54 protein-coding genes, 1 tRNA gene and 1 riboswitch (2 of these 56 running past the window's edge) are annotated in these 56,361 nt (G+C 63.2%); of the genes, 25 read left to right on the top strand and 30 right to left on the bottom strand.

The genetic code is table 11. The features are described from left to right. From GM676_RS10460 to GM676_RS10435, 6 genes are all read left to right on the top strand, one after another. On the top strand, positions 1-834 hold the 3' portion of the coding sequence (locus tag GM676_RS10460; protein WP_155463472.1) for an MBL fold metallo-hydrolase. 12 nt of this gene lie to the left of the window's left edge; 834 of the gene's 846 nt are visible here — the last part of the coding sequence; its start codon lies off the left edge, out of view; the stop codon is at positions 832-834. Positions 835-906: 72 nt separating this feature from the next. Further along, positions 907-2,193, top strand: coding sequence for a leucine-rich repeat-containing protein kinase family protein (locus tag GM676_RS10455; RefSeq protein ID WP_155463471.1), 1,287 nt, complete (start codon positions 907-909; stop codon positions 2,191-2,193). 18 nt (positions 2,194-2,211) lie between these two features. After that, entirely contained in the window at positions 2,212-2,586 is a 375-nt protein-coding gene (locus GM676_RS10450; RefSeq protein WP_155463470.1) for a BlaI/MecI/CopY family transcriptional regulator, read from the top strand. Between the two features lie 585 nt (positions 2,587-3,171). After that, positions 3,172-3,585 (top strand): hypothetical protein, encoded by a 414-nt coding sequence (locus tag GM676_RS10445; protein WP_155463469.1) that lies wholly within the window; start codon positions 3,172-3,174, stop codon positions 3,583-3,585. Positions 3,586-3,587: 2 nt separating this feature from the next. Further along, a complete protein-coding gene (locus tag GM676_RS10440) occupies positions 3,588-4,367 on the top strand; it encodes a hypothetical protein (RefSeq protein WP_155463468.1) in 780 nt (259 codons plus the stop codon). A gap of 67 nt (positions 4,368-4,434) precedes the next feature. Beyond that, positions 4,435-4,537, top strand: a riboswitch (SAM-I-IV-variant riboswitch). A 39-nt stretch (positions 4,538-4,576) separates the two neighbouring features. After that, positions 4,577-4,900, top strand: coding sequence for a hypothetical protein (locus tag GM676_RS10435; RefSeq protein WP_155463467.1), 324 nt, complete (start codon positions 4,577-4,579; stop codon positions 4,898-4,900). Here GM676_RS10435 and GM676_RS10430 read toward each other — a convergent pair. From GM676_RS10430 to GM676_RS10395, 8 genes are all read right to left on the bottom strand, one after another. Then, positions 4,897-5,673, bottom strand: a complete 777-nt coding sequence (locus GM676_RS10430; protein ID WP_155463466.1) for an alpha/beta fold hydrolase — start codon at positions 5,671-5,673, stop codon at positions 4,897-4,899. The genes GM676_RS10435 and GM676_RS10430 overlap by 4 nt on opposite strands. A gap of 72 nt (positions 5,674-5,745) precedes the next feature. Further along, positions 5,746-7,047: a citrate synthase gene (gene gltA / locus GM676_RS10425; RefSeq protein WP_155463465.1), complete on the bottom strand. Its 1,302-nt coding sequence runs from the start codon at positions 7,045-7,047 to the stop codon at positions 5,746-5,748. Between the two features lie 52 nt (positions 7,048-7,099). Beyond that, complete coding sequence (locus GM676_RS10420; RefSeq protein ID WP_155463464.1) at positions 7,100-7,381, bottom strand: FAD assembly factor SdhE; 282 nt, start codon at positions 7,379-7,381, stop codon at positions 7,100-7,102. Positions 7,382-7,437: 56 nt separating this feature from the next. Further along, positions 7,438-8,148, bottom strand: coding sequence for a succinate dehydrogenase iron-sulfur subunit (locus tag GM676_RS10415; protein WP_155463463.1), 711 nt, complete (start codon positions 8,146-8,148; stop codon positions 7,438-7,440). Positions 8,149-8,159: 11 nt separating this feature from the next. Beyond that, positions 8,160-9,938, bottom strand: coding sequence for a succinate dehydrogenase flavoprotein subunit (gene sdhA, locus GM676_RS10410; protein ID WP_371866186.1), 1,779 nt, complete (start codon positions 9,936-9,938; stop codon positions 8,160-8,162). 2 nt (positions 9,939-9,940) lie between these two features. Continuing rightward, the gene (gene sdhD, locus GM676_RS10405) at positions 9,941-10,312 is read right to left on the bottom strand and encodes a succinate dehydrogenase, hydrophobic membrane anchor protein (protein WP_155463462.1); all 372 of its coding nucleotides are present in this window, start codon (positions 10,310-10,312) and stop codon (positions 9,941-9,943) included. 2 nt (positions 10,313-10,314) lie between these two features. Next, the gene (gene sdhC, locus GM676_RS10400; RefSeq protein ID WP_155463461.1) at positions 10,315-10,737 is read right to left on the bottom strand and encodes a succinate dehydrogenase, cytochrome b556 subunit; all 423 of its coding nucleotides are present in this window, start codon (positions 10,735-10,737) and stop codon (positions 10,315-10,317) included. 208 nt (positions 10,738-10,945) lie between these two features. Continuing rightward, positions 10,946-11,731 carry a GntR family transcriptional regulator gene (locus GM676_RS10395; protein ID WP_155463460.1) on the bottom strand — a complete coding sequence of 262 codons (786 nt, stop codon included), beginning with the start codon at positions 11,729-11,731 and terminating at the stop codon, positions 10,946-10,948. Between the two features lie 237 nt (positions 11,732-11,968). Between GM676_RS10395 and GM676_RS10390 the strand changes: the two genes are divergently transcribed. The 6 genes from GM676_RS10390 to GM676_RS10365 all read left to right on the top strand — a co-directional run bounded on the left by GM676_RS10390 (position 11,969) and on the right by GM676_RS10365 (position 21,069). Next, on the top strand, positions 11,969-12,958 hold the full coding sequence (locus tag GM676_RS10390; protein ID WP_155463459.1) for a malate dehydrogenase: 990 nt from the start codon (positions 11,969-11,971) through the stop codon (positions 12,956-12,958). 101 nt (positions 12,959-13,059) lie between these two features. After that, on the top strand, positions 13,060-14,064 hold the full coding sequence (locus GM676_RS10385) for an HpcH/HpaI aldolase/citrate lyase family protein (RefSeq protein ID WP_155463458.1): 1,005 nt from the start codon (positions 13,060-13,062) through the stop codon (positions 14,062-14,064). Then, the gene (locus GM676_RS10380; protein WP_155463457.1) at positions 14,064-14,573 is read left to right on the top strand and encodes a hypothetical protein; all 510 of its coding nucleotides are present in this window, start codon (positions 14,064-14,066) and stop codon (positions 14,571-14,573) included. Before GM676_RS10385 ends, GM676_RS10380 begins: the two co-directional genes overlap by 1 nt. A gap of 59 nt (positions 14,574-14,632) precedes the next feature. Beyond that, a complete protein-coding gene (gene acnA, locus GM676_RS10375) occupies positions 14,633-17,341 on the top strand; it encodes an aconitate hydratase AcnA (protein WP_155463456.1) in 2,709 nt (902 codons plus the stop codon). A gap of 152 nt (positions 17,342-17,493) precedes the next feature. Then, positions 17,494-19,674 (top strand): LamG-like jellyroll fold domain-containing protein, encoded by a 2,181-nt coding sequence (locus tag GM676_RS10370; RefSeq protein WP_155463455.1) that lies wholly within the window; start codon positions 17,494-17,496, stop codon positions 19,672-19,674. A gap of 132 nt (positions 19,675-19,806) precedes the next feature. After that, a complete protein-coding gene (locus tag GM676_RS10365) occupies positions 19,807-21,069 on the top strand; it encodes a DUF2863 family protein (protein WP_155463454.1) in 1,263 nt (420 codons plus the stop codon). Positions 21,070-21,095: 26 nt separating this feature from the next. Here the strand turns inward: GM676_RS10365 and GM676_RS10360 are convergent, their stop codons facing one another. The 9 genes from GM676_RS10360 to GM676_RS10320 form a co-directional block, all read right to left on the bottom strand. Further along, complete coding sequence (locus GM676_RS10360) at positions 21,096-21,569, bottom strand: CYTH domain-containing protein (protein ID WP_155463453.1); 474 nt, start codon at positions 21,567-21,569, stop codon at positions 21,096-21,098. A gap of 2 nt (positions 21,570-21,571) precedes the next feature. Then, positions 21,572-22,699, bottom strand: coding sequence for a M14 family metallopeptidase (locus GM676_RS10355; protein WP_155463452.1), 1,128 nt, complete (start codon positions 22,697-22,699; stop codon positions 21,572-21,574). A 67-nt stretch (positions 22,700-22,766) separates the two neighbouring features. Next, positions 22,767-23,603 (bottom strand): hypothetical protein, encoded by an 837-nt coding sequence (locus tag GM676_RS10350; protein WP_155463451.1) that lies wholly within the window; start codon positions 23,601-23,603, stop codon positions 22,767-22,769. A gap of 20 nt (positions 23,604-23,623) precedes the next feature. After that, positions 23,624-23,986 (bottom strand): hypothetical protein, encoded by a 363-nt coding sequence (locus GM676_RS10345; RefSeq protein WP_229262621.1) that lies wholly within the window; start codon positions 23,984-23,986, stop codon positions 23,624-23,626. Beyond that, complete coding sequence (locus tag GM676_RS10340) at positions 23,986-24,399, bottom strand: RNA polymerase sigma factor (RefSeq protein WP_155463449.1); 414 nt, start codon at positions 24,397-24,399, stop codon at positions 23,986-23,988. Before GM676_RS10340 ends, GM676_RS10345 begins: the two co-directional genes overlap by 1 nt. Before the next feature lie 79 nt (positions 24,400-24,478). Then, a complete protein-coding gene (locus GM676_RS10335; protein WP_229262620.1) occupies positions 24,479-25,585 on the bottom strand; it encodes a patatin-like phospholipase family protein in 1,107 nt (368 codons plus the stop codon). A 67-nt stretch (positions 25,586-25,652) separates the two neighbouring features. Next, positions 25,653-27,107: a catalase gene (locus GM676_RS10330; RefSeq protein ID WP_155463448.1), complete on the bottom strand. Its 1,455-nt coding sequence runs from the start codon at positions 27,105-27,107 to the stop codon at positions 25,653-25,655. Positions 27,108-27,204: 97 nt separating this feature from the next. After that, entirely contained in the window at positions 27,205-29,775 is a 2,571-nt protein-coding gene (cphA, locus tag GM676_RS10325) for a cyanophycin synthetase (RefSeq protein ID WP_155463447.1), read from the bottom strand. Positions 29,776-29,806: 31 nt separating this feature from the next. Beyond that, complete coding sequence (locus GM676_RS10320; RefSeq protein ID WP_155463446.1) at positions 29,807-31,969, bottom strand: cyanophycin synthetase; 2,163 nt, start codon at positions 31,967-31,969, stop codon at positions 29,807-29,809. Positions 31,970-32,186: 217 nt separating this feature from the next. Between GM676_RS10320 and GM676_RS10315 the strand changes: the two genes are divergently transcribed. The 3 genes from GM676_RS10315 to GM676_RS10305 all read left to right on the top strand — a co-directional run bounded on the left by GM676_RS10315 (position 32,187) and on the right by GM676_RS10305 (position 35,598). After that, the gene (locus GM676_RS10315; protein ID WP_155463445.1) at positions 32,187-34,445 is read left to right on the top strand and encodes a cyanophycin metabolism-associated ABC transporter; all 2,259 of its coding nucleotides are present in this window, start codon (positions 32,187-32,189) and stop codon (positions 34,443-34,445) included. Position 34,446: 1 nt separating this feature from the next. Further along, on the top strand, positions 34,447-34,914 hold the full coding sequence (locus GM676_RS10310) for a cyanophycin metabolism-associated DUF1854 family protein (RefSeq protein WP_155463444.1): 468 nt from the start codon (positions 34,447-34,449) through the stop codon (positions 34,912-34,914). Positions 34,915-35,133: 219 nt separating this feature from the next. Further along, positions 35,134-35,598: a hypothetical protein gene (locus GM676_RS10305; RefSeq protein WP_155463443.1), complete on the top strand. Its 465-nt coding sequence runs from the start codon at positions 35,134-35,136 to the stop codon at positions 35,596-35,598. Here the strand turns inward: GM676_RS10305 and GM676_RS10300 are convergent. After that, positions 35,560-36,579, bottom strand: a complete 1,020-nt coding sequence (locus tag GM676_RS10300) for a hypothetical protein (RefSeq protein WP_155463442.1) — start codon at positions 36,577-36,579, stop codon at positions 35,560-35,562. The genes GM676_RS10305 and GM676_RS10300 overlap by 39 nt on opposite strands. A gap of 211 nt (positions 36,580-36,790) precedes the next feature. Between GM676_RS10300 and GM676_RS10295 the strand changes: the two genes are divergently transcribed. Then, positions 36,791-37,423, top strand: a complete 633-nt coding sequence (locus GM676_RS10295; protein WP_229262619.1) for a hypothetical protein — start codon at positions 36,791-36,793, stop codon at positions 37,421-37,423. A 44-nt stretch (positions 37,424-37,467) separates the two neighbouring features. Here the strand turns inward: GM676_RS10295 and fucP are convergent, their stop codons facing one another. The 7 genes from fucP to GM676_RS10260 form a co-directional block, all read right to left on the bottom strand. Further along, positions 37,468-38,754 carry an L-fucose:H+ symporter permease gene (gene fucP / locus GM676_RS10290; RefSeq protein WP_155463441.1) on the bottom strand — a complete coding sequence of 429 codons (1,287 nt, stop codon included), beginning with the start codon at positions 38,752-38,754 and terminating at the stop codon, positions 37,468-37,470. A gap of 21 nt (positions 38,755-38,775) precedes the next feature. After that, the gene (locus tag GM676_RS10285) at positions 38,776-41,298 is read right to left on the bottom strand and encodes a glycoside hydrolase family 3 protein (RefSeq protein WP_155463440.1); all 2,523 of its coding nucleotides are present in this window, start codon (positions 41,296-41,298) and stop codon (positions 38,776-38,778) included. A gap of 24 nt (positions 41,299-41,322) precedes the next feature. Beyond that, the gene (locus GM676_RS10280) at positions 41,323-42,690 is read right to left on the bottom strand and encodes a GH1 family beta-glucosidase (RefSeq protein WP_155463439.1); all 1,368 of its coding nucleotides are present in this window, start codon (positions 42,688-42,690) and stop codon (positions 41,323-41,325) included. Between the two features lie 4 nt (positions 42,691-42,694). Then, the gene (locus GM676_RS10275) at positions 42,695-43,960 is read right to left on the bottom strand and encodes a glycoside hydrolase family 5 protein (RefSeq protein WP_155463438.1); all 1,266 of its coding nucleotides are present in this window, start codon (positions 43,958-43,960) and stop codon (positions 42,695-42,697) included. 78 nt (positions 43,961-44,038) lie between these two features. Then, entirely contained in the window at positions 44,039-45,058 is a 1,020-nt protein-coding gene (locus GM676_RS10270) for a LacI family DNA-binding transcriptional regulator (RefSeq protein ID WP_371866185.1), read from the bottom strand. Between the two features lie 51 nt (positions 45,059-45,109). After that, the gene (locus GM676_RS10265; RefSeq protein ID WP_155463497.1) at positions 45,110-46,324 is read right to left on the bottom strand and encodes an ABC transporter substrate-binding protein; all 1,215 of its coding nucleotides are present in this window, start codon (positions 46,322-46,324) and stop codon (positions 45,110-45,112) included. 254 nt (positions 46,325-46,578) lie between these two features. Continuing rightward, entirely contained in the window at positions 46,579-46,944 is a 366-nt protein-coding gene (locus tag GM676_RS10260) for a VOC family protein (protein ID WP_155463437.1), read from the bottom strand. Between the two features lie 145 nt (positions 46,945-47,089). Between GM676_RS10260 and GM676_RS10255 the strand changes: the two genes are divergently transcribed. The 8 genes from GM676_RS10255 to GM676_RS10225 all read left to right on the top strand — a co-directional run bounded on the left by GM676_RS10255 (position 47,090) and on the right by GM676_RS10225 (position 51,778). Next, a complete protein-coding gene (locus GM676_RS10255; protein WP_155463436.1) occupies positions 47,090-48,556 on the top strand; it encodes a pilus assembly protein TadG-related protein in 1,467 nt (488 codons plus the stop codon). After that, positions 48,553-48,969, top strand: a complete 417-nt coding sequence (locus GM676_RS10250; protein WP_155463435.1) for a TadE/TadG family type IV pilus assembly protein — start codon at positions 48,553-48,555, stop codon at positions 48,967-48,969. The genes GM676_RS10255 and GM676_RS10250 overlap by 4 nt, the downstream gene beginning before the upstream one ends. Next, entirely contained in the window at positions 48,956-49,537 is a 582-nt protein-coding gene (locus tag GM676_RS10245; RefSeq protein WP_155463434.1) for a TadE/TadG family type IV pilus assembly protein, read from the top strand. Before GM676_RS10250 ends, GM676_RS10245 begins: the two co-directional genes overlap by 14 nt. Next, entirely contained in the window at positions 49,528-49,827 is a 300-nt protein-coding gene (locus GM676_RS10240) for a hypothetical protein (RefSeq protein ID WP_155463433.1), read from the top strand. The genes GM676_RS10245 and GM676_RS10240 overlap by 10 nt, the downstream gene beginning before the upstream one ends. 22 nt (positions 49,828-49,849) lie before the next feature. Next, complete coding sequence (locus GM676_RS10235) at positions 49,850-50,152, top strand: hypothetical protein (protein WP_155463432.1); 303 nt, start codon at positions 49,850-49,852, stop codon at positions 50,150-50,152. 222 nt (positions 50,153-50,374) lie between these two features. Next, positions 50,375-50,611, top strand: a complete 237-nt coding sequence (locus GM676_RS32140) for a hypothetical protein (protein WP_229262618.1) — start codon at positions 50,375-50,377, stop codon at positions 50,609-50,611. A 178-nt stretch (positions 50,612-50,789) separates the two neighbouring features. Next, positions 50,790-51,086: an amidohydrolase family protein gene (locus GM676_RS32135; RefSeq protein WP_229262617.1), complete on the top strand. Its 297-nt coding sequence runs from the start codon at positions 50,790-50,792 to the stop codon at positions 51,084-51,086. 71 nt (positions 51,087-51,157) lie between these two features. Further along, complete coding sequence (locus tag GM676_RS10225; RefSeq protein WP_155463431.1) at positions 51,158-51,778, top strand: hypothetical protein; 621 nt, start codon at positions 51,158-51,160, stop codon at positions 51,776-51,778. Between the two features lie 47 nt (positions 51,779-51,825). On the opposite strand, the gene GM676_RS10220 is transcribed toward GM676_RS10225, so the two are convergent. Next, a tRNA-Pro gene (locus GM676_RS10220) sits at positions 51,826-51,902 on the bottom strand. A gap of 70 nt (positions 51,903-51,972) precedes the next feature. Between GM676_RS10220 and GM676_RS10215 the strand changes: the two genes are divergently transcribed. Further along, the gene (locus GM676_RS10215) at positions 51,973-52,797 is read left to right on the top strand and encodes an SIR2 family NAD-dependent protein deacylase (protein WP_155463430.1); all 825 of its coding nucleotides are present in this window, start codon (positions 51,973-51,975) and stop codon (positions 52,795-52,797) included. A 5-nt stretch (positions 52,798-52,802) separates the two neighbouring features. Here GM676_RS10215 and GM676_RS10210 read toward each other — a convergent pair whose 3' ends face one another. The 4 genes from GM676_RS10210 to GM676_RS10195 form a co-directional block, all read right to left on the bottom strand. Next, complete coding sequence (locus GM676_RS10210) at positions 52,803-53,510, bottom strand: fumarylacetoacetate hydrolase family protein (RefSeq protein WP_155463429.1); 708 nt, start codon at positions 53,508-53,510, stop codon at positions 52,803-52,805. Between the two features lie 87 nt (positions 53,511-53,597). Then, entirely contained in the window at positions 53,598-54,197 is a 600-nt protein-coding gene (locus GM676_RS10205) for a TetR/AcrR family transcriptional regulator (RefSeq protein WP_371866184.1), read from the bottom strand. A gap of 85 nt (positions 54,198-54,282) precedes the next feature. Continuing rightward, positions 54,283-55,719, bottom strand: coding sequence for an AdeC/AdeK/OprM family multidrug efflux complex outer membrane factor (adeC, locus tag GM676_RS10200; protein WP_155463427.1), 1,437 nt, complete (start codon positions 55,717-55,719; stop codon positions 54,283-54,285). Between the two features lies 1 nt (position 55,720). Then, a protein-coding gene (locus tag GM676_RS10195; protein WP_155463426.1) for an efflux RND transporter permease subunit crosses the window boundary here: on the bottom strand, positions 55,721-56,361 show its end. The gene runs 2,491 nt beyond the window's last position; only the last 641 of its 3,132 coding nucleotides appear in the window; its start codon lies beyond the right edge, outside the window; the stop codon is at positions 55,721-55,723.

Here is a 56,361-nt window from a genome sequence, read left to right as displayed (position 1 = left end):
ACCCTGCTGTCCGCCGCCCTCGCCACCACCGTTGCCGCCCAGGCCGCGCCTTTGAAGCTGGATGTGTTCAATCCCGGCGAAGCCGCCATCTTCCCAGTGGCCTCGGTCATCGTCAGCGGCGACAAGGATGCGGTGCTGATCGACGCGCAATTCTCGCGCGGCGAAGCGCTCAAGCTGGTGGACAAGATCAAAGCCACCGGCAAGCACCTGACCACCATCTACATCAGCCATGACGACCCGGACTTTTATTTCGGCCTGGATGTGATCCACGCCGCCTTCCCGGACGCGAAAATCGTCGCCACCCCGGCCGTGATCGCCGGCATCGAGCGCAAGAAAGCCGCCAAGGTCGCCTACTGGGGCCCCATCCTGAAAGACAACGCGCCGCAGGAAGTGATCGTGCCGCAACCGCTGCAAGGCAATGCCATCACGCTGGAAGGCAAGAAGCTGGAGATCAAGGATGCGCCGCGCGGCTACGTGTGGATTCCTTCGATCAAGGCGGTGGTGGGCGGCGTGGTGCTGTTCAACGACCTGCACGTGTGGATGGCCGACACCCAGACGCCGGAATCGCGCCGCCAGTGGCTGGCCACGCTGGACGGCATCGCCGCCTTGAAGCCTGCCACCGTGGTGCCTGGCCACTTCAAGCCGGGCGCGGCGCTGACCACGGAGGCGATCAGCTACACCCGCAACTACGTGACCAGCTTTGAAAATGAAACCGCCAAGGCCGCCGATTCGGCCGCGCTGATCGCCCGCATGAAAGCGCTGTACCCGAGCGCCGGCCTGCCGGGCGCTCTGGACACCAGCGCCAAGGTCGCCAAGGGCGAAATGAAGTGGTAATGCGCTGAGCGGAGGCCTCGGCCGCGGCGGCGAAGTGATACACTGCGCCGTCGTTGTTTATCGCCTCTTCCCATGCACACCCTTGAGCAGTTGCGCAGCGGCGCACTGGCAGGCATCACGCGCCTGACCTTGCGCTGCGGCCTCACCGAATTCCCGCCCGAGATCTACACGCTGGCCGACAGCCTGGAAATCCTCGACCTGTCCGGCAATGCGCTCTCGACACTGCCGGACGACTTGCCCCGGCTGCACCAGCTGCGCATCATCTTTTGCTCGGATAACCAGTTTGCGGAATTGCCTTCGGTGCTGGGCCGGTGCCCGTCGCTGACCATGCTCGGCTTCAAGGCCAACCGCGTGCGCCACGTGCCCGCCGCCGCCCTGCCCGCCGGTCTGCGCTGGCTGGTGCTGACCGATAACGACCTCGAACAACTGCCTGCCGAACTGGGCGAGCGTCCGCAACTGCAAAAGCTGATGTTGGCCGGGAACCGCCTGCGCGAGTTGCCCGCCTCCATGTCGCAGCTGCACAAGCTTGAACTGCTGCGCATCGCCAGCAACCGGCTGACCGCGCTGCCGGACTGGCTGCTAGCGCTGCCGCGCCTGACGTGGCTGGCCTACGCCGGCAATCCGCTGTGCGATCAACTGGAAGACACGCTGGTCCACACGCCCTCCGCCGCCATCAGCTGGCCGACGCTGGCGCTGCGTGAAAAACTGGGCGAAGGCGCTTCCGGCATCATCTACCGCGCCGACTGGCCGCACGACGACACGGCCGAGCCGGTGGCCGTCAAATTGTTCCGCGCCGCCATGACCAGTGACGGTTCGCCGTTGAGCGAAATGGCGGCCTGCCTGGGCGCCGGCGCGCATCCCAACCTGATTCCCATCCTTGGCCACATTGAAGATCATCCGGAAAACGCCCACGGCCTGGTGATGGAACTGATCTCCCCGGACTTCCACAACCTCGCCGGCCCGCCCAGCCTGGACAGCTGCACCCGCGACATCTACGCCGAAGACAAGCGCTTCGACCTGTCGGCGGCGCTGGCGATCGCCCGGGGCATCGCCTCGGCGGCCGCGCAGTTGCACCGCCACGGCATCATGCATGGCGACCTGTACGGCCACAACGTCCTGCACGACGACCACGGCCACACCCTGCTGGGCGACTTTGGCGCCGCCTCGTTCTACGATCCGGCCGGGCCGCATGCATCGGCCCTGCAAACACTCGAAGTGCGCGCCTTCGGCAAGCTGCTGGAAGAACTGCTAGACCGCTGCGACAGCGCCCCGCCAAGCCTGCGCCAGTTGCAAGCCGCCTGCCAGCAAGGCGGGCCGCGCTTCAACGACATCAAAGAACAGCTAGACAATCCATTCTAGATAAATTATTCTACATCCATGAGCACCTTACCGAAACCGACCGCCGCCGAACTGGAGATGCTGCGCCTGCTGTACGCGCTCGGCCCCGCGACCGCGCGGCAAGTGCACGAGGCGGCACAGGAAACGCGTCCGGACACCAGCTACGCCAACGTGCTGCGGGTACTGCAAGTGATGCACACCAAAGGCCTGCTGAAACGCGACGAAAGCCAGCGCGCCCACATCTACGCGCCGGTGCAGGAGCAGGATTCGGTCCAAACCAGCCTGTTGAAAGACCTGATCCAGAAAGCCTTCGCCGGCTCCGGCAAAGCCCTGGTGCTGGCCGCCCTGCGCGGCGGCCACGTCAGCAAAAAAGAACGCGAAGAAATCCAGGCCCTGCTGGATCAGGAAAAGTAAGCGCAGCTTCGTCATTGCCGACGGTCTTCCCCACCTCGCTTTTCGCGCGCAAGCTCCTTCGCCTTGGCCGGAAAGACATTATCCGAAATTGGCTGCGCCTATCATTGAGACACTGCCCGAGGACACGCTCCACGCCTGTCGGCGTCAAGTCGCGCGCAGGCATCTCTTAGTATGATCGCAACCTGCGGGTTGCTAATCTTGGCCAATAACTCGTCGACACTCGGCATGCCCACCAACTCAGGCACATCGTGATCGTCTAACTTAGCCTCCAAACGTTCTGCCAGACGCTCCAGCATTCGTATTAACAGCAGCTCGCTCTCAGCTGCGTTGAGGCCCGCGATGACAGGCGTCGCCCCCCAACTGAGCAAGCCCCCCGCTGGAACATTTGCCGCAGCCTCTCGCAGTTTGGCAATAGAATCCTCCGAAACACCATACTGCCGCATAAGCGGTTCAGTGGCCCAAATATCCATGACGCCCTCCCTGCTTGAAAACAGAATACGAGTTCGACTCGCGACTCAACATTAAGTTCCGTGGGGCCGCCGCAATCCAAAGCTACAATAGTGCCCTTTCATCACGCGTTTCATAATGAACAACCACCTCTCGACTTGGCCGGAACAGCCTCATCCCGTTATTGCAGTCATGCTGGCGGTGGCGATTTGCGCTGTGCCGGTCGTGCTGCCTCACTTTGATCTGGCCAACCTGCCGGTCAATTTGTTTGCCTACGTTTTCTGCTGCGTGCTGGTGTATCCGTTCGCCTCACTGTTGCGCCGTCGCGTGACCAGCTTGCCCGCGATCTGGGGCGTGGCGGCGCTGTTCCTGCTGGCGGCCTGCTTTTATCACACCAACATCATCGCCGAAACCGCCAACAGCGCCTGGCCGCAGCGGCGCGACGCCACGCTCGATAAATTCCTGTACAACCTGCCGCAACTGACCATCGGCGTGCTGTGCTGGTGGCTGCTGGTGCTGCGGCCCGATCATCGCCACCAAGGATCAAAGTAGTCATGCCGAAAAAACTACTCTCGCTCGACGATCACATTCAGGATATTTCGACATCGCGCGACCGCAGCGGCGGCGGTCGATTCCAACTGGTGCCCGCCGGCACTGAACTGGTGGGTGAGGTTGTGCTCAACAGCTGCAGCGCAGTTGCTGCGGCTTTCACTGATCAGGGTTTTCGCTGGGCGAAAAGCGGACTGCGATTTTCACGCAAAGTCGGCCCCTTCACGCACATCGTGTCATTTCAATCCGACGGCGCCAACACGTCCGGACATCACATTGCCGTTGCCATGCACGCGCAGGTGAAGTCGGCAGCCCTTGAGAAATGGCGCCTGGCGAACAACGGCGTGACGGATGGCGCCAACCTCTGGATCACGCAGGTTGGCTACTTGAACCCCACGCACGAGTATCTGAAGTGGCAACTGGTTGACCCGCAAACCCGTGCCGACGAAATCCAAAGCATGATCGGCACCGTGCGAAATCATGTCCTGCCGGCATTTGACGCTTGTTCGTCCATGGAGAAGCTGAGTGCCCGTCTTCTTGAGCGCAACGAGATCGTCAGGTTCCCTGACTGGGCACTCGACATTGCGCTCTGGGCCGGCAACGAGCAGGCGGCGAAAAGCCTTGTCAGGATCTTCCTTGAATCCAAGCCGGACCTGGCCGGCTTCTTTTATCAAGAATATGAGCGACAGCGCCAGACCCCTGCCGTTGGCATACCGGCCAACCGCTACCAGGCATTTGTGCGCCTGTGCATAGACCACGAACTGCTGATACCCGGTATGGCATGAAGCCCGCCTGTTGCGCAGTCGGAGAAATTCCGCTATATTGAACACCGGTTCGCTATAGCGGATTTTATTCAAGCATCAAGAGTCGGTTATCCGACGCCAACCTGCCTCCCCGGGCAAGGTGGATGCCTTTACGGCGATGCGGCCTTTTCACGGCAACGAAGCGGGTGCAATGGTTTGCTCCGAATCGAGCCTAGCTTTCAGGAGAAACCATGAGCACGACCAACACTGCCCCCGTTCAAGACACCAGCGCCCTGGACCACGAGTTCCGCATGACGCACACCTTCCATCTGCAACTGGGCGCCAGCGAACCTGTGGCCAGCCAGCTGGAATCGACCCTGAAAAGCGCCAACGCGCGCGTCGACAAATGGCTGATTCTGCGCCGCGGTGGCTGTTATGAGCACAGCATCACGGTCGGCGGCATCGGCGAAGCCTCGGCCCGCACCTTGCGCAAGGCGCTGGCCAGCCTGAACAGCGGTATCAAGGTCCACGTCGAACACATGCTGCACTTCGACCGCGCCGCAGCACCTCGCTAAGCCCTGCCCAGAAACGCCAGCGCTGTCGAGGTGAACGGAACCGCAGTGTCATAAATCGGCACGTGATCGCCGCCGGGAATCATCCATAACTCGGCATCGGGGATAGCGCGCTGCATATTCTGCGGAATATTGGCCGGGAAAAAGTTGTCGCGATCACCGTGCACGATCAGCGTCCGCGCCGTGATGACGGCTAAATCCGACGCGGTAAAATTCACGTCGTCGTAGTTTTCACCCAGCGCATTGAATTGCGCTATCAGCTGACGCACCTGCTCATCGCCGCGCTTGGCGCATTCGCGGTACATTTCCTGCACGGGTTGCGGCATGGTGGCAAACGATGCCCTGCGCATGATGATCCTCGCCTGCTCGGGAAAATGCGTCGTGGCGCTGATCAGCACCATGGCGTCCAGACGCGCCGGTTGGCGCGTCGCCATATGCAGCAGCGTCATGCCGCCGGAGCTCATTCCCATGGCCGAGAATCGGTCTATGCCCAGCCGGTCCAGCAACAGCCGCACATCGCCGGCGGCCTCCCGATGGGTGAACGTGTTCGCCGGGTTGGTGGAGCGGCCATGCCCGCGCAGGTCAATCAGGATCAGGCGGTAGCGCTCCGCCAACGGATCGATAAACGGATACCAGTTCTGCACACAGCCGCCAAACCCGTGAAGCAACACCAGCGGCCGTCCGGCCCCGTACTCTTCGTAGTACATCTCAATGCCGTTGATCTCAACGACATGCCCGTCGGCCCCGGACTGGCTTGGCGCGTATTGGCCCGGCATGGATATCCCCTCTCAGCGACAGACGAAAAAACGGGCCGAAGCCCGTTTTTTTTTGCTGCGTAAAACCGTGGATTAACGCTTGTCCAGCGGCGGTACGTCGCGGGTGGTGGCGCCGATGAACAGCTGGCGCGGACGGCCGATTTTCTGTTCCGGGTCGGCGATCATTTCGTTCCACTGGGCGATCCAGCCGATGGTACGCGCCATCGCGAAGATACCGGTGAACAGCGACACTGGAATGCCCAGCGCCGATTGCACGATGCCCGAGTAGAAGTCGACGTTCGGGTACAGTTTGCGCGAGACGAAGTATTCGTCGTTCAGCGCGATCTTTTCCAGTTCCATCGCCAGCTTGAACAGCGGGTCGTCTTGCAGGCCCAGTTCGTTCAGCACTTCGTAGCAGGTTTCGCGCATCAGCTTGGCGCGCGGGTCGAAGTTCTTGTACACGCGGTGACCGAAGCCCATCAGCTTCACGCCGGAGTTCTTATCTTTCACCTGAGCGATGAAGGCAGGAATGTTCTCCACCGAGCCGATTTCCTTCAGCATGGTCAGTGCCGCTTCGTTGGCGCCGCCGTGGGCAGGGCCCCACAGGCAGGCGATGCCGGCAGCGATACAGGCGAACGGGTTGGCGCCCGACGAGCCGGCCAGGCGGACGGTCGAGGTCGACGCGTTCTGCTCGTGGTCGGCGTGCAGGATCAGGATGCGGTCCAGCGCGCGCACCAGCACGTCGTTGACCTTATACTCTTCGCATGGGTTGCCGAACATCATGCGCATGAAGTTGGCCGAGTACGACAGGTCGTTGCGCGGGTACATGAACGGCTGGCCGATCGAGTACTTGTAGGCCATGGCGACCAGGGTCGGCATCTTGGCGATCAGGCGGATGGCCGAGATTTCACGCTGCTTGGCGTCGTTGATGTCCAGCGAGTCGTGGTAGAACGAGGCCAGCGCGCCAACGGTACCGACCAGCACCGACATCGGGTGCGCGTCGCGGCGGAAGCCGCGGAAGAAGAATTGCATCTGCTCGTGCACCATGGTGTGCTTGGACACGGTCTCGACGAACTCTTTCTTCTGCGCCGCGTTCGGCAGTTCGCCGTTCAGCAGCAGGTAGCACGATTCCATGAAGTCGGCGTTCACGGCCAGCTGTTCGATCGGGTAGCCGCGGTATTGCAGCTCGCCCTTGTCGCCGTCGATGTAGGTGATCGACGAGTTGCACGACGCGGTCGACATGAAGCCTGGGTCGTAGGTGAATTTGCCGGTGCCGCCGTACAGCTTGCGGATGTCGATCACGTCGGGACCAACGGTGCCTTTGTAGATCGGGAACTCGACCGCCGGGCTGCCATCGGAGAACGAGAGAGTGGCTTTGTTATCAGAGATGTTCATGGACTCTTCCTTCTTGGAGAGATGATGCAAGTAAAAGAAACTGGGGGTGCTACTAGGCCAGGCGCAACCGCTGCAACAGTGCGTGCACATGCGGCAGGTCGATCTCGCCTTCCGGCTCTTTACGGGCCAGTACCAGATCCATCAGGGCATTGTCCGACAAGTCGAGGAGCCGCGTGAGCGCGTCCACTTCGTCGTCGGTCAATTCGGTTTCATGCGCATCCAGAAAACGGGTCAGGATGATGTCGTTTTCCAGCAGACCCCGGCGGGCGCGCCAGCGCAGGCGGGCGCGGTTGGCTGGGTCGGACTGATGCGCAGATTGGTTCGATTCAGTCATAGCAGTACTACTTTACACAAAAACGGGCGGCGCTGTAGCCGCCGCCCGTGGGCGCTTTAGATCGCGCGGCGCACCATCAGCTCTTTGATCTTGCCGATCGCCTTGTTCGGGTTCAGACCCTTGGGGCAGACGTCGACGCAGTTCATGATCGAGTGGCAGCGGAACAGGCGGTATGGATCTTCCAGGTTGTCCAGACGCTGGCCGGTGGCCTCGTCGCGCGAGTCGGCGATGAAGCGGTAGGCTTGCAGCAGGCCGGCCGGGCCGACGAACTTGTCCGGATTCCACCAGAACGACGGGCACGAGGTCGAGCAGCAGGCGCACAGGATGCACTCGTACAGGCCGTCCAGCTCTTCGCGCTGTTCCGGGGTTTGCAGGCGTTCTTTTTCAGGACGGATCGAATCGTTGATCAGGTAAGGCTTGATCGAATCGTACTGCTTGAAGAACTGGGTCATGTCGACGATCAGGTCGCGGATCACCGGCAGGCCTGGCAGCGGACGCAGCACGATAGGCTCGGTCAGCTCGTTCAGGTTGGTGGTGCAGGCCAGGCCGTTCTTGCCGTTGATGTTCATCGCGTCCGAACCGCACACGCCTTCGCGGCACGAGCGGCGCAGGGCCAGCGAGTCATCGACGTCGGACTTGATGCGCTGCAGGGCGTCCAGCAGCATTTTGTCGGTGTCTTTCAGCTCGACAGTCACGTCCTGCATGTACGGCTTGGCGTCCTGGTCCGGATCGTAACGGTAAATTTTCAGTTTAAGAGTGCGTGCCATGTTGTATAGCCTTAGAAAGTACGTGGTTTCGGTTTGAAGGTATCAACCGTCAGCGGCTTGGTCACGACTGCCTTGTATTCCAGTCGGTTAGCTTCCGAGTACCACAGGGTGTGCTTCATCCAGTTGTCGTCGTCGCGGTGCGGGTAATCGTTGTGGGCGTGGGCGCCGCGCGATTCCTTGCGTGCTGCCGCCGAGACGATGGTGGCTTTCGCGGTTTCGATCAGGTTGTCCAGCTCCAGCGCTTCGACGCGGGCGGTATTGAACACCTTGGACTTGTCCTTGAACGAGACATGCTTGCGGCGCTCGTCCAGCTTCATGATCTCTTCCACGCCCTTCTGCAGCGCTTCGTCGGTACGGAACACGCCGCAGTATTTCTGCATGGCCGAACGGATGTCGTTGGCGACGCCCTGCACTTTTTCGCCGCCGGCCGAGGTTTCCAGCTTGTTCAGGCGGTTCAGCGCGAAGTCGGCAGCGTCTTTCGGCAGCGGTTTGTTTTCCTTCTGCTTCAGGTTCGATGCGACCACGTGGTTGCCGGCCGCGCGGCCGAACACCACCAGGTCCAGCAGCGAGTTGGTGCCCAGGCGGTTGGCGCCGTGCACCGAAACGCAGGCGCATTCGCCGATCGCGTACAGGCCGTTGACCACTTTCTGGGTGCCGTCGCCGTTCGGGGTGACAACTTGACCGTGGATATTGGTCGGGATACCGCCCATCTGGTAGTGGATGGTCGGCACGACCGGGATCGGTTCCTTGGTCGCATCGACGTTGGCGAACTTGTGGCCGATTTCCAGAATCGACGGCAGACGCTTCTCGATGGTGTCCTTGCCGATGTGGCGCAGGTCCAGCATGACGTGGTCTTTGTTCGGACCGCAGCCGCGGCCTTCCTTGATCTCCTGGTCCATCGAACGGGACACGAAGTCGCGCGGCGCCAGGTCTTTCAGCGTAGGAGCGTAACGCTCCATGAAGCGTTCGCCTTCCGAGTTGATCAGGATACCGCCTTCACCGCGCACACCCTCGGTGATCAGCACGCCCGCGCCGGCCACGCCGGTCGGGTGGAACTGCCAGAATTCCATGTCCTGCAGCGGCAGGCCGGCGCGTGCCGCCATGCCCATGCCGTCGCCGGTGTTGATGAAGGCGTTGGTCGATGCCGCGAAGATACGGCCGGCGCCGCCGGTCGCGAAGATGGTGGTTTTGGCTTCCAGCATCATGACTTCGCCGGTTTCCATTTCCAGGGCGACTACGCCGACCACGTCGCCTTCGGCGTCGCGGATCAGGTCCAGCGCCATCCACTCGACGAAGAAGTGGGTGCGGGCGCGCACGTTGCGCTGGTACAAGGTGTGCAGCAGGGCGTGGCCGGTACGGTCGGCCGCGGCGCAGGCGCGCTGCACGGCTTTCTCGCCGAAGTTGGCGGTGTGGCCGCCGAACGGACGCTGGTAGATGGTGCCGTCCGGGTTGCGGTCGAACGGCATGCCGAAGTGTTCCAGCTCGTACACGACCTTCGGTGCTTCGCGGCACATGAATTCGATCGCGTCCTGGTCGCCCAGGTAGTCGCCCCCCTTGACGGTGTCGAACATGTGCCAGAACCAGTTGTCTTCGGCCATGTTGCCCAGCGAGGCGCCGATGCCGCCCTGCGCCGCCACGGTGTGGGAGCGGGTCGGGAACACTTTGGAGAGCACAGCCACGTTCAGGCCGGCTTCGGCCAGTTGCAGCGATGCGCGCATGCCGGAGCCGCCGGCGCCGACGATTACCGCGTCAAAGCGGCGGGTAGGGATTGCAGATTTGATAGCTGCCACGATTACACACTCCAGATAATTTGAATCGACCACACGGCGCAACCGATCAGCCAGGCGATGGTGGCGATTTGCAGGGTCAGGCGCAGGCCGACGGCGCGCACGTAGTCCATCCAGACATCGCGCATGCCAACCCAGGCGTGGTAGAACAGGCCGATCAGGGTGACGGCGGTCACCAGTTTGAACCACTGCTGGGCGAACAGGCCGGCCCAGCCTTCATAGGTGAAGTTCTGGCCGGTCAGGAAGGCCAGCACCAGGGTGGCGGTGTACAGCACCATGATGACTGCGGTGACGCGTTGCGCCAGCCAGTCGCGCATGCCGTAGGACGCGCCGACCACGCGGCGTTTAGGGCCGATACCGTTATCGTTGATGGACATTTTTAGAAGACTCCAAACAGTTTCAGGGCGATCAGGGCGGTCAGGACCAGGCTGATGATCAGCACGGTGGCGGACGATTTACGTGCCGAGTGCTTGTCGAGGCCGATGTGCAGGTCCATCACCAGGTGGCGGATGCCGGCGATCATGTGGTGCAGGAAGCTCCACGACAGGCCCAGGATGATCACTTTGACCAGCGGGTAGGTGACAAAGCCTTCGTAGTAAGCGAACGAGATCTCGGAACGCAGGGAATTTTGCAAGAGATACAGCACGAACGGCAGCAGCAGGAACATGCCCACGCCGGAAATCCGGTGCAGAATGGACACGATCGATGCCAATGGCATGCGGTAGTTGGACAGTTCGGTAACGTGGATGTTACGGAACTCCGGCCGTTCTTTTTTAGGGGCTTCCCTTACGGCTTCTGACATAACAAGACCTCCTCAGGCTTATACAAAAATTTGGTGAGACTGCGATTTTCGCCGATTTCCACTCTCATAACCAATATCTATTGTTACATATAATAAAAATAGTGGTTGACCGTGCCGGCAGCGGCTACCTTTCCGTAGCTCAACGTATTATCAGCGCAACAATGCTACAGGCGTGTGACTAAATCCGCCCTTCTGCGCCGTATCTCCTTCAATTCAACTCATTGTGATAGTGGTGGCGTTCGGTCAGATACAAGCCGCGGCGCAATTCCACCGCCTTGTCGCCATAGGTGAACGACACCCGCTCCGACGCCAGCAACGGCGTGTTCACGGCGATTTTCAACAACGCGGCGTCGCCTTCGGTGGCGCAGACGGCGCGGATCTTCTCGGTGGCACGGATCATGCGCGTGCCGAATTCGGATTCAAACAGGCCGTACATCGGCCCCTTGTACTCTTCCAGGCGCTCGGCGGTCAATCCCTTGAAGGTCAGCCCCGGCAGCCACAGCTCTTCCACGATGGTGGGCACGCCGTCGAACGATTGCACGCGCTTGACGAAAATGACGGCGTCGCCGGACTTCAGGTCCAGCAGGCGCGCCACGTCGGCCGGCGCGCGCGTGCGCTTGACCTCGATGAACTTGCTTTCAGGGTAGTGCGGGACGCCCTCGTCCGGCATCAGGCGCAGGAAGCGGAAATGGGCGCGCGCCTCGTGGTGGGTGGACACGAAAGTGCCCTTGCCCTGCTTGCGCATCACCAGGTTCTCGGCCGCCAGCTCGTCGATCGCCTTGCGCACGGTGCCCTGGCTGACCTTGAAGCGGTTGGCCAGTTCGACTTCACTGGGGATCAGCTCGCCGGGCTTCCATTCGCCGGATTGCAGGCTCTGCGTAATGAGGGCCTTGATTTGCTGGTACAAAGGGGAGAAAGTGGGAGACGAGCCGCCCGCGCCGCCGGTGTTGACGGCGGCTGGATTGTTGTTCGAATTGGGCGGGTTGGAACTCATAGCCCAAGATTTCACCACAAAAGACCTGTGCCGTCCAGAAAAAAAGGCAATCACTGATCTGTCTTATATAAGACATAAGATAGAATTGACAGATAGTGGCGGCAAGCCTACACTCCCGAGGCCACGCTTGGCACATACATGATTATAAGCGTTGCATTTTGCAGTATGATTACGGTTTCCGGGCCGGCCGCCGGCCCTGCTTCACGAACGATTCACTTCCCACTTTGGAGATTCATCATGGCTAAAACCCCACTGCGTGTTGCTGTTACCGGCGCTGCCGGCCAGATCGGCTACGCCCTGCTGTTCCGCATCGCCAACGGCGACATGCTCGGCAAGGACCAACCAGTTATCCTGCAACTGCTGGAAATCCCTGACGAGAAAGCACAGAAGGCGCTGAAGGGCGTCATGATGGAAATCGACGATTGCGCCTTCCCGCTGCTGACCGAAATGACCGCCCACTCCGACCCGCTGACCGCGTTCAAGGATGTGGACTACGCGGTGCTGGTGGGCGCCCGTCCACGCGGCCCGGGCATGGAGCGCAAGGACCTGCTGGAAGCCAACGCCCAGATCTTCACCGCCCAGGGCAAGGCGCTGGACCAGGTGGCATCGCGCAATGTGAAGGTACTGGTGGTGGGCAACCCGGCCAACACCAACGCCTACATCGCCATGAAATCGGCGCCGTCGCTGCCGGCCAAGAACTTCACCGCCATGCTGCGCCTGGACCACAACCGCGCCCTGTCGCAAGTGGCCGCCAAGACCGGCACCCAGGTGAAAGACATCGAGAAGCTGACCGTGTGGGGCAACCACTCGCCAACCATGTACGCCGACTACCGCTTCGCCACCGTGAACGGCAAGAACGTCAAGGAACTGATCAACGACCAGGAATGGAACGCCAACACCTTCCTGCCGACCGTGGGCAAGCGCGGCGCCGCCATCATCGAGGCGCGCGGCCTGTCGTCGGCCGCTTCGGCCGCCAACGCCGCCATCGACCACGTTCACGACTGGCACGTCGGCACCAACGGCAAGTGGACCACCATGGGCGTGCCTTCGGATGGTTCGTACGGCATCCCTGAGGGCATCGTGTTCGGCTTCCCGGTCACCACCGAAAACGGCGAATACAAAATCGTCCAGGGCCTGGACATCGACGCCTTCTCGCAAGAGCGCATCAACCTGACCCTGAAGGAACTGACCGAAGAGCGCGAAGGCGTCAAGCACCTGCTGCCATAATCTTCTGTCCGCACGTGGAACCGGTTAAACCACCGATCCGCCGCACCCGCCGCGCTGCCGAGAGCAGCGCGGCGGTTATTTCTTCACCCGACCCATCACGCATGCACCCATCCGAGGTTTTATTCCAGGGTAACCGCCAGCCGCTGCTGCTGCCCGCCTGCGATCACTACGCCGGCTCCGAAAAGCTGATGCGCAAATCGATCGCCCTGCAACAAGAACTTGGTCCCCTGTTCGACATCACCCTCGACTGCGAAGACGGCGCCAGCGCCGGCAACGAGGAAGCCCACGCCCGGCTGATCGTCGAGCTGCTCAATTCCGAAGACAATCAATTCAACCGCATCGGCGCCCGCGTGCACGATGTCGGCAGCCCGTTCTTCGCCAGGGACATCGAGATCATCTGCGCCGCCGCGCCGCGCCTGGCCTACATCATGCTGCCGAAGGCGAACAGCGTGGCCGAGGTCGAGCGCGCCATCAAGCTGATCAACACCCACGCCGCCAAGGCCGGCCGCCAGGACCTGCCGGTGCACGTGCTGATCGAAACCCACGGCGCCCTGCGCGACGCCTACGCCATCGCCGCCCTGCCCCAGGTGCAGAGCCTGTCGTTCGGCATCATGGATTTCGTCTCCTCGCACTACGGCGCGATTCCCGGCGCGGCGATGCGCACGCCGGGCCAGTTCACCCACCCGCTGGTGGTGCGCGCCAAGCTGGAAATCGCCGCCGCCTGCCACGCGCACGGCAAGGTGCCGTCGCATAACGTGACCACCGAGATCAAGGACACGGCCGTCGCGGCCAACGATGCCCAGCGCGCCGCCGCCGAATTCGGCTACACGCGCATGTGGAGCATCCACCCGAACCAGATCAAGCCGATCATCAAGACCTTCACGCCGCGCCTGTCCGAGGTCAGCGAGGCGGCCGCCATCCTGCACGAAGCGGCGGCCGTGCAATGGGGGCCGATCTCCCAAAATGGCCGATTGCACGACCGCGCCAGCTACAGATATTATTGGACCGTTTTACAGCGCGCCAAACTGGCCGGGCTCACCCTGCCCGAGTCGGTCGCCCCGCTGTTCAACGGCAGCACCACCGATCACCCACAGGAAGCACACTGATGTCCATCTCCAAATTATTCATGGCTTGCAGTCTCGCGCTGGCCTCGCTGACCATGGCCGCCGCCCACGCGGAAGACGCCACCGCCAAGAAACCCGTCAAGAAGGCGGTCGCCAAGACCGCCAAGAAGGCCGCCGCCAAGCCGGTGGAACCGAAGGCGCCGGATGAGGAAGCCGACGAACCGGCCATCACCGACTCCGCCGTCACCGAGTTCGACTGCGAACTGGGCAACAAGATCACCATCTACACCAACAGCAGCGACGAGGCGCACATCGCGCTGCGCTGGAAGAAGCGCCTGCACCGCCTGACCCGCGTCGGCACCACCACCGGCGCCAACCGCTTCGAGAACAAGTTGTACGGCCTGGTCTGGATCGGCATCCCGGCCAAGGGCATGCTGCTGGACTCCAAGCAAAACCGCCAGCTGGCCAACGAGTGCCGCAACGCCGAGCAGATGAAGCCGGTTTCGACCGCCGCCAACCAGCCGACCAGCACCAAGATCACGATCCAGTAAAGCACGCTCCACCTTATCTTCACATCAACAATAGACGCTACCCACCCGAAGGAGAGGTCATGTCCCACAACACGCTTAACACGCTTCAGGAATTCAATATTTCGGGCAAGAAGGCAAAGTTCTATTCGCTGCCGGCCCTGGAAAAGAGCCTGGGCGCCAAAATCTCCCGCCTGCCGGTATCGATCCGCGTCGTGCTGGAGTCGGTTCTGCGTAACGTCGACGGCAAGAAAGTCACCGAAGAACACGTCAAGCAAGTCGCCAACTGGGGCGCCACCGCCGAGCGCGTGGACGAGATTCCCTTCGTGGTCGCCCGCGTGGTGCTGCAAGACTTCACCGGCGTGCCGCTGCTGGCCGACCTGGCCGCGATGCGCAACGTCGCTTACAAGATGGGCGTGAACGCCAAGAAGATCGAGCCGCTGGTGCCGGTGGATCTGGTGGTCGACCACTCGGTCACCATCGACCACTTCCGCGAGCCGAAGGCGCTGGACCTGAACATGAAGCTGGAATTCTCGCGCAACAACGAGCGCTACCAGTTCATGAAGTGGGGCATGCAAGCCTTCGACACCTTTGGCGTGGTGCCGCCGGGCTTCGGCATCGTCCACCAGGTCAACCTGGAATACCTGGCGCGTGGCGTCCACAAGGACGGCAACGGCGTCTACTACCCCGACTCGCTGGTGGGCACCGACTCGCACACCACCATGATCAACGGCATCGGCGTGGTCGGCTGGGGCGTGGGCGGCATCGAGGCGGAAGCCGGCATGCTGGGTCAGCCGGTCTACTTCCTGACCCCGGACGTGATCGGCGTCAACCTGACCGGCGTGCTGCGCGAAGGCTGCACCGCGACCGACCTGGTGCTGACCATCACCGAGATGCTGCGCAAGGCCAAGGTGGTGGGCAAGTTCGTCGAGTTCTTCGGCGAAGGCACCCAGACCCTGTCGGTCACCGACCGCGCCACCATCGCCAACATGGCGCCGGAATACGGCGCCACCATGGGCTTCTTCCCGGTCGACGACGCCACCATCGAATACTTCGAAGGCACCGGCCGCACCAAGGACGAAATCGCCGCCTTCGCCGCCTACTTCAAGGCGCAAGGCATGTACGGCATCCCGAAAGCCGGCGACATCGACTACACCCGCGTGCTGGAACTGAACCTGACCGATGTCACGCCGTCGCTGGCCGGTCCCAAGCGTCCGCAAGACCGTATCGAAATCGGCAACGTGAAGAACAACTTCATCGAGCTGTTCTCGAAACCGACCTCGGAAAACGGCTTCAACAAAAAAGCCGAAGACCTGAACGCCACCTACACCACCACCAACGGCGTGAACGTGAAGAACGGCGACGTGCTGATCGCCGCCATCACCTCGTGCACCAACACCTCCAACCCGAGCGTGCTGCTGGCCGCCGGCCTGCTGGCCAAGAAGGCCGTGGAAGCCGGCCTGACCGTGGCGCCGCACATCAAATCCTCGCTGGCCCCCGGCTCGCGCGTGGTGACCGAGTACCTGACCGCCGCCGGCCTGCTGCCCTACCTGGAAAAACTGGGCTTCGGCGTGACCGCTTATGGCTGCACCACCTGCATCGGCAACGCCGGCGACCTGACGCCCGAGCTGAACGCCGCCATCACCTCGAACGACATCGTCGCCTCGGCCGTGCTGTCGGGCAACCGTAACTTCGAGGCGCGGATTCACCCGAACATTCGCTCCAATTTCCTGGCGTCGCCACCGCTGGTGGTGGCCTACGCCATCGCCGGCAACATGACGGTCGACCTGATGACCCAGCCGGTCGGCAAGGGCACCGGCGGCAAGGACGTCTACCTGGGCGACATCTGGCCGACCTCGCAGGAGATCGCCAAGCTGATGAAGTTCGCCATGAACTCGAAGGTGTTCAAGTCGAACTACGCCGACGTCAAGGGCAACCCGGGCAAGCTGTGGGAAAACGTGTCGTCGACCGAGGGCCAGGTGTACAACTGGCCGGCATCGACCTACATCGCCGAGCCGCCCTTCTTCGACGGCTTCGAGATGACGCCGAAAGCCACCGATCCGAACATCAAGGGCGCGCGCGCGCTGGGCGTGTTTGGCGACTCGATCACCACCGACCACATCTCGCCAGCCGGCTCGATCAAGGAAGACGGCCCGGCCGGTAAATGGCTGAAGGAAAACGGCGTCTCGAAAGCCGACTTCAACTCCTACGGCTCGCGCCGCGGCAACCACGAGATCATGATGCGCGGCACCTTCGCCAACGTGCGCATCAAGAACAAGATGATCCCGCCGAAAGCCGACGGTTCCGCGGTCGAAGGCGGCATCACCATCCACCAGCCGTCGGGCGAACAGCTGTCGATCTACGACGCGGCCATGAAGTACGTGGCGGCCGGCACCCCGACCATGGTGTTCGGCGGCGAAGAGTACGGCACCGGCTCGTCGCGCGACTGGGCCGCCAAGGGCACCCAGCTGCTGGGCGTGAAGGCCGTGATCGTGCGTTCGTTCGAGCGCATCCACCGCTCCAACCTGGTGGGCATGGGCGTGCTGCCGCTGCAATTCATCGGCAACGACTCGGTGGAATCGCTGGGCATCACCGGCAAGGAAACCTATGACCTGAAAGGCCTGGACGGCGAGATCAAGCCGCAGCAACTCGCCACCCTGGTGATCCACCGCGCCGACGGCACCAGCCAGGAAGTGAAAGTGCTGCTGCGTATCGATACCCCGATCGAAGTCGACTACTACAAGCATGGCGGCATTCTGCCGTTCGTGCTGCGCCAGCTGCTGGCCGCGTAAGCCGGACCGGACGGACCGCAAAACACCCTGCGCCGCAGGGTGTTTTTTTTCGTCCCTGCCTGGCGCCAGACATCAATCTATGTGAATATTTATTTCCATGTGGAAATATTTCATGCATAATCACGGCTCCACTCATGGCCTATGGAGGTGTTATGCAAAAAGATGAACCGCAATTGTCCTTGCAACGCAGACGTTTCTGCACCGGCACGCTCGGCGTGGCGGCACTTGGACCGCTGGCCCTGACAGCTTGTGGCGGCGAACCGGCCACCACCGAAAGCGCCGCGCCGCGCGCCAAGGCGGCGGCCTTGCAATCCTCGACGGCCTCCGGCTCGTCCGTGCGCAGCTTTGTGCACCCGGGACTGCTGCATACCGAGGCCGACTTCGCGCGCATGCGCGCCAAGGTCGCGGCCGGCGCGCAGCCCTGGCTGAACGGCTTCAACGCCCTGCTCAACACCGGCCGCTCGCACCTCGGCAACTGGCCGCGCCCGCTACAGACCGTGGTGCGCGGCGGCACCGGCAGCAACTTCGCCCAGCTCTACATCGATATCGCCCGCACCTATCAGCTGGCGCTGCGCTGGAAGGTGACCGGCGATACCTCCTACGCCGACCGGGCGGTGGCCTTCCTCAATGCCTGGAGCTCGACCCTGACCGGCATCACCGGCAACGCCGACCGCTTCCTGGCCGCCGGCATCTACGGCTACCAGTTCGCCAATGCCGCCGAGATCATGCGCACCTATTCCGGCTGGGCGGCGGCCGACCTGGCACGCTTCCAGAACATGATGCTGACGGTGTTCTATCCACTGAACCATCAGTTCCTGGTCCAGCACAACGACGCCGACATCACCAATTACTGGGCCAACTGGGACCAGTGCACCCTGGCCTCGATCCTGGCCATCGGCGTGCTGTGCGACCGCCAGGACCTGTATGACGAAGCCGTCAACTATTACAAGAACGGACCGGGCAACGGCGCCGCCAGCCAGGCGGTGCGCTTCATCCATCCGGGCTACCTGGGCCAATGGCAGGAAAGCTCGCGCGACCAGGGCCATTGCACGCTGGGCGTCGGCCTGGCCGCGTCCTTCTGCGAAATGGCGTGGAACCAGGGCGACGACTTCTATGGCTATGACAACAACCGGTTCCTGGCCGGCGCCGAATATGTCGCCAAGTCCAACCTGGCCGATGCCAACGGCAATCTCTACTACACATCGATGCCGTTCGACGCCTACACCAATAACCACGGCACCGGCACCGGCATCTCCCCCGCCGGCCTGCCCTTCGTCCGGCCGGTGTGGGAAATGATCCACAACCACTACGTCAACCGCATGGGCCTGGCCGCGCCGTACACCGCGCTGATGGCCGCCAGGGTCGGCACCGAGGGCGACGGCGGCAATGGCGACCAGCTGGGCGTCGGCACCCTGGCCTTCAGCCGCGATCCGATCGCCGCCGGCGCGCCACCGGGCGGCCTGAGCGCGCGGCTGGTGGGCGGCAAGGTGGAACTGTCCTGGTGGGGCAGCGCCTACGCCACCAGCTACACGGTCCAGCGCGCGACCAGCCCGGGCGGTCCCTACACCACCGTCATCGACGGCGTCACCGATCCGCTGACCTATACCGACAGCGGCATGGCGGCGGGCAGCTATTACTACGTGGTGACCGCAACCACGCCGTCGGGCGTCACCGCCCCCTCGAACGAAGCGCAAATCAGCACGGCGACCACGCTGCGCGCCTGGCTGCCTTTCGACGAGAGCAGCGGCGGCACCGCCGCCGACGCCAGCGGCAACGGCGTCAACGGCGCCCTGCTCAACGGCGCACTGTGGAGCGCCGGCAAGAACGGCAATGCGGTGGCGCTGGACGGTGTTGACGACTACGTGGCGTTGCCGGCGGACGTGGTGGCCGGCCTGGCCGACTTTACCATCGCCGCGTGGGTGTACTGGGGCGGCGGGCGCGACTGGTGCCGCGTCTTCGACTTCGGCAGCGGCACCAACCACTATATGTTCCTGACGCCACGCGCCCGCAATGGCGGCATGCACTTCACCATCACCACCGGCGGCGGCTATGGCAGCCAGACCCTGTCCACCGCCACCCTGCCGGCCGGACAATGGGTGCACGTGGCGGTCACGCTGTCCGGCGCCACCGGGACCTTGTACGTGAACGGCGGCGTGGTCAGCACCAACAACGCCATGACCGCCGCGCCGTTCCGGCTGGGCGGCACCAGCCAGAACTGGATCGGCCGTTCGCAGTATCCGGCCGACCCTTATTTCAACGGCAAAGTGGATGACTTCCGCATCTATCACGGCGCCTTGAACGCGGAACAGGTGGCGGCATTGATGACCTCCTAGACCGTGCCGGCCGCACCGCTGTCCCGAACTAATGGGAAGTAGCTGAGCGAATCAACTACAATACGTCTCATAAGGGTTATCATCTGCATGACTGATCCGATTTATTCACCTTTATGAGACTCTTATTGCGCTATGCGTCGTTCATCTAAAGCTTCCTCCCAAAAATTGTCTGCCGAGAGCCAGCGCCTCGCCACCTATGCCCAGGCTGTCGGGCAGGCGGCCAGCCGTATCGAAGAGCGGGCCTGGGAACACTCTCTCGATGCACAGCTCCAGAAACTCCTGAAAACCGGTCACCAGGACACCATCGACTCGACCCTCAACGTGCTGTTCAAGGAAGACCTGAACGCCTATGACGTGTTGATGGACAGCGTGGAGGCGGTCAGCGAATCGAGCCACCTCACCATCGACACCGCCGACGGCGTCAGCAAGCAGTTCGACGTCCTGCTGGTGGCCGCGCCGATTCTGGCGTGGACCCGCTTTGCGATCGCCTCCGGCGCGATCCCATCCGATATCCTGCAAACCCTGTCGGCGCACTTCTCGGCCCACCTGCTGGCCGATGGCACGCAGATGGCCATGTCGCCCACCCTGTTCTCGATCGACCAGCTGCCGCGCAGCCACGTCGAAACCTATGGCAAGGTGCAGAAGCTGGCACAGGCCGCGCTGAAAGGCGCGGCATTGAAGGCCGACACCAAGGTGCCTGAAACCGCGCCCTTCCTGGCCGACACGCGCTACCTGCTGGTGGCGGTGGTGGCGCCGGCCGGCGCGCCGCTGTTCCGCTGGCAGATGGCCGAGCACCAGTCCAGCTTTGCCGCCGAGCGCAGCGCCGCGCTGGAGCAGTGGCGCACGCAGGCCACGCCGACCGTCAACCGTCTGTTGCCCGGTTGCGGCGTCGAGCTGCTGCTGCCGGAAGCCTATTACATGGCCTGCCGCGAGGCGGACAAGCTGATTCGTCCGGTGTCGATCCGCGCCGCCGTGCACTACCTGACCCACACCCTGGCGGTCGAGCCGAGCGAGCTGCGCGCGGTGATCGCCGGCTTTGGCGAGGAAAACGCCGACGGCCAGATCGACGAATACCGCGTGGCCTTCACGCAGCGTTCGTCGACCGATGTGATCTACGGCGTGGTATGGCCGCTGTATGGCCAGGAGGACGAGGAAGGCACGCCGCCGGAAGGTCCGGGTGTGCTGAACGCGCTGCAAAAGCCGCAGACGCCGGTGGAAGACATCACCTCGCACCTGAACGCGGCCGGCATCACGCAAGTGAAGAAGCTGGGCGAGCGCTACGTGATGGAGTTCTGCGACGACTGCGGCGCCCCGCTGTTCGCCGACCCGCAAGGCGAACTGGCCCACGCCGAAATGCCGGAAGACGCGCCCACCGGCACCGAGCACTTCCACTAACAATAAAGCCCCTTACGGGGCTTTATTCATGCTGCCGACCAAGTGGAGTACGGGCGCTTGATCAGGTTGGAATTGAGGTAGCGCGCATCGCCGGTGACTTCCTCGCCGATCCAGTCCGGCTTGTCGAACCGCTGGTCTTCCGACTGCAATTCAATCTCCGCCACCACCAGCCCGGCGTTCACGCCGAGGAACTCGTCCACTTCCCACACATTGCCGGCGTAGCTGATGCGGCGGCGGTACTTCTCGATCAAGGGCTGCTCGCACAAACCGTCGAGCAACTCGGCCGCCTCGGTGACGGGAATCTCATATTCCCATTCGCCACGCGTGGCGCCCCGGTTGGCGCCCTTGATGGTCAACACCGCGCGCGCGCCCTCGATGCGCACGCGCACCACGCGCTCCTTGTGCGACGACAGGTAGCCCTGTTTGAAGAACACCGGCTCTCCAAGCGCCATCCAGCCATCGCCGCACAACAGGAACTTGCGCTCGATCTCGACGCCCATGATCAGTAATCGTCCAGCGACAACAGGATGGGCTGCAAAATCGCCGCGCCCAGCGCCGCGCTGCGCGCGCCGTTCCAGCCGACGTTGGGATCGGGCAGATCGGCATTGTCCTTGAACGGCATCTCCAAAGTCAGGGCCAGGCAGCCGAAGTGGTGGCCGACGTACTTGGAGGCCAGCGTCAGCATGTCTTCCTTGTACTTGCTGGCGGCGTAGCCCACCTTGTCCTGGAAGTCCGGCGAGGCGTTCTTGTAGCGGTCGATGAAGGCCTGCTGCTTGAGGCGGCGTTCCTCGCTGAAGTTCTCCAGCATCTCATTGCCGGCCACGAAGTTGTACGGCAGCGCTTCATCGCCATGAATGTCGAAGAACATGTCGATGCCGGTTTCGTGCATCTTCTGCTTCACATACAGCACTTCCGGGCTGCGCTCGACCGATGGCGTCATCCACTCGCGATTCAGGTTGGCGCCGGCCGCGTTGGTGCGCAGGTTGCCGCGCACCGAGCCGTCCGGATTCATGTTCGGCACGACGTAGAACACGCAGCGTTGCAGCAGCTTGCGCGCGATCGGGTTGGCATCGTCCAGCAGCGAATCGATCAGGCCTTCGATGAACCACTCGGCCATCGACTCGCCCGGGTGCTGGCGCGCGATGAACCAGATTTTCTTTTCCGCTTCCGGCTTGCCGATGACGACCAGGTTCATGTCGCGGCCGTCGATGGTGCTGCCCAGATCGTGCACGCGGGCCAGCGGATGCTCACCCACTTCGCCCAGCAGGCGCAAATGGCGCTCGAACGAATACGGCTCGAAGTAAGCGTAGTAGATGCTGTCGGTGTCCGGCGTGTGCTTGATCGTCATGACCTCGCCATCGAAGGTGGTCGGCACGCGGAACCAGTTCTCGGTGTCGTAGCTGGCCACGGCCTTGTAATCCTCGTAGCCCTTGGCGTAGGTTGCCGAGCCGGCGTTCAGGAAGCGCATGTTCAGCTTTTGGCCGCCCGCGCCCTGGACCCGGAAGTGGAACCACTGGTGAATGTCCGCGTGCGAGTCCTTGCGCAGGTTCAGTTCAATGGTGGCCGCGCTGTCGGCGCGCAGCACCTCGATGGCGCCCGAGTCGAAGTTCTGGCTGATTTTGATGGTCATATTGATCCAATGCTAAGTGAATTGCTATGCCCCTTATTTTACCAGCATGCCCCTTCCCAGCCCCGGCTCACTTCTTCTTCCATTGCGCCTCCAGCTCGCCCAGCGCCTTCTCCGGCCCGTCCGTCACATCGTTGATGGTGTAATCGGACGGCACGGAAAACAGCGCGGCCGCCGGCTCTCCGCGCTTCAGGTTGGTCAGGCGGAAAATCGCCACGCCGGTGCGCGGATCGCTATGCTGCGAGTACAGCGTCATTTGCAGTTCGGGCGAGTACCAGCTTTCATCGGCCACCACGATAGGCTTGCGGTTGCCGGCCTCCCCGGCCGGGATTTCGTAGCTGCGCAATTTGCCTTCGGCCTTGACGCCATCGATGTTGCGGGCGCCCAGGTCCTGGGTGACGGTCTTGCCGGCCCATTTCATGTCGCCGTAAGCCCCCGCGACCAGCGGGACGATATTGGCATAGCCGCTGTCCGGCGCCGCGCGCTTGATGACGATATCCTCTCCTTGCTTGCGCTCCGCCTTGATCGCGGCGCCCGCGGCCGCACCGGCGGCGGCGGCCCTGGCATTAATCCTTTCCAGCGAAATCCTGATGGCGAGCTTGGCCGCCGGCACCAGCGTGTACATGGCGTTGTCGGTGGCGGTTTGAATCATGACGCTCTGTACGTCGCCATTCGGACCGCGCGTTTCCTGACGCGTGTTGCCGTTGCTGTCACGGTAGTACAGCGTGCTGGTCTTGCTGGTGATCTGGTTGCCGTCCGCCAGGTCGCGCCGGGTTTCCTGATCGCCCACGGCGCTGTATGGCGCGTTTTTCACCACCTTGCCGGGCGCCGGATCGACGCCGGCGGCCAGGGCCGGCACACACAGGCAGCAAAGCAAGGCTGAAAGTAGAGTGTTTTGGGTGTTCATATCATCCTCTGGTTGGTGGTTCACAGACTGGAAAGACGGAGCGCGAGCGGCCGGCCATCGGCGCCGATCAGCATTTCGGCGCGCACCTGGTCGCCGGCGTTTTCGGGGGTGATCGGCACGCCCATCCCGGCCAGCGCGGTACGCGCGATTTGCGTCTCGACGATGCGCGGATGGCTTTCGCGCCGGATGCGTTCCAGTGGTTCAAGCGCGATGAAGGCATTCCCGCTGGTTGCGGCCACTGCTGGCGGCGGTGGCCGCAGCGACAGCATGAACACCATCGCCACCAGCGCCGCGCTGGCCAGGCCGCCGGCCATGCCCCACCGGGCGAGGGGCAGTCGTTGGTACCAGCGGCGCTGGCGGTGTTGTTGGGTGAAGGCCGCCATCAGTGCGTGTTCCACGCCGCAGGGCGCGTGGCTGTCCGCCAGCGCGCCGCGCAGGGCGTCAAAGGCGGCGGCAGCAGGGCCAGCGCGCGCCGTACCTCCTCGGCCAGTTCGTTGTCCAGCATGCGCGCCAGCGGTTCGGCGGCATCGCTGGCGGCGTCGAATTCCCGCTCGCCCTCCTCGTCCGGCTCGGGCAGGCTTGGGTGGCGCAGGCGCGGCGCTTCATGCTTGAGCAGCAGATTGCGGGCGACGCCAAACAGGAAGGGACGCAGTTCGCCGCGCAGCGCATCGAAGCGGAGGCTGTCCGTCAGCAGTCCCATGAACACTTCCTGCACGATGTCGGCGGCGGTGTCGGCGGAACCGCTGCGCATCTGGCGCAGCAATTCGATATCGGTGGCAGGAGTCGGGATGGTCATCGTCTGGGCATCGTCGTCGGGTCTTACTCTTATTCCGGCCAGGCGGCCGAAAAGTTCCAACAATTTTGCGCAAGATGGGTCAGCGCTCCGGCAGTTCGTGGAGCGCGATGCCTTCGATCGGATCGATGGGCTGCTCCCATGGCTTTAGCCTGATGAAGCGCCTGGTGTCGTCATAGCCGGCCTGCCAGCGGGCGCGGATGCCGGAGGCGCTGAAGTCGATGTCCTTGGTGTGGTCCTCGCGGCCGATGCGCGGGGCGCGCAGCAGCACCACGTGCATGTCGGTGCCGCAGCCCCAGGAGGCCAGCTCGCGCACCTCCGGCGACGCCAGTTCTTCGTCCGGCAGGTGTTTCGTCAGTTCGCGGATCACATGGCGCAGGCGATGCAAGCGCCGCTGCTGTTCGATATTGCTGGCGCGGCTGGCGTACTGGATCTCCTTGTGCTTGTCCAGCACATCGAGCACGCTTTGCGGCTCGCTGCCGTCCGGGTTCCACACCTGCACCGAGAAGATCACCGAACTGCGGCGCGGCTCATCGTCCAGCACCGCCTCGATCGGCGTGTTGGAGTAGATGCCGCCGTCCCAATACGGCTCGCCGTCGATGCGCACCGCCGGGAAGGCCGGCGGTAGCGCGCCGGACGCCATCACATGCTCCACGCACAGCGGCTCCTTGCGGGTGTCGAAGTAGCGCATGGCGCCGTTGCGGGCGTTGACCGCGCCCACCGTCATGCGCATGTGCTTGTCATTGAGGTAGTTGAAATCGACCAGGTCTTCCAGTGTGCTGCGCAAGGGTGTGGTCAGGTAGAAGGATGCATGCTCGACGCCGACGCGCGCCTCGGGATTCCACCACGATGGCAGGTTGGGTTCGAAGAAGGCAGGTATGCCCTGCCCCACCGTGATCGCGTTGGCGACCGCGCGCGGCATGGTGGAGAAGCCGAAGGAATTGCGTTCCATGCGGTGCCAGAATTCGCGCAGCTGGTCCAGCCGGCGCTCCGGCGGATTGCCGGCGATGATGGCGCCGTTGATCGCGCCGATGGAGGTGCCGATCACCCAATCGGGCTCGATGCCCGCTTCGTGCATGGCCTGATACACGCCCAGCTGGTAGGCGCCCAAGGCGCCGCCGCCCTGCAAGACCAGGACGATCTGGCCCGGCAGGGATGACGACGGCGGACAAGCGGGATGAGACTTCAAGTCGGACCTCCACGGTGCACTGCAACGTCACGATTGTAGTGCACTTCGTGGTGGTCCGCCGTCGTCTTCAGGCGAGGTTGACGCCGCGCGCTTTCAGTGCCTGGCGCACGCCGGCGCCGTAGGCGGCATCGGCCTGGTCGAAGTGGGCCAGCTGGCGGGCGATGATCTCGGCGCTGACCTGGCTCAGGGGACCGGCGATGTTGTTGCACAGGTTATGCCGCTCGTCGGCCGGCATCAGGCGGAACAGATCGCCGGCTTGCGTGTAATCGTCCTCCTTGCCGCGGCCGTCGTAGCGGCCGGCCGCGCCGTCCAGCGCCAGCGGCGGTTCGCCGTGGCCCATGCCGTGCGGGTTGCTGCCTTGTGCCTGCACCGGGTCGTAGTTGACCGCCGCGCCGCCGTTGGCGCCGGCCATGGCGCCGTCGCGCTGCTGGTTGTGGAACGGGCAGCGTGGCGCGTTCACCGGCAGGTGCTGGTGGTTGGTGCCGACGCGGTACAGCTGCGCATCGTGATAGGCGAACAGGCGCGCTTGCAGCATCTTGTCCGGCGAGTAGCCCATGCCAGGCACCACGTTCGATGGCGACAGCGCGGCCTGCTCCACTTCCGCGTGGTAGTTGACCGGATTGCGGTTCAGTTCCAGCACGCCGACCGGCAGCAGCGGGAAGTCCGCGTGCGGCCACACCTTGGTCAGGTCGAACGGATTCCAGCCGGTGCGCGCTTCCCATGCGGCCAGTTCGGCCTCGGTGGCCACTTGGATCTTGACGTCCCAGCGCGGGAAGTCGCCGTTGGCGATGGCGTTGAACAGGTCGCGCTGGGCGTAGTCAGGATCGGTGCCGGCGATGCGCGTGGCCTCGTCGGCGCTCAGGTTCTTGATGCCTTGCCGGGTCAGGAAGTGCCACTTGACGTAGACGCGCTCACCGGCGGCGTTAATCAGGCTGTAGGTGTGGCTGCCGAAACCGTGCATGTGGCGGTAGCCGTCCGGCGTGCCGCGGCTGGAGAACAGCGTGGTCAACTGGTGCAGGCTTTCCGGCGTGCGGCTCCAGAAATCGAACATCGCGGTCGGCGATTTCAGGTTGGTTTGCGGATCGCGCTTTTGGGTGTGGATGAAGTCCGGGAACTTGATGCCGTCCTTGAGGAAGAACACCGGCGTGTTGTTCCCGACCAGATCCCAGTTGCCTTCCTCGGTGTAGAAGCGCACCGCGAAACCGCGTGGATCGCGCTCGGTGTCGGCGCTGCCCTTTTCGCCGCCCACGGTGGAGAAGCGCAGGAAGGTCTCGGTCTGCTTGCCCACTTCGGCGAACAGCCTGGCCTTGGAGTATTGGGTGATGTCGTGGGTGACGGTGAAGGTGCCGTAAGCGCCCGAACCCTTGGCGTGCACCACGCGCTCGGGGATGCGCTCGCGGTTGAAGTGCTGGAGTTTCTCGATCAGATGGAAGTCTTGCAGCAGCACGGGGCCGCGCGGGCCGGCGGTCAGGGAATTCTGGTTGTCGGCGACGGGAATGCCGGAGGCGGTGGTGATTTTCATGACTATGACTCCTCGTTGTTTGATAGCGTGAAGCTATTTTAAACAACGAGTGTCATAAATAAAAACTATAAATATCTATTAACCTGATAGTTACAGACTAAACTTCCTTGATGCGCTTGGCGATGTGGGCCAGCGCGTCCTCCACCTGGTCGATCAGGATCAGGCACAGGTCGCCCTCCCGCAGGCGCGCCAGCGCCGTGTCGATGGCGTTGAACTCGCCGTAGATCTCTTCGATGTGCGAGGTGCGCGGCGCGCCGTTCAGGCCCGAACGCAGCAAGGCCACCACCTCGCCGTCCACACGGCCGCGCTGGCAGGCGTCTTCGTACAGCAGCACGTCGTCAAACGCGCGGCCGAGGATTTCGGTCTGCTGCGTGATGTCCTGGTCGCGGCGGTCGCCGGCGCCCGAGATCACCACCACCCGGCGCCTGGCCGGCATGGTCTCGACCGCCTTCACCAGCGCCAGGATGGCGTCCGGATTGTGGCCGTAGTCGGCGATCAGCGTCGCGCCCTTGTAGTCGAACACGTTGAAGCGGCCCGGCGCATTGTCGGAGTCGTTGGCGAAGGTTTTCAGGCCGAGACGGATCGCGTCCCAGCCGATGCCCACGCCCCAGGCCGCCGCCACCGCCGCCATCACGTTCTCCACCTGGAAGCCGATGGCGCCGTTGCGGGTGATCGGCACGGCCGACAGCGGGATGGTGTGCTGCGCGCGGCCTGCCGCCGCCACGATCTGGCCATTTTCCACGTACACGGTGCGGCTGCCCTGCGCCAGATGGGTGGCGATCACGGGATGCGTGCGGTCGGCGCCGAAGAAGATCACCTTGCCGCGGCAGTTGGCCGCCATGCCGGCAACGATAGGATCGACCGCGTTCAGCACCGCGAAGCCGCTTTCCGACACGTTCTGCACGATCACGCGTTTGAGGACCGCCAGGTCTTCCACGGTGGTGATGTAGTTCAGGCCCAGGTGGTCGCCCATGCCGATGTTGGTCACCACCGCGACCTGGCAGCGGTCGAAGGCCAGGCCTTCGCGCAGGATGCCACCGCGCGCGGTTTCAAACACCGCCGCGTCGACGTCCGGGTGCAGCAGCACGTTGCGCGCGCTGCGCGGGCCGGAGCAGTCGCCGCTGTCGGTCTGGCGGCCTTCGATGTAGACGCCGTCGGTATTGGTCATGCCGGTGCGCAGGCCGCTGGCGGTCAGCAGGTGGGCGATCAGGCGCACGGTGGTGGTCTTGCCGTTGGTGCCGGTCACCGCCACCACCGGAATGCGGCCGTTCTCGCCGGCCGGGAACATGGTGTTGACGATGGCCTCGCCCACCGCGCGGCCTTTGCCGAACGATGGCGCGATGTGCATGCGCAGGCCGGGCGCGGCGTTCACTTCCACCACGCCGCCGCGTTGGTTTTCAATCGGTTCCAGCACGTTGTCGCACACCACGTCCACGCCGCACAGATCGAGGCCGATCATCTGCGCCGCCTCCACCGCGCGCGCCGCCACTTCCGGATGGACGTCGTCGGTGACGTCGGTGGCGGTGCCGCCGGTCGACAGGTTGGCGTTGTTGCGCAGGATGACGCGCTGGCCGTGGGCCGGCACGGAATCCGCCTCCAGGCCTTGCAGCGCCAGGCGCGCGATGGCGATGTCGTCGAAACGGATCTTGGTCAGCGAGGTGGAATGACCCGAGCCGCGGCGCGGATCGGCATTGACGATGTCCACCAGCTGGCGCACGGTGTGCTTGCCGTCGCCCACCACATGCGGCGGATCGCGGCGCGCGGCGGCCACCAGCTTGTTGCCGATGACCAGCAGACGGTAGTCGTGGCCCGGCAGGTAGCGCTCGACCATCACGTCGTCGCGGAATTCCTTGGCGGTGCGGAAGGCGGCTTCCAGATGTTCCCGGGTCATGATGTTGACCGTGACGCCCTTGCCCTGATTGCCGTCCTTCGGCTTCACCACCACCGGCAGGCCGATTTCCTGCGCGGCCTTCCAGGCGTCGGCTTCGTCTTCCACCGAGCGGCCGATGGGCACCGGCACGCCGGCCGCGTGCAGCAGCTTCTTGGTCAGTTCCTTGTCTTGTGCGATGGTCTCGCCGATGGCGCCGGTGCTGTCCATTTCAGCGGCCTGGATGCGGCGCTGTTTCGACCCCCAGCCGAACATCACCATCGAGCCTTCGGTCAGGCGGCGGAACGGGATGTCGCGCGCCACGGCGGCGTTGACGATGGCACCGGTGGACGGGCCCAGGCGCACGTCCTCATCGAGTTCGCTCAGCTCGGCCAGGGCGGCGGCGAGGTCGAACGGCTTGTCGCTCAGGGCGGCGCCGATCAGGGCTGCCGCCTGTTCCACCGCGCGGCGGCCGACCGCCTCTTCGGTGTATTCCACCACGGTCTGGTAGATGCCGGTTTCCAGCGTGGCGGTGGTGCGGCTGAAGGTGACCGGGCAGCCGGCTTGCGCTTGCAGGCTCAGTGCCGCCACTTCCAGCACGCGTGCCAGCGATACCGGGTCCGAGGTGCCGCTGGGTTGCAGGGCGCCGATGGTCGGGAAGCGCGAGCGCAGGCGCTGTTCGAAGCCGGCCAGCGTTGCGATGTCTTGTTCTTCCGGCGGGCACGAGACGATGACTTCCACCGCGGTGTGGTGGCTCCACAGGTTCGGGCCGCGAAGGGCGCGGGTGCGTATGACTTCCATATGAATCTTCTTGTTCTTTCAGTGATAACGATCAGTGATGCGTTTTCTTCGGCGAGGCTTCCCAGGTGCGCAGGCCGGCGCCGATCAGGTCCGGCGTCAGGCCCAGCGCCCAGCCGGCGGCAATCGCGGCCAGCACGGCTTCCGGCGGCACCAGCGGCGACAGCGGCAGGCTGGCCGCTTCGGTCGCGCCGTGCGCCATGACGATGCAATCCTTGCGCTGGAACACCACGCGCTTGCCGTCCTGGCGGTGCGCGGCGATGGCGGCCAGGTGCTCGTCGGCGCCGTAGAACATCACTTCGCCGTCGCACAGGTCGGCCATGTCCACCACTTGCGGATCGGCCGCGTTCAGCACCGCCACGCCGCTCGGCAGCACCACGTCCACCTGGGTGCGCAGCACGTTGTACAGGCGTTGTTCGCTGTTGATGTGGAAATCGTCCAGCGCTTCGAAGCCGTTGACGTCCGTCACCACGCCAACGGCGCATTTGTCGTAGGCCAGGCCTTCGGCCAGGATCATGCGCGCGCTGTTTTCAAACACGCCGGCCTCGACGTTCTTGTTCAGCAGCAGGCGCTCGCCGGTTTCCCATTCGCTCAGGCCATCGAGCGGCAGTTCGCGGCCGTTGACGAACAGGCCTTCGGCGCAAGTCAGGCCGGTTTTCCTGCCGCTGATTTGCAGCAGCCAGGCGACCAGGCGCGCGGTCATGGTGGTGCCGTGCGTGCCGGTGATGCCGACGATCGGCATGCGGCCGGAAGCCTCGCCGAACAGGTGCTCGACAATCGCCTCGCCGACGTTGCGCGGCTCGCCCACGGCCGGCTTCAGGTGGGCCAGCAGGCCCGGGCTGGCGTTGACTTCGATGATGGCGCCGCCCGTCTCCTCCAGCGGACGGGTGATGTCGGACGACACCAGGTCGATGCCGGCGATGTCCAGCCCCACCACGCGCGCCGCCAGCGCCGCCATCGCGGCCACTTGCGGGTGCACCTTGTCGGTGACGTCGACCGCCACGTTGCCGTTCGGCTGGATCAGCACTTTGACGCCGTCGGCCGGCACCGAGGCGTGGGTCAGGTTCTGGCGTTGCAGTTCGAGGATGATCTCGCCCGATTCGTGCGGCTTGACCAGGCCCAGTGGGAATTCCTCGGTCTCGCCGCGGCGCGGGTCGGTGTTGATCTGGGTATTGCACAGTTCCAGCACGGTGGAGTTGCCGTCGCCGGTCACCCACAACGATTCGCCGGCGGCGGCGGCGACCATGCGCTTGCCCACCACCAACAGGCGGTGCTCGTCGCCGGCGATGAAGCGCTCGACGATCACGCTGCTGCTGTCGCCCTCTTCGGCCGCCAGCGCGTAGGCGGCGGCGATGTCGGCTTCGGCGCTCAGGTTGAGCGAGACGCCGCGGCCATGGTTGCCGTCGTAGGGCTTGAGCACCACCGGCAGGCCGATGTCCTGCGCCGCTTCCCAGGCTTCGGCGGCGCTCTTCACCAGTTGACCTTCCGGCACTGGCACGCCGCAGGACGAGAGCAGGCTCTTGGTCAGGTCCTTGTCGCTGGCGATGCCTTCGGCGATGGCCGAGGTGTGTTCGGTTTCGGCGGTCCAGATGCGGCGCTGCGCTGCGCCATGGCCCAGCTGCACCAGGTTGCCGTCGGTGAGGCGGATGTGCGGGATCTTGCGCACGCCGGCGGCGTCGACGATGTTGCCGGTGCTGGGGCCCAGGCACAGGCTCTCGACCATGTCGGTCAGCCTGGCGACGGTGGCGTCCAGATCGTACGGCCGGTCTTCGATCATGGCCATCAGCAGGTCGCGGCCGGCGGCCAGCGCGGCGCGGCCGACTTCTTCCTGGCGGGTGCGGAACGCCATTTTGTACAGGCCGCTGTCGGGATGGATTTCGCGGGTCTTGCCGAAGCCGGTCTTCATGCCGGCCAGGTTTTGCAGTTCCAGCACCACGTGTTCGAGGATGTGGCCGGCGTAGGTGCCGTCGCGCAGGCGTTCGAGGAAGCCGCCGTGCTCGCCCACGCCGCAGCGGTGGACGATCAGCCCCGGCAGGATCGCCGTCAGGCGTTCATACAAACCGGGCAGCAAGTTCGAGGGAAAATTCTCCAGCTCGCCGATATCCAGCCACGCCTCGATCACCGGGCGGTAGGTCCAGATGTTGGGGCCGCGCAAGTGGGTCACGCGGAGAATTTCGATGTCTTTCTTCTTAGTCATGTATTGATTCTTGTAACTTTGTTATCGGCCTGAGCCTGCCCGCGCCGCGTATTGTAAACCCTTAAACCCTGTATCCCGGGCAAGCCGCTGTGCGGTATACTTGCCGCCAGCACAAAACACCTGATTTTATTGTTCTCTGTCAAATGTTTAATCATTGACAGAATACCGTAAAGTGGCCGTTATATCAGCCCTTTTCCCCTCTGGAGTACGCCCCACGATGACAACCGAACAACTTCCCACCGTCTCCAGCCCTGGCGAGCTCCCCGAACGCTGGCGTTCCGAGATACAGGCACAACTTTCCCAAGGGGAAAACGTTGTAAGTGCCCTGGAGGTTGACTTGGATCAGCAACTTCGTTTTTCCAAGGGGGTGGTGCTCATCACGCCAAGCCGCGTGCTGGCGCGCGCGCCAGGGGCGGCCAGCTGGGAAGCGTGGCCGTTTGCGCCGGATCTGGTGCTCAAACACCACGACCATGCCGGCGTCGGCCATCTGGAACTGGTGAACGCGCACGGTCGCCTGGGCGCTTGGCGCTTCACGCTGGGCCAGAATCTGGCGGCCATCCGTCTGGTCGAGCAGTTCGACGCCCATCTCGACAGCCACGCCAGCGGCGAACCGGTGGTGCTGGACGATAAAAACATCTGCCCCAGCTGCAAGGCGCCGATGGAACCGGATCAGGAAGAATGCCCGGTCTGCACCAAGGTGGTCTACACGCCGCCGTCGACCTGGACCCTGTTCCGCCTGTGGCGCTTCGCCAGGCCATACAAGTGGCAGCTGGCGCTCGGCTTCTCGCTGATGCTGCTGTCCACCGGCGCCCACATGATCCCGCCCTACCTGACCATCCCGCTGATGGACAATGTGCTGATTCCTTACCAGAACGGCAAGGAGGTCGATCCGATGCTGGTGGTGAAGTACATGTCCGGGCTGGTGGGCGCGTCGGTGCTGGCCTGGATTTTCGGCTGGGGCAAGACCTATGTGCTGGCGCTGGCCTCGGAACGCATCGGCGCCGACCTGCGCACCACCACCTATGAGCACTTGTTGCAACTGTCCCTGGAATACTTCAGCGGCAAGCGCACCGGCGACCTGATGTCGCGTATCGGCTCGGAGAGCGACCGCATTTGCGTGTTCCTGTCGCTGCACCTGCTGGACTTCCTGTCGGACTGCCTGATGATCGTCATGACCGGCGTGATTCTGCTGAATCTCGATCCGTGGCTGGCCATCTGCACGCTGGCGCCGCTGCCGTTCATCGCCTGGATGATCCATCTGGTGCGCGACCGCCTGCGTACCGGTTTCGAGAAGATCGACCGCGTATGGGGCGAGGTGACCAACGTGCTGGCCGATACCATCCCCGGCATCCGCGTGGTCAAGGCCTTTGCGCAGGAGGCGCGCGAGGCGAACCGCTTCCGCACCGCCAACAAGCATAACCTCGCCGTCAACGACAAGCTGAACAAGGTGTGGTCGCTGTTCTCGCCGACCGTGTCCTTCCTGACCGAATTGGGGCTGCTGGTGATCTGGGTGTTCGGCATTTATCAGGTCTCCAAGGGCAATATCACGGTGGGCGTGCTGTCGTCGTTCATCGCTTACGCCAGCCGCTTCTACGGCCGTCTGGATTCGATGAGCCGCATCGTGTCGGTGACGCAGAAATCGGCGTCGGCGGCCAAGCGCATCTTCGACATCCTCGATCACGTATCGTCGGTGCCGGAGCCGGTGAATCCGGTCAGGCTGAACAAGGTCGAGGGCAATATCAGCCTGCGCGAAGTGGGCTTCCGTTACGGCAACCGCGCGGTCAATCGCGGCATCAACCTGGAGATCAAAGCCGGCCAGATGGTCGGCCTGGTGGGGCATTCGGGTTCCGGCAAATCCACGCTGGTCAACCTGATCTGCCGCTTCTACGACGTGGCCGAGGGCGCGATCCTGCTGGATGGCGTGGATATCCGCCAGTTCGCGGTGTCGGACTATCGCCGCAATATCGGCTTGGTGTTGCAGGAGCCGTTCCTGTTCTTCGGCACCATCGCCGAGAATCTGGCCTACGGCAAGCCGGATGCGACGCGCGAGGAAATCATCGCCGCCGCGCGCGCCGCGCATGCGCACGAATTCATCCTGCGTCTGCCGCAGGGCTATGACTCCATGGTCGGCGAGCGTGGGCAAGGCTTGTCGGGCGGCGAGCGTCAGCGCATCTCGATTGCGCGCGCGCTGCTGATCGATCCGAAGATCCTGATCCTCGACGAAGCCACCGCCTCGGTGGACTCGGAGACCGAAAAAGAAATCCAGCGCGCGCTGGACAATCTGGTGCAAGGCCGCACCACCATCGCGATCGCGCACCGTCTCTCGACGCTGCAAAAGGCCGACCGTCTGGTGGTGCTGGATCGCGGCGTGGTGGTGGAAGACGGTCCGCACGACCAGCTGATGGCGCTCGAAGGCGCTTACTACCGCCTGTATCAGGCGCAGGCGCGCAACGCGGAACTGGCCAAGGAAGAATAAGATGACGACGCAATTTGAACTGATCCGCAATCCCTTCGGCAAACTGGTGCTGACCACCACCGAAGGTGTGGTGCACGAAGGCGTCTCGCCGGTGCGCGCCTTCCCGGTGCAGGCGCCGGAGGATGGCATCTCGCTGCTCAACAACGACGGCAAGGAAGTGGCGTGGATCGACCGCATCGCCGATCTCCCTGCCGCAATTGGCGCGCTGGTGAGCGAAGAGCTGAGCGGCCGCGAATTCATGCCGGAAATCGCGCGCATCAACAGCGTGACCAGCTACGCCACGCCATGCACGTGGTCCGTGAAAACCGATCGCGGCGACACCGAGTTCGTGCTGCGCGGCGAAGAGGACATCCGCCGCCTGACCATCGACACCTTGCTGATCACCGACATCCATGGCATCCACTACCTGATCCGCGACCTGCGCGAGCTGGACAAGCACAGCAAAAAAATCATCGACCGCTTCCTGTAAGCTCCTCGTCCGCCTTTTCCGTACTGATCTATCTCAAAGCAGGCGCTAAACGCGCCTGCATGATGGAATCGTGCGCCCATCGCGCGGCGCGGGAAAGGCCTACAATGACGTTCCTTGAACCGAAGTCTCATTTTCCGCAGCGTCCGCCTCCCAAACGGAAGCGCAAGCGCCGCAAGCCCGCGCCGCCAGGTCCGCAGCCGACAAAGGAGAAAACTGATCATGGATGACGACAAGGACGAGCTATATTTCAACTTCCGCTATGCGCAGCGGCTGTGTCAACGAACCGCTCGCTTTTACCGCCGCATTCAGACTACGCTTACATTCACGAGCCTGCTTGCAGGCAGCAGCGCGGTCGCCACCCTGGCGGCACAGATGCCGACACAATCGGCCTGGCTGCTGGCGGCCTTCGCGGTATTCGGTTGCATCAACCTTGCAATCCGGCCCGCAGAGCGGATTGCTGCCAACGAAGCGGACGTCAGGAAGTACGGCGCGCTGCTGGCTAAAATCAACCTGCTCACCTCGCCTGCTCTCCGGCAACTGCTTGATGAGGCACGACAATCAGACACCTCGGAAATCGAACAACTGCGGCCGGTCGCCTACAACGATATTGTGCTGGAAATCGATGCGCCGGAGGCATTGATTCCGCTAACGCCGATGCAGAAGCTCATCGGCGTCCTGGCGTGAGCGCAGCGCGTCGATGAAGGCGTCGGGTTTGTCCAGGCTGAGGTAGATTCTGGAGTGCGGCGCACCTTCGCGCAGGCGGATTTCGACGTTCAGGCGGCCGAACTGACGGTAGCGCAGGATGCCGCGCTGGCGGCGGATGTTGTCTTCGCAGCGGACCACGGATTCGATCATGCCGTAAGCGATCTCGCGGTCGCGGGCGAACGCGCCGTTGCGGATCAGCAGCGCGTTGCGGTCCAGCGAGATCGGACGCCACTGGCTGGCGCGATACTCGGCCACCAGGTACAGCATCGACCACAAGGTCAGGATATCGGCCAGCCACGCGACCCACGGCTTCACCGACATCAGGTGCAGCATCAGATGCGACAGCGGCAACTCAAACAAGATCACCATGATGAAGGCAAACTGGTTGGAGACATTGCCATCGTTCTTGTCATAGCTGAAGTGCTGCTCACCACGGAAGCGCAACTGCTCGCCCTTGCGCATGAACAGGCCGTAGTACCAGATGCGCATCTCGAACAAGGCAAACGGCGCGAAGCCGGTTTTACCAAAGCGCCCTTGTACCGCGCTCTCCAGTGCCTCATCGACATTGCCGCTCATGCGCAGCAAATTCCTCACGCGGTGCGCCACCAGCGCCAGCAAATAAATTTCCAGCGCCGCCTCGGCCATCACCAGCAGCAACCAGTACCCCTCGATGCCGCGCCACAGCTGCTTGCTCTCTTCCGGTATCAGCACGCGGCCAGCCAGCACGCCGGCGGTGGCGATCGCCAGCCACGCCATCAGGAACTGCCTGAGCGACGGCCTGAACATGCAGTAGTACAGCAGCGGGAAGGAAATCAGCGCATCGGCCAGCAAAGGCCATTCCGCCATGTTGCGGCCATAGTCGTTGGCGATGAACGGTACACGAAAAAAGAAGTAATGCGCGGTGAGCGTCACCGCAACGATCAATGCGAACCACTGCTTCCTGCCTCGACTGCCAACCATCGCGCGCTCCGTTAAACAAAACGCAACCAGTATAGGTGAAAAAGTTCTTCCAGGATTGACGGTGGGGAGTCAATCTCACTCCCTTGTGGATTTCGCTCTACTTTTCCTTCTATTTCGCCCTATTTCTTCCTTTTTTTCCTCTGCGTTGAACCTCTCCTCAAATTGCAGATCTAAATATGGAAAAGCAGGACAAAATAGAAGGAGAAATCGAATGAAATCCACAATGAGCGTCAACCTTGACACCGAAGTCCTGCTCCGCCTAATTTCCCAACTACAAATACGTGGCGGCGCGCAAGACCTCTCATCTGCCATCAATAGCGCGATTGAACTCTGGATGCGCGAGCAAGCCAAATTAAGCAAAGGCAGCGATCCAGCCAGCGTGCGCGGCTATCAATGGAAGACCCTGTTTCTGCCGGAAGGAACGGAACTGCGCTCGTGGAGCTACGGCGAATACAACTACGCACGCGTCATCGGCGACGAAATCATTCACAAAGGTAAAGCTGTCAGTCCCAATCAGTTTGCGCAGTCCTTCGCACGCAGCACGCGCAATGCATGGGAGGATGTGCGAGTCCGGCGCCCTGATGACAAGCAATTCAAGCAAGCCAGCCTGTTGCGCCAAGAGCTGGCCAAGCAGCAAGCGCAGCCGCAAACCGCAGTCGCTGCCGCGCCAGCGGCGCTGTCCGAAAGCGCGATCCTCGCCTTGCTGGCGGCCTTGCAAGTCCAAACCCAGGCTCACGCGGCGGCGCCTGCGACGGCAACGCCACGCAATCCTTCACCCGGCGAGGGCTGGGACTTACCTGAGCGCCGAAAGTTCCGCTACCGCCTGGAAGATGTCGCGTACTAATAAAAAGGCTCCCCGCAGGGAGCCTGGTTGTGCAGCAAAGCCGCTTATTTTTCGTTGTACATATTGGCGTATTTCAGGCCGAAGTACAGGATGAAGGTGTAGCACGCGGCGGGCACCAGGAAGGACAGTTGCAGGCTGATGTTGTCCGCCAGCAGACCTTGCGCGAACGGCACCAGCGCGCCGCCGACGATGGCCATGCACAGCACGCCCGAACCCTGGCCGGTCAACGGCCCCAGTTTGTTCAGCGCCATCGAGAAGATGGTCGGGAACATGATGGAGTTGAACAGGCCCACCGCCAGGATCGCCCACATCGCCAGCGTGCCGCCGCTGAAGATCGCCAGCAGTACCAGCGCGATCACCGCCGCCGCATTGAAGGCCAAGGCCTTGCCCGGGCTGATGGTGCGCATCACGGCGAAGCCGATGAAGCGGCCGATCATGGCGCCGCCCCAGTAGAAGCTGACGTAGTGCGCCGCATCGGCCGCCGCCAGGCTGGCCACTTTCGGATCGCCCAGGAAGTTGATCAGGAAGCTGCCGATCGACACCTCGCCACCAACGTACAGGAAGATCGCCACCGCGCCCAGCGCCAGGTGACGGTGCTTGAGCACCTCGCTAAAGCCGCCTTTGGCGCTGCCATCTTCCGCATCGGCGATCTTCGGCAGACGCGCCAGCGCAAACAGGATGGCCAGCACCAGCAAGGCCGCGGCCAGCGCCAGATACGGACCTTGCACGCTCGCCGCTTCCTTGGCGTGATACGCCGCCTGTTCCGCCGCCGGCAACTTGGCCAGATCGTCGGCGCTCAGCACCACGCCGCCCAGAATCAGCATGCCGCCCAGCGTTGGCGCCACGGTGGTGCCCAGCGAGTTGAAGGCCTGGGTCAGGGTCAGGCGGCTCGATGCCGTGCGTGGATCGCCCAGCACCGCCACGTACGGATTGGCCGCCACTTGCAGGATGGTGATGCCACCCGCCAGTACGAAGAAAGCAATCAGGAACAGCGTATAGCCGCTGGTCGCCGCGGGATAGAACAGCGCGCAGCCGGCAGCCGCGATGGTCAGGCCGGCCACCGCGCCGTTCTGGTAGCCCAGCTTCTTGATCAGCATCCCGGCCGGCAGCGACACGATGAAGTAGGCGCCGAAGAAGCAGAACTGCACCAGCATCGCCTGCACATAGGTCAGCGTGTAGACCGCCTTCAGGTGCGGAATCAGGACGTCGTTCAGGGACGTCAGCAGACCCCACATGAAGAACAAAATGGTGACGATGACCAGCGGCCCGGTATTGCTGCCCGTGTGCGCCGGGCTGCCCGCGACCGGCGCAGCTTGCGAATAGTGTTCCATACTTTTACCTTCTCCTCGTTTTTATTTAAAGTCCCCACATGCCAATGCGTCCTTGTCCCTGGCGGCGCCGCCAACGATCTGAATGTTGGCGAACGTCGCGGCAAACGGCGCATCGGCGCTCACGCTGAATGGCGTGCTCAAAGCCGCCAGCGGCAAGCCACGGTTGGCGAAGCACGACAGAGGGATTTTGACCGTCTGCTTGCCTTTTCCGGCCAGCTGCTGGAATACAGCGCTGGCGTCCAGTTCCACCGTTTCAATACCGATTTGTACCTTGCCCTGCGGCGCAGCCGACACGATGGCGTCGAACTGCAAGGCGCCATCCGTGCTGGCGTAGGCCGGCAGCTTGATCGCCTTGCGGGCCTGCGCCTCCAGTTTCGCCGCGCCGCTCCAGGTCAGGCGCTTGGCGTCCTGCTGGGTGTTGATCTGCGCCGTTTCCACTTTCACGGTCGGCAGGTTGAACACCGCATTCAGGTCCGCCCCCAGCGCCACCCGCTGGCCGCCGCTGCTCACATACAGGCCGTAAGTCGCGCGGTCGGTAGGATTGTACACCGGGATGGCCGTAGTTTTGCTACAACCGCCGTCAGGATAACTAGTGTCGAGCTGCGGCAGCGTGGTTTTGCTGCTGTAGTTCAGGCCAAAGCCGAATTTGAACAGCGGATCGTAATTGGCGTCGCCCACGTTCAGCGGCGTCTGGCAGGCCGACTTCGGCCACGAGAACGACAACTTGCCGCGGAAGTCCTTGTTGATCTTGCCGTTGGCCTTGCGGAACAGCACATCGGTCACGCCCTTGCCCTCGGTGCCCGGCAACCATGCGGCCACAAAGCTGTCCGACAGGTTGAGGATGTCGTTGGTATACAACGGCCGGCCGGTGATCGCCACCGTCACCACCGGCTTGCCCTTGCCCGACACCGCTTGCAGCACCGCCAGGTCTTCCGGATGACGGCCACTCAGGCGCAGTGTGCCGGCCGGGCCGATGTCGCCATCGCCTTCGGCGTACGGCGTCTCGCCAATCACCGCCACCACCGCGTCGAACTGGCTGACGTCCACGCCGGCGGCGTTTTCGCTGAAGGTGACGTTGTCCTTGCCGGCCACGTCCTGGATCGCGGCCAGAATGGTGTCGCTGTATGGATAGTCGCTGTTCTTGTTGTCGGTGCCCTGCCAGGTCAGCGACCAGCCGCCCGACTGATTGGCCATGTTGTCGGCGCTCTTGCCGACCACCAGAATCTTCTTGCCGCGCGCCAGCGGCAGCACGTTGCCGTTGTTCTTCAACAGCACCAGCGATTCCTGCACCGCCTTGCGCGCCAGCGCGCGGTCTTGCAGCGCTTCCTGCTTGCCGGCGTAGATGTTCTGCGAAGGCTTCTTGCCGTCGAACAGACCAGCGCGCATCTTCACGCGCAGGATGCGGGTCACCGCATCGTCGATGCGCGACATCGGAATCTCGCCCCTCTCCACCTGCGCGATGGTGTTGGCGATGAAGGTCTTCCACTTCTCCGGCACCATCACCAGATCGACACCGGCGTTGATCGACGCGGCGCAGCTGTCTTCCGCGCAGCCCGGCACTTCGGTGATGGCGTTCCAGTCGCTGACGATCAGGCCATCGAAGCCCATCTTCTCTTTCAGCGCCACGGTCAGCAGCTCGCGGCTGCCGTGCATCTTGCCGTGATCGGCGCCGCCCTTGACGTCGTTCCAGCTGTTGAAGGACGCCATCACGGTCTGCACGCCCGCTTGCAGCGCCGGATAGTAGCCCTGCGCGTGGATGTTGATCATCTCCGACATGGTGGACTGGTTGACGCCCCGGTCCTTGCCTTCAAACGTGCCGCCGTCGCCGACGAAGTGCTTGGCGGTGGCCACCACGGTGTTATCGGATTTCAGATCGCCTTGCAGGCCCTTGACGTAGCCAGCCGCGTAGTCGCGCACCACGGACGGATCTTCCGAGAAGCTCTCGTAAGTGCGGCCCCAGCGATCATCACGCACCACCGCCAGCGTCGGCGCGAACACCCAGTCGATGCCGGTGGCGCGCACCGCTTTCGCCACCGACTTCGCCATGTCGGCCACCAGCTTGGGATCGCGCGCCGCACCAAGGCCGATGTTATGCGGGAACAGCGTGGCGCCGTACATATTCGAGTTGCCGTGCATGGCGTCGATGCCCCAGATCACCGGAATCCGCACCTTCATATCGGTGCTCATGGAGGCATCATAGTAAGCGTCGGCCAGCCTGACCCAATCCGCCGCGCTGGCATGCTTGTTATTCTGCGGCCAGCTGCCGCCGCCATTCAGCACGGAGCCGATGTAGTAATTGCGGATATCTTCCGGCGTGCTGAATTTGATTTCCGGCTGCGTCATCTGGCCGATCTTCTGCGCCAGTGTCATGCCGGCCACGATCTGCCTGATGCGCGCTTCCATGGCCTTGTCCTGCCTGACGGCGCTGGTGATGTGCGGCCAGTCGGCCAGCGGCCTGGCGGCCGGCGCGGCGATGGCATGGGCGCTCAAAGCCAGGGTAGCTGCCAGAACAGCGCGGCGCAGGATGTGGTTATGCGAATTCATTGACGTGTGTCTCCGTTGTTGATGTTAGTTCTTGCCGCGCACGAAGGCGCTATACCATTCGCCGCTTTGCTTGACGATGCGGCGTTGCGTTGGGTAGTCGATGTAGGTCAGGCCGAAGCGGCGCAGATAGCCCTCCGCCCATTCAAAGTTATCCAGCAGGCTCCAGGCGAAGTAGCCCTTGATCTTGCCGCCGGCGGCGATCGCGTCGCGCATGGCGGCCAGGTGGCGGATCAGGTAATCGCGGCGCGCGGTGTCGGTGACAGCGCCATCGGCGCCAACCTGATCGTCGTAGGACGAGCCGTTTTCAGTCACGTACAAATCGCCGGTCGGATAATCGCGCGCCACACGCTCCAGCAGATCGACCAGCCCTTCCGGCGACACTTCCCAGCCAAAGTCGGTGCGCTGGCGGTCCTGCGGATAAACGATCTTCGTGCGCAGTGGGTACTCGTCCGGCGCATCCGCCACCACCTCCGGGAAGTAGTAGTTCACGCCGAGGAAATCGCACGGCACGGCGATGGCTTCCATGTCGCCCGCCGCGATCGCCGGCGCGTCCTTGCCCACCAGCGCCAGCGCTTCCGCCGGATAGCCACGCCCATACAGCACATCGAGGAACCAGCGGTTGCGCAGCGCGTCGTGGCGCGACACGGCGGCGATATCGGCCGCGCTGTCGCTGGCCGCCTTCACCGGATGCAGGCTGAGCGCGATGCCCACCTTCGCATCCGGCACATTGGCGCGGATCAGCGGCACGGCGCGGCCGTGCGACACCAGCACGTTGTGGCAGACCTGTAGCGCCAGCGGCAGCGATTTGTTGCCCGGCGCGTGCATGCCGTCCCAGTTGCCGTGCATGGCCGTGCACCATGGCTCGTTGTGCGTAATCCAGTGCTTGATGCGGCCGCCCAGATGTCTGGTGATCACGTCGACGTACCGCAAATACGCGGCGATGGTGGCGCGGTTGTTCCAGCCGCCCTGGTCCTGCAGGTACTGCGGCAGATCCCAGTGATACAACGTGCACCACGGTTGCAGGCCGCGCGCCAGCATGCCGTCCACCAGCTTCGAATAGAACGCCAGGCCCTGCGGATTGGGCTCCGCATCCACGCCATCGAAGATGCGCGTCCAGGCGATCGAGAAGCGGTACGCATTCAGCCCCATCGCCTGCGCCAGATCGAGATCCTCCTCCCAGCGGTGATAGTGGTCGCAGGCGACTGCGCCGGTGGCGCCGTCGCGGATCTTGCCCGGCGTGGCGGCGAAAGTGTCCCAGATCGACGGCACGCGGCCATCCTCGGCGGCGGCGCCTTCAATCTGATAGGCGGACGTCGATACCCCCCACAGGAAGTCGCTGGCAAAGTCGGAGCGCTTGATCGCCGTAGGCAGGTCGGTAAGAATCATGGTCATAGTTTTATTTGGCGAAGGGGGTAGGTGGCACGGTTGCGTTCATCCATTTGATGGCGGTTTGCTGCGGCTGATACGGCACGCTGCCGTACAGCCGGAATAAGCTTTCAATCTCGGCCAGCGAAGCCTTGGTGAAATCGAGTTTGGGAATGGCGGCGCCGGGCGCGTTGGTGACCAGGCCCCAGGTGCCCTTGCCCTGCCCGCCCTTGTTGGATAACACTTTCCACGCCCACGCGGTGGCGGCCCAGCCATTGGCGACGTAGGTGTCGTAGGTGACGCGCATGACTTGTCCGCCATGCTCCGCGCCCATGAAAGCCCACGGCTGGAATTCGCCGACGAAGAAGGCGGTATCCAGCCCTTCCAGCCTGGTCTTCCATTTGCAAACGTTGTCACCTTCGCCCTCGCATTGCAGCCAGCCTTTGTGCACGGCCAGTCCCGGCTTGCCCCAGCCGAAGTGGCCGGGATAGGGATGCATCTCGAAGGCGACATTGCGCATGCCGTGCCCGGACGGTTTGCCATAAGCGTCGATGCCCTTGCTATGGCCCGGCAGGATGATCACGTGGTTCCGGTCCACTTCGCGGATCGCCTGGTACAGCGTGCCCATGACCACGGCCAGATTCTCCGGCGTGGTGCCCCACGGTTCATTCAGGATGCTGTAGCCCGCCACCGCGCCGCGGTCCTTGTAGCGCGCGGCGATCTGCTGCCACAGCCAGATGGTGCGCTCCTGATACTCGGGCGTGTCCCAATACTTGTTCTTGCCGGCGCAGCCGCTGTGATGCTCCCAGCCCTGGCCGCCCACCGCGCCATGCAGGTCGAGAATGACGTAGATGCCGCGCTGCTCGGCTTCATCGATCACGCGGTCCAGATACTTCCAGGCGTCGGCGCGCAGCTGGCGCGGCTTCTTCTCATCCTCCACCACGCTGTAGATGAACGGCAGGCGCACCAGATTGAGGTTCATCTTCGGCAGCAGATCCCAGTCGCGCCGCGTGATCCAGTTATCGCGGAACAGCCCATATAAACGTTGACGTTCTTCGTAGCCAAAGCGCTGGTCCAGCACCGCCTCCAGCTTGCATTGATCGTCAACCGCCCTGGTCTCCTGGCCCATCATCCAGAACTCCTGGATCAGGTAATTGCCGAGATTGACGCCGCGCAGCGCCGGCTGCTTGCCCTCGGCGTCCAGCCACTTCGTGCCTTCCGTGTGCAGCATCGGCAACGCGGCCTGTGCGCTCCCCGCCAGCAGCAAAACCGTACTCAGCAATCGTTTTACGAACATACCGCCTCCATTGCATGGAATCGTTTCCAAGTGAGTTTAAAAAAAGAGCACGCGACTGCGGCCTGCTCTTTTGAATCTTTACTTCGTTTTACGCTTCAGCGGCGCCAGCGACGCCCGTTCCGCCACATGCAGCCGGTATTCGCGCGCCACCGGACGCTTCAGGTCATAGCACTGGTTCAGCAAATAATTCAGCCCATTCAGCGTCATCTCGCTCCACGGGATATGCACGCTGGTCAACTGCGGCGCGGTGAATTCCGCGCTGTGCGTATCGTCATAGCCAAGTACCGACACCTGCTGCGGCACCTGCACGCCGGCCTTCTGGAACATCGACAAGGCCCCCACCGCCATCTCGTCATTGGCGCAAAACACCGCCGTAAATTCCTCGCCCGATCGCAGCAGCTGCTCGGCGCACGCCAGGCCGCCTTCCGGCGTGAACTCGCCGTCGGCCATCCACATCTTGCGCGTGTCGACGCCGGCCGCCTCCAGCTCCGCCTTGAAACCGGCGATACGCTGCTGGTTGTCGGGCGCCGCCGCGCGGCCCGCGATCACCGCGATCTTGCGGTGGCCCAGCTCCAGCAAGGTGCGCGCCGCCAACCGTCCGCCGGCTTCGTGGTCCACCGTAAAGCACTGCGCCGCGATGCTGGCGAAATCCTGATTGATCACCACCACCTTGGACTGGAACGGGCCCAGCGCCACAAAGTCCTCGTCCTCCATCGCGTTGCTCATCACGATCAGGCCATCGCTGCCGCGCTCGATCAGGAAATTCAGGCCGTCGATCGCCTGATTGCGCGCATCGCCGTCGCCGACGCCGAACGCCACCACCATGTTCAAGCCGGCCGCGCGCAGCGCCGTGTAAATCGATTGCAGGATGGGCGTATAAAACGTCCCGCTCAGATACGGGATGTAGACACCGATCATCTGCGAGTTGCCCGACAACAGCGAGCGCGCCGCGTGCGACGGCCGGAACTCCAGCTCCTCAATCGCCTTGCGCACCTTCTCGGTCGTGGACTGCGATACCGATCCCTTGCCGCTGATGACGCGCGAAGCGGTGCCCAATCCCACGCCCGCCAGCCGGGCTACGTCTTTGATAGTTGCCACGAGTTCCCTTATCCGTTCTGTCTATGCGGCGGCAAGGATAACGCGCGCCCGTCAATCTTGCAACGCCGCGACGACCCCCTTCTGCGCCTTCTCCACCGGCATGCGGGTGTTCCAGAACGTGGTCAGCACATCCTGCAATGCGCCGTTCTGGTCGGGCGTCAGGAACACCTCGATCATGCCGACCGCGCGCGACTTATCCTTCAGAATCGCCATGCCGGCCTGCGCGCAGACATCCATGCCGGACGCATCGGCATTGCTCAGGATCGGCAGCGAGCCCTTGATCTTGTTGAACTCCAGCTGCGCGCCCGGCGTCAGCATGGTGGTGGCCAGCAGCTTCTGCGCGCGCACCGCGTCCGGATTGCTGGTCTTCGGGAACACAAAGGCATCGCCCTGGATCAGGTAAGGCACGTTGGCGCCCAGACCGGGAATGCAGCCGAAGTCCTTGCCGGCCGTCTGCCTGGCGGCGGCGAATTCACCCTTGGCCCAGTCGCCCATGATCTGCACGCCGGCCTTGCCGCTGATCAGCATGGCGGTGGCGTCGTTCCAGTTGCGGTTGGGCGAGCCGGTGTCCACATAACCTTGCAGGCGCTTGAAGGCCAGCAGCACTTTCTTGAACGCTTCGGAATTGATGGCCTTTGGATTACGGTCGCGCAGTACTTGCAAGTACAGTTCCTTGCCGCCGACATTGGCCAACATGGCCTGGAACAGGATATTCTCCTGCCAAGGCTGGCCGCCATGGGCCAGGCCGACCAGGCCGGCCGCTTTCAGTTTGTCCAGCGCGGCGAACAGTTCGTCCGGCGTGGCCGGCTCTTTCACAATGCCGGCTTTCTTGAAGGCGGCCTTGGAATACCAGATCCAGGTCGACATATGAATGTCCACCGGCACCGCGTAGAAGTGGCCCTTCACCTTGATCACATCCAGAATCGGCTGCGGCATCAACTGGTCCCAGCGGTCGCGCGCGGCGATGTCGTCGACATTGTTGAGCGAACCCTGGTCGATCAGGTCGCGGAACTGCTTGGTGGTGTTGAACTGGGCGGCGGTGGGCGGGTTGCCGCCGACGATACGGTTGATGGCCACCGCCTTGGCCTGATCGGCGCCTGCGATCGCGGTATCGCCCCAGACGCCGCCGGCGGCGCGGTAAGCATCGGCGAACTTGCGCACGGCGGCCGATTCGCTGCTGGAGGTCCACCAATGCATCACTTCCGCCCTGGGCGCGGCAGCGGCCGCTTGCACGGCGCCGGCGCCGCTGACGCCCAGCGTCAGCATGGCCAGCAAAGTCCCTGCACGGCGCAGCGCGCCCACGGTGTGCTTGTCCATCCAGTCTCCATATATGCTTGTGACAACCAGATACTAGCGTCTTCCTGCGCGCAAAAAAACCGGCGCCGCCCAAGGCGCCGGTAACTTCGCGGGGCGAAGAGACGAGGGTGAAATTGGAAACGTTACCAATCACAAGAGAAATATAGCATCCCTTGATTTTGAGTGTCAACGGAAATGAAAAAAGGCGGCCGCGGCCGCCCCTCTCACATCTCCAGCGCCAGCACGCGCAAGCGGTGACCATCGCGGTCCAGTGCCACAAAGGTGTAGCCAAAGTCCATGGCGGTGGGGCGCTGGGCGATCGCCAGGCCGCGCGCAGCCCAGTCGGCGTGCATGTCGTTGACCACGCTGCGGTCGGGCACCGCGAACGCCAGCTCGCTGCCGCCGCCCGAGGCCAGCACCTTGGGTTCGGCCGTGTGGCGCGACCACAGCCCCAGCTTGAGGCCGGACGGCAGCACGAACAGCACAAAGGTCGGCGACGACTCCACCGGTTGCAAGTTCAGTAGGTCGGCATAAAAAGCGCCGCTGGCGGCAGGCTGGTCGACGTACAGCAGGACGTAATCCGGGCTCATGTGATTCTCCGTTCAACATTGATAACGAAGCCAGTTTACGAGGAGGCTGTGACAGTTTCTGTCAGGAGCATGCTTGCGCCGCGTCAAGCGCCGATATTTCCTGCTGGATAGAATCAAACCGTCAGTCCACCCAGGAGACCGTCGCATGCGCCCTACCCGCCTGCCGCGTCAGCGCGGCGCCATCTTCGTTATGTTTGCCGTGATGGTGGTGGCCTTGCTGAGCATGGCCGGGCTGGCGCTCGACCTGGCGCAGGCCTACAACCGCCGGGTGGAATTGCAGGCGTTGGCGGACGCCGTGGCGCTGGCCGCCGCGCGCGAGCTGAACGGCACCAGCGCCGGCATCGACAAGGCCGTCAGCGCGGCCGCCACCGCCGCGCTCGGCTACACCTACCAGTACAACACCCAGTCGGTGCCCTGGTCGAGCGCGGCGCTAAGCTTTGCCGCCGCCCCGGCGACGCCCGACGGTGGCTGGAGCGACGCCGCCAGCGCCTCATCGGCCCCGGCCGGCCTGCTGTACGCCAGGGTCGACACCGCCGCGCTCGATGCCAGCGTCAGCAACGTCGCCACCCTGTTCATGCGTTTTGGCGGCGCCGTGCCGGCCAGCATCTCCGCCGCCGCGCGCGCCGTGGCCGGACGCATGACCATTCCGGTGACGCCGCTGGCCATCTGCGCCCAGGCCGCCGCCCCGGCCGCCTCGCGCGCCAACAGCGCGAACCCGGCCTACAACGAACTGGTGGAATTCGGCTTCCGGCGCGGCGTGGCCTACAACCTGATGAACCTGAACCCCAACGGCAGCACGCCGGAGAACTTTCTGATCGATCCGCTGTCGCCGCCCGGCGTACCGGGCGCCGCCGGCAATTTCAGCACCAGCGTGGTCGGTCCCTTCGTCTGCGCCGGCACCATGCTGATGCCCGGCGTGACCGGCGGCACGCTGAACGTACAGCGCGGCTTTCCGCTGGCCTCGCTGTACCTGCACCTGAACTCCCGCTTCGACAACTACAGCGGCGGCAACTGCATGCCGGAACCAGCCCCGCCCGACAGCAACATCAAATCCTTTGCCTACAGCGGCATCAGCTGGATGTCGCCGGCCGCCGCCACCCAGACCGCCGCCACCTGGACCAGCGGCGGCGTCAAGCTGTGGACACGCGCCGATCCGCTGCCCGGCGACAGCAGCAACACCGCGCCGCAATACGGGCCCCTGTGGTCGTTTGCCAAAGCCGTGCCCTACTCGGCCTACAGCGCCTCGCCCACCGAGCCGGCGGCCGGCTACACGCCGTTTGCCACCAGCGCCTGGTCCACCCTGTACACGCCGGGACCGCCGTCCGCCAGCGGCTACCCGGCCGGCGCCGTGACCGCCACGCCCTACAGCAGCGGCAGCGCCAATTTCCAGGCGCCGTCGGCCGCCCACCAGCCGGGCCAGGCCAAACGCCGCGTGCTGAATGTGGCGCTGCTGTCCTGCCCGGTCCCGGCCGGCGCCACCGCCAGCGCCACCGTGCTGGGCGTGGGCCGCTTCTTCATGACGGTGCCCGCCACCACCACCGTTATCAGCACCGAGTTTGCCGGCGCCGCCCCGCTGTCGTCGTTGACGGGCGCGGTGGAGTTGCAGCGATGAAGCGCCAGCGCGGCATCGTGGCGCTGGAACTGGCCCTGATCCTGCCAGTGCTGCTGAGCTTGCTTGCCAGCGTGGTGTTCTATGGCCGCCTGGCCTACGACTATGAGGTGGTGCAGAAAGCCGCGCGCGAGGGCGCGCGCTACCTGTCCAGCGTGGCGGCCATCAACCTGAAAAATACCACGCTGGCCAACCAGGAAAGCCTGCTGACGCAAACCATCGTGCAATCGGCCCTGGCCCCCTTGGGCAACGACGCCGCCACCGTGCTGGTAACCTGCGATAGCGTGCCCTGCTCGGCGCTGGGCGCCGTCCCCAGCGAGGTCTCGGTCACCGTGATCCTGCCGGTATCGAACCTGTTCGCCGGCGACGCCTTGCGGCTGGTCACCCGCCGCAGCATGCGCTATGTCGGCAATTAATCTTCACCGCCAGCGCGGCGCCACCGTGGCGGAATTTGCGCTGAGCGTGGTGCTGTTCTTTACCACCATGTTCTTTGTGATCGAGGTGTCGCGCCTGCTGTATCTGTGGAACACCTTGCAGGAAGCCACGCGCCGCGCCGCCTATGCCGCCGCCGTCAGCGATTTCAGCAACACGGCCGTGATGGATGGCGTACGGCAGGCGGCCGTGCTGCGCACCACCCCAGGCACACTGGCGCTGGGCACGCCGGTGACCGATGCACACATCCGCATCGACTACCTGTCGCTAACGCGCAATGCCGACAACAGCCTGAGCATGACGGCCATTCCGGCCGCCGGCCTGCCCAGCTGTCCGGCGCGCGCGCACATCAACTGCATTGCCAATCCGAACGGCGCCAGCTGCATCCGCTTCGTGCGCGCGCGCGTATGCGCGCCCGGGACCGACTGCGACGCCGTCAGCTACCAGCCCCTGTTTCCTTTGACCGGCCTCAATTTCGCCCTGCCGCAGGCGACTACGATAGCCAAGGCCGAATCGCTGGGCTATCAACCGGGGAGCACCTTATGTCCATGAAATTTGACGATGAAAGACCAGAGACATACCATTGGCGCGTACATACCGAAAAACGCATTGAGCGCCTGGAGACGGATAATATGTCGCACGAGGTTGATATCGCCTTCCTGAAAGCGCATTACGCCACCAAGGACGATATTGCCGAGCTCAAGGCAGCCATCGCCGCGCTGGAAGCCAGAATTGACACAAAGATCGCCGAGGCCAAGACCACCATCATAATCTGGGTGGTGGGCGCGGTGTTTCTCGGGCAATTGCTGCCAGCATTGCTGAAACTGCTCATCCCTGGCTGAACGGCTCACCTGCAAGCCCATTATGTCCACGCAATTTGACAAGGAAAAATCGGAAGCCTACGATAAGACTCCCGAGGCACGTCTGGACAAGCTCGAAATGGAACAACTCAGCATCAAGGTTGACATTGCCGTCCTGAAGGAAACCTGTGCCACCAAGGTCGCTCTCTCCGAAATGGAAAGCCGGCTCAGGACTGAAATGGCCGAGATGGAAAGCCGGCTCAAAACGCAAATCGCGGAAACCAAGTCCACCATCATCATCTGGGTGGTGAGCTCGGTTTTCCTTGCGCAGCTGATACCGGCGTTGTTGAAATACCTCCTGCTTTAAATCACCGCGGCATACCTATCCTCGGCTGCCCATTCTCCTGTGCCGGAGGAACATCGGCGCTTTCATTTTTCATGGCTTAGAAGCGGTAGTCAACCATCATGCCCACGCGGTGGAACGAGTTCTCGCCCAGGCTATACGCAAAGCCCGAACCAGCGCCCTTGCCCGGCAGCGGATAGATGATGCCGTTCGGGACATGCCATGCCCGGCATAGTTTCTCATAGCGTGAATATTTTTGACGGCAGAGGCCCGCTGCCGGGCGTCAGCGCGGTGCGCATTGAAGGTTCCAGCATTGTCGAATTGGGAGCGGAAGTGGCGTCGCTGGGCGGTGTGGCGGATCGCATCATCGACGGCGGCGGCCGCACGCTGATGCCTGGCTTGGTAGAGGCGCATGCCCACCTGTCCTGGCCCAGTTCCGTGAGCGCATGGTACCGCGCCTGTCGCTGCCGCCGGAAGACCTGATCCTCAGCACCGCACGCAACGCGCGCATCCTGATCGATCACGGCTATACCAGCGCTTATTCCGCAGGTGCCTTGAGCAAGACCATTGAAGTCACTTTGAATTCTTTTATCCAGAGCGGCGGCATGCCGGGGCCGCGTCTGATCGCATCATCGATCGAACGCGAACCGCCAAGCACCGCATGCTGCCGGGCGGCGACTACGGCTTCCCCTTCAACCCGACCGGCCGCAATGCGCGCGACCTCGAACTGTTCGTGCGCCACTTCGGCTATACCGCGCGCGAAACGCTGGAAGCCGCGACGCGGCTGGGTGGAGAACTGATGGGCATGGGCCACAACCTCGGCCGCATCAAGCCCGGCTACCTGGCCGATCTGCTGCTGGTGGACGGCGATCCGCTGCAAGACGTCACCATCCTGCAGAACCGCCACCCCCTGCGCGCCATCATGAAAGACGGCCGCTTCCACAAAGAGCCCGTTTGATCTGCATCAAACCTTCATTGGACGACTGGCGCAGCATGAAGAACTGCCGAGGTCTGATGAAGGAGTACGTTATGTCTGCGCAATTTGACGACGAAAAGCCGGAGGCCTACCATTGGCGCATGAATACCGAGACGCGCATTGAGAAGCTGGAAACGGATGAGACCGTTCATACAGAGGATATAACCGAGCTCAAGATTCTTATCGCCAATCTTGAGAATCTTATTTCACTGAACAAGATTGAGCTCAAGGCAGACTTCGAAACTCAAGCCGCTGTGACCAAGATAAATTTTGAAGCGCTCGCTACTCAGTTGAAGTCAGATTTCGAGGCGCTGGCTAAAATGACCAAACTAAGTCTCGAAGCTCACGCAATGAATGTTGAAGCTCATGCTGCCGCAACCAAGCTGAGTTTGGAAAATCAAGCTGCTACAACCAGGCAGAGTTTGGAAAATCAAGCTACTACAACCAGGCAGAGTTTGGAAAATCAAGCCACTGCAACCAGGCTGAGCTTGGAAACTCACGCTGCCCAAGTCAAAGCAGACTTCGATATTCTCGCGGCTGAGACCAAGGCTGAGATCGCGGAGGCCAAGGCCCATATTGCCGAATCCAAAGCTTCCATCATCGCGTGGTCGGTAACAGCGATTTTCATTGCCCAATTGCTACCGGCGTTGTTGAAGCTGTTCCTGCCGGGCTAAAAAAAAGACCTACCTGCCAAAGTCAGGTAAGTCCTTGATTTTATTGTTGGTCGGGGCGAGAGGATTCGAACCTCCGACCCCCTGCACCCCATGCAGGTACGCTACCGGGCTGCGCTACGCCCCGACTAACCACACGATTATAGCAGCCAGTTTAAGTATTTGTCATGTTTGCTTTGCGAGGTTAAGATGAACGAATGAATCTTGTCTCTCTTGAACATGCCGCCGCCCTCATCACCCAGGCCGATCTGCTGGTTGTGGCCGCCGGTGCCGGCATGGGCGTGGACTCGGGACTGCCCGATTTTCGCGGCAATCAGGGCTTCTGGAAAGCCTACCCCGCGCTGGCCCGCGCGCGCATGGAGTTCGCCAGTGTGGCGTCGCCCGGCACCTTTCACCAGAATCCAGCGCTGGCCTGGGGATTTTACGGACATCGGCTCAATCTCTACCGCGCCACCGTGCCGCATGCAGGCTTCGGGCTGCTGAAAAAATGGGGCGAGCGCCGGGAACAGGGCTACGCCGTCTTCACCAGCAACGTGGACGGCCACTTCCAGGCCGCCGGCTTCGACCAGCAACGCATCCACGAATGCCACGGCTCCATCCACCACCTGCAATGCCTGGAACCCTGCGGCTCGCACATCTGGAGCGCGGACGACTACACGCCGCAAGTCGATAACGATGCCTGCCGCTTGCTGAATCAGCCACCGACCTGTCCGCACTGCGGCGCGCTGGCACGGCCGAATATCCTGATGTTTGGCGATTGGGGATGGAACGAACAGCGCTCCGCAGCGCAGGAAGCACGCTTGCAGGGGCTGCTGCGCAAAGCCAACCGTCCGCTGGTGGTGGAGCTGGGCGCCGGTGTGGCGATTCCTTCGGTACGCCATTTTGGACAGGCCGTCATCAGCCATCACAATGGCCGCATGATCCGGATTAACCCGCGCGAACCGCAAGTCGCCAGCCCGCGCGACGTCGGACTGGCGGCGGGCGCCTATGAGGCGTTAAGCGCCATCGATGCTTTACTATAAACGGTTTATACCAATTTCACGGTGATCGGCGATAAGCCGGTGACCTTGCCTTCCAATACCTGGCCGCGCACCACCGCGCCCACGCCTTCCGGTGTGCCGCTGAAAATCAGATCGCCCGGCGCCAGCGTGAACAGGGTCGACAAATTGGCGATGGTCTCGTTGATGGACCAGATCAGATGCGCAATGGTGGACGACTGTTTGGTCACCCCGTCCACATCCAGCTGGATGGCGGCGTTGTTGATATCGCCGGCATCGGTGGCCGGATGAATCAGGCCAATCGGCGCCGAGTAGTCGAACGCCTTGCCGATCTCCCACGGACGGCCCGCATCGCGCATCTTGAATTGCAGGTCGCGGCGCGTCATGTCGAAACCGACCGCGTAACCGTAGATGTGAGATGCCGCATCCTCCACCGCGATATTCGCCCCGCCCTTGCCGATGGCCACCACCAGCTCGCACTCGTAGTGCAGGTTATTGGTCTGCGGCGGATAAGGCAGCTCCAGCACGCGGTTCGGCGCGGCCGGCACCACGGCTTGGGCGTCGCCCGGTTTGCAGAAGAAGAATGGCGGCTCGCGCTCTGGATCGGAACCCATTTCGCGCGCATGGCCGGCATAGTTGCGGCCAACGCAGTACACGCGGCGTACAGGGAACAGGTCGGCCGTGCCGGCGACCGGCAAGCCAACGATGTCATGGGCGGGAATTACGTAGCTAGTCATTGATGCTCCAGTAGGCAGGAAAGAGACATCAATCATGGTACAACAGCAGCCGCGCGACTGCAGCGGCCGGATACATTAGGAGACAAATCAGGTCAGCAGCAGCGCCTTCATGGCGACCCGATACCCCTCCACCAGGGAGTTGCGGTCCATATTGGGACGATGCAGGGCGCGGATCGGCAGACCATGGAACAGCGACACCATGGTATTGATGCGCCCATCCAGCAACTCATCATCCACCGGCAAGCCGCGCCGCTCCCGTTCGCGCTTGATGATCGGCCGGAACTCGGCCATGGCCGCCACGTCGGACGCGCGCATCGCCTCGGCGATCTTGGGATTGCGCGCCGCCTCGGCAAACATCTCCATCGGCAGCTGGAAAAACTGCGGGTCCAGATTCTCATCGATATGGCGCGGCGCCTCATCGATCATCGACTGTAAAGGATCTTCCTTGCTGCCCAGTTCACGCAACTGCGCCGCCACATGCTCCGACTCCAGGTCCACAAAAGCCATGATGATGGCCTCCTTGCTGTCGAAGTAATTGTAGATGTGACCCGCGCTCATGCCCGCCTCTTTCGAGATTTCGGACATGCTGGCGCCATGGAAGCCGCTGCGGGCAAAGCACACAGCCGCCGCCTGCAACACCTGGCTACGACGACTCTGTGCCCGTTCGGGGTCACTGCGTCGTTTCACTTCGGTTTTCATGAGGAGCGATCCTTGGATATTTATTAGGCAGATTATAACGGCGGGCGCACCGCAATGCACCCGCCGTACCGGATTAACCGCGCGGTTGCGGCAATTCCGGCTGCCAGCCGCCGCCCAGCACCTTGTACAAGGTGACGGCGTTGCTGCTTTTTGCAAGGCGCGTGGTGATCAGGCCCTGTTGCGCCGCATACAGCGCGCGCTGCGACACCAGCGCGTTCAGGTAGGAATCCGCCCCCTTGCGGTAGCGTGCTTCGTTGATGGTATAGCTCTTCTGCGCCGCATCCACCAGCGCCTGCTGCGACGACAGGCGCTCATCCAGCGTGCCGCGCGTGGCCAGGGCGTCGGTCACCTCGCGGAACGCGGTCTGCACCGTCTTCTCGTACTGCGCCACCGAGATGTCGCGCTGCGCCTTGGCGATATTCAGGTTGGCGCGGTTGACGCCTCCGTCGAAGATCGGCAGGTTGATGGCCGGCGCGAACGTCCACGCCGAAGAACCGGCCTTGAACAGGCCGGACAAGGTGGAACTGGCGCTGCCGCCGGAAGCGGTCAGCGAGATGCTCGGGAAGAAGGCGGCGCGCGCCACGCCAATATTGGCATTGGCGGCGCGCAGCGAACGCTCGGCCTCTTGCACATCCGGACGCGATTGCAGCAGGTCCGACGGCAGGCCGGCCGGAATCGCCGCCAGCTGGGTCACCTCGGCCAGATCCCCGGCCGGCAGCAGCTCTTCCGGCACGGCGCTGCCGACCAGCAGCGTCAGCGCGTTCTGGTCCAGCGCCACTTGCGCGGTGTAGACCGCGGCGTCGTTGCGCGCCGATTCCAGCGTGGTCTGCGCGTCGTACATATCGGTGCCGGCCACCACGCCCGAAGCGAAACGCTTCTGGCTCAGGTCATAGCTGGTCTGCTGCGACTTGAGCGTCTCCTGCGCCAGCTTCAAACGCTGCTGGTCCGCGATCAGCGTCAGATAGGCGTTGGCCACTTCCGACACCAGCGTAATCTGCTGCGTGCGGCGTGCTTCCTCGGTGCCGAGGTAGCTCTGCAAGCCGGCCTCCGACTGATTGCGCACCTTGCCGAAGAAGTCCAGCTCATAGGAGGACATCACCAGCCCGCCGTTGTACTGGCGGTTGATGGCCGCGTTGCCGGTGCCGGTCATGTTCGATGGCGTGCGCGACGCGCTCTGGTTCACGTTCGCCGACAGTTTCGGCAGCAGCGCCGCCGTGTCGATGTTGTACTGCGCCTTGGCCTTCTCGATGTTCAGCACCGACACGCGCAGGTCGCGGTTGTTGGCCAGCGCCAGCTCGATCACCTTGCGCAGCTTATCGTCGGCGAAGTATTCGCGCCACAGGATTTGCGACACCGGCTTGGCGTCGGCCGCCGCCGCAGGCACGCCCTTGTAGGCCTCGCCCGCCGGCCAGGCCTGCGCCACCGGTTGCGCCGGGCGTTCGTACACCGGCGCCAGGCTGCAACCGGCCAGCATCGCCAGCGCAGCTAACGTAATAACAGACTTTTTCATATCAATGCACCTCTACAGTTGCGGGAGCAGCCTTCTTCGGCGCGAAGTAGCCGCGCACCAGCACAAAGAACAGCGGCACGAAGAAGATGCCCAGGAAGGTCGCCGTCAGCATCCCGCCCAACACGCCCACGCCAATCGCGTTCTGGCTGCCGGAACCGGCGCCGCTGCTGATGGCCAGCGGCAGCACGCCCAGGCCAAACGCGATGGAGGTCATCAGAATCGGACGCAGACGCAGTTTCACCGCTTGCAGCGTGGCCTGTTTCAGCTCCACGCCCTGCTCTTGCAGCTCCTTGGCGAATTCCACGATCAGGATCGCGTTCTTCGCCGCCAGGCCAATCACGGTCAGCAGGCCGACCTGGAAGTAAACGTCGTTCGAGAGCTTGAACACAAAGGTCGCCAGCACCGTGCCCACCACACCCAGCGGCACCACCAGCAGCACCGAGAACGGCACCGACCAGCTTTCATACAGCGCGGCCAGGCACAGGAACACGATCAGGATGGAGATCGCATACAGCTGCGTGGTCTGCGAGCCGGAGTCGCGTTCCTCGGTCGACAGGCCGGTCCACTCGTAGCCGATACCCGGCGGCAGTTGCTCCGCCAGCTTCTCGATTTCCTTCATGGCGGCGCCAGACGACTGGCCCG

The organism is Duganella radicis (assembly GCF_009720825.1).
Lineage (GTDB): Bacteria > Pseudomonadota > Gammaproteobacteria > Burkholderiales > Burkholderiaceae_D > Rugamonas > Rugamonas radicis.
Note: the sequence above shows the minus strand (reverse complement) of the source record. Positions and strands in the feature narration are given on the sequence as shown.

Excerpts from the sequence above, each read along its gene's own strand:
- GM676_RS10455 (WP_155463471.1), top strand. The coding sequence starts at position 907 with ATGCACACCCTTGAGCAGTTGCGCAGCGGCGCACTGGCAGGCATCACG.
- GM676_RS10450 (WP_155463470.1), top strand. The coding sequence starts at position 2,212 with ATGAGCACCTTACCGAAACCGACCGCCGCCGAACTGGAGATGCTGCGC.
- GM676_RS10445 (WP_155463469.1), top strand. The coding sequence starts at position 3,172 with ATGAACAACCACCTCTCGACTTGGCCGGAACAGCCTCATCCCGTTATT.
- GM676_RS10440 (WP_155463468.1), top strand. The coding sequence starts at position 3,588 with ATGCCGAAAAAACTACTCTCGCTCGACGATCACATTCAGGATATTTCG.
- GM676_RS10435 (WP_155463467.1), top strand. The coding sequence starts at position 4,577 with ATGAGCACGACCAACACTGCCCCCGTTCAAGACACCAGCGCCCTGGAC.
- GM676_RS10430 (WP_155463466.1), bottom strand. The coding sequence starts at position 5,673 with ATGCCGGGCCAATACGCGCCAAGCCAGTCCGGGGCCGACGGGCATGTC.
- gltA (WP_155463465.1), bottom strand. The coding sequence starts at position 7,047 with ATGAACATCTCTGATAACAAAGCCACTCTCTCGTTCTCCGATGGCAGC.
- GM676_RS10420 (WP_155463464.1), bottom strand. The coding sequence starts at position 7,381 with ATGACTGAATCGAACCAATCTGCGCATCAGTCCGACCCAGCCAACCGC.
- GM676_RS10415 (WP_155463463.1), bottom strand. The coding sequence starts at position 8,148 with ATGGCACGCACTCTTAAACTGAAAATTTACCGTTACGATCCGGACCAG.
- sdhD (WP_155463462.1), bottom strand. The coding sequence starts at position 10,312 with ATGTCCATCAACGATAACGGTATCGGCCCTAAACGCCGCGTGGTCGGC.
- sdhC (WP_155463461.1), bottom strand. The coding sequence starts at position 10,737 with ATGTCAGAAGCCGTAAGGGAAGCCCCTAAAAAAGAACGGCCGGAGTTC.
- GM676_RS10395 (WP_155463460.1), bottom strand. The coding sequence starts at position 11,731 with ATGAGTTCCAACCCGCCCAATTCGAACAACAATCCAGCCGCCGTCAAC.
- GM676_RS10390 (WP_155463459.1), top strand. The coding sequence starts at position 11,969 with ATGGCTAAAACCCCACTGCGTGTTGCTGTTACCGGCGCTGCCGGCCAG.
- GM676_RS10385 (WP_155463458.1), top strand. The coding sequence starts at position 13,060 with ATGCACCCATCCGAGGTTTTATTCCAGGGTAACCGCCAGCCGCTGCTG.
- GM676_RS10380 (WP_155463457.1), top strand. The coding sequence starts at position 14,064 with ATGTCCATCTCCAAATTATTCATGGCTTGCAGTCTCGCGCTGGCCTCG.
- acnA (WP_155463456.1), top strand. The coding sequence starts at position 14,633 with ATGTCCCACAACACGCTTAACACGCTTCAGGAATTCAATATTTCGGGC.
- GM676_RS10370 (WP_155463455.1), top strand. The coding sequence starts at position 17,494 with ATGCAAAAAGATGAACCGCAATTGTCCTTGCAACGCAGACGTTTCTGC.
- GM676_RS10365 (WP_155463454.1), top strand. The coding sequence starts at position 19,807 with ATGCGTCGTTCATCTAAAGCTTCCTCCCAAAAATTGTCTGCCGAGAGC.
- GM676_RS10360 (WP_155463453.1), bottom strand. The coding sequence starts at position 21,569 with ATGGGCGTCGAGATCGAGCGCAAGTTCCTGTTGTGCGGCGATGGCTGG.
- GM676_RS10355 (WP_155463452.1), bottom strand. The coding sequence starts at position 22,699 with ATGACCATCAAAATCAGCCAGAACTTCGACTCGGGCGCCATCGAGGTG.
- GM676_RS10350 (WP_155463451.1), bottom strand. The coding sequence starts at position 23,603 with ATGAACACCCAAAACACTCTACTTTCAGCCTTGCTTTGCTGCCTGTGT.
- GM676_RS10345 (WP_229262621.1), bottom strand. The coding sequence starts at position 23,986 with ATGGCGGCCTTCACCCAACAACACCGCCAGCGCCGCTGGTACCAACGA.
- GM676_RS10340 (WP_155463449.1), bottom strand. The coding sequence starts at position 24,399 with ATGACCATCCCGACTCCTGCCACCGATATCGAATTGCTGCGCCAGATG.
- GM676_RS10330 (WP_155463448.1), bottom strand. The coding sequence starts at position 27,107 with ATGAAAATCACCACCGCCTCCGGCATTCCCGTCGCCGACAACCAGAAT.
- cphA (WP_155463447.1), bottom strand. The coding sequence starts at position 29,775 with ATGGAAGTCATACGCACCCGCGCCCTTCGCGGCCCGAACCTGTGGAGC.
- GM676_RS10320 (WP_155463446.1), bottom strand. The coding sequence starts at position 31,969 with ATGACTAAGAAGAAAGACATCGAAATTCTCCGCGTGACCCACTTGCGC.
- GM676_RS10315 (WP_155463445.1), top strand. The coding sequence starts at position 32,187 with ATGACAACCGAACAACTTCCCACCGTCTCCAGCCCTGGCGAGCTCCCC.
- GM676_RS10310 (WP_155463444.1), top strand. The coding sequence starts at position 34,447 with ATGACGACGCAATTTGAACTGATCCGCAATCCCTTCGGCAAACTGGTG.
- GM676_RS10305 (WP_155463443.1), top strand. The coding sequence starts at position 35,134 with ATGGATGACGACAAGGACGAGCTATATTTCAACTTCCGCTATGCGCAG.
- GM676_RS10300 (WP_155463442.1), bottom strand. The coding sequence starts at position 36,579 with ATGGTTGGCAGTCGAGGCAGGAAGCAGTGGTTCGCATTGATCGTTGCG.
- GM676_RS10295 (WP_229262619.1), top strand. The coding sequence starts at position 36,791 with ATGAAATCCACAATGAGCGTCAACCTTGACACCGAAGTCCTGCTCCGC.
- fucP (WP_155463441.1), bottom strand. The coding sequence starts at position 38,754 with ATGGAACACTATTCGCAAGCTGCGCCGGTCGCGGGCAGCCCGGCGCAC.
- GM676_RS10285 (WP_155463440.1), bottom strand. The coding sequence starts at position 41,298 with ATGAATTCGCATAACCACATCCTGCGCCGCGCTGTTCTGGCAGCTACC.
- GM676_RS10280 (WP_155463439.1), bottom strand. The coding sequence starts at position 42,690 with ATGACCATGATTCTTACCGACCTGCCTACGGCGATCAAGCGCTCCGAC.
- GM676_RS10275 (WP_155463438.1), bottom strand. The coding sequence starts at position 43,960 with ATGTTCGTAAAACGATTGCTGAGTACGGTTTTGCTGCTGGCGGGGAGC.
- GM676_RS10265 (WP_155463497.1), bottom strand. The coding sequence starts at position 46,324 with ATGCTGACGCTGGGCGTCAGCGGCGCCGGCGCCGTGCAAGCGGCCGCT.
- GM676_RS10260 (WP_155463437.1), bottom strand. The coding sequence starts at position 46,944 with ATGAGCCCGGATTACGTCCTGCTGTACGTCGACCAGCCTGCCGCCAGC.
- GM676_RS10255 (WP_155463436.1), top strand. The coding sequence starts at position 47,090 with ATGCGCCCTACCCGCCTGCCGCGTCAGCGCGGCGCCATCTTCGTTATG.
- GM676_RS10250 (WP_155463435.1), top strand. The coding sequence starts at position 48,553 with ATGAAGCGCCAGCGCGGCATCGTGGCGCTGGAACTGGCCCTGATCCTG.
- GM676_RS10245 (WP_155463434.1), top strand. The coding sequence starts at position 48,956 with ATGTCGGCAATTAATCTTCACCGCCAGCGCGGCGCCACCGTGGCGGAA.
- GM676_RS10240 (WP_155463433.1), top strand. The coding sequence starts at position 49,528 with ATGTCCATGAAATTTGACGATGAAAGACCAGAGACATACCATTGGCGC.
- GM676_RS10235 (WP_155463432.1), top strand. The coding sequence starts at position 49,850 with ATGTCCACGCAATTTGACAAGGAAAAATCGGAAGCCTACGATAAGACT.
- GM676_RS32135 (WP_229262617.1), top strand. The coding sequence starts at position 50,790 with ATGCTGCCGGGCGGCGACTACGGCTTCCCCTTCAACCCGACCGGCCGC.
- GM676_RS10225 (WP_155463431.1), top strand. The coding sequence starts at position 51,158 with ATGTCTGCGCAATTTGACGACGAAAAGCCGGAGGCCTACCATTGGCGC.
- GM676_RS10215 (WP_155463430.1), top strand. The coding sequence starts at position 51,973 with ATGAATCTTGTCTCTCTTGAACATGCCGCCGCCCTCATCACCCAGGCC.
- GM676_RS10210 (WP_155463429.1), bottom strand. The coding sequence starts at position 53,510 with ATGACTAGCTACGTAATTCCCGCCCATGACATCGTTGGCTTGCCGGTC.
- adeC (WP_155463427.1), bottom strand. The coding sequence starts at position 55,719 with ATGAAAAAGTCTGTTATTACGTTAGCTGCGCTGGCGATGCTGGCCGGT.